This window comes from Luteimicrobium sp. DT211, assembly GCF_049844995.1.
Lineage (GTDB): Bacteria > Actinomycetota > Actinomycetes > Actinomycetales > Cellulomonadaceae > Luteimicrobium.
Genome location: NZ_JBNCMC010000003.1, coordinates 677,862 through 732,406, shown reverse-complemented (window position 1 = coordinate 732,406; position 54,545 = coordinate 677,862). Strand labels below are relative to the sequence as shown.

53 protein-coding genes are annotated in these 54,545 nt (G+C 73.7%); 18 read left to right on the top strand and 35 right to left on the bottom strand.

Annotated features, from left to right (window positions below):
- Positions 1 to 96 precede the first annotated feature (96 nt).
- The 14 genes from deoC to ACLQ14_RS10820 form a co-directional block, all read right to left on the bottom strand.
- The gene (gene deoC, locus ACLQ14_RS10885) at positions 97 to 807 is read right to left on the bottom strand and encodes a deoxyribose-phosphate aldolase (RefSeq protein WP_425812797.1); all 711 of its coding nucleotides are present in this window, start codon (positions 805 to 807) and stop codon (positions 97 to 99) included.
- Positions 804 to 2,021, bottom strand: a complete 1,218-nt coding sequence (locus tag ACLQ14_RS10880) for an adenosine deaminase (RefSeq protein WP_425812795.1) — start codon at positions 2,019 to 2,021, stop codon at positions 804 to 806. Before ACLQ14_RS10880 ends, deoC begins: the two co-directional genes overlap by 4 nt.
- 58 nt (positions 2,022 to 2,079) lie before the next feature.
- Positions 2,080 to 2,322, bottom strand: a complete 243-nt coding sequence (locus ACLQ14_RS10875; protein ID WP_425812793.1) for a hypothetical protein — start codon at positions 2,320 to 2,322, stop codon at positions 2,080 to 2,082.
- A 42-nt stretch (positions 2,323 to 2,364) separates the two neighbouring features.
- Entirely contained in the window at positions 2,365 to 3,132 is a 768-nt protein-coding gene (locus tag ACLQ14_RS10870) for a hypothetical protein (protein WP_425812791.1), read from the bottom strand.
- Positions 3,133 to 3,140: 8 nt separating this feature from the next.
- Positions 3,141 to 3,455 (bottom strand): DUF202 domain-containing protein, encoded by a 315-nt coding sequence (locus tag ACLQ14_RS10865; RefSeq protein ID WP_425812789.1) that lies wholly within the window; start codon positions 3,453 to 3,455, stop codon positions 3,141 to 3,143.
- A 13-nt stretch (positions 3,456 to 3,468) separates the two neighbouring features.
- On the bottom strand, positions 3,469 to 3,879 hold the full coding sequence (locus ACLQ14_RS10860) for a YidH family protein (protein ID WP_425812787.1): 411 nt from the start codon (positions 3,877 to 3,879) through the stop codon (positions 3,469 to 3,471).
- On the bottom strand, positions 3,876 to 5,189 hold the full coding sequence (locus ACLQ14_RS10855) for a thymidine phosphorylase (protein WP_425812785.1): 1,314 nt from the start codon (positions 5,187 to 5,189) through the stop codon (positions 3,876 to 3,878). Before ACLQ14_RS10855 ends, ACLQ14_RS10860 begins: the two co-directional genes overlap by 4 nt.
- Complete coding sequence (locus ACLQ14_RS10850; protein ID WP_425812783.1) at positions 5,189 to 5,599, bottom strand: cytidine deaminase; 411 nt, start codon at positions 5,597 to 5,599, stop codon at positions 5,189 to 5,191. Before ACLQ14_RS10850 ends, ACLQ14_RS10855 begins: the two co-directional genes overlap by 1 nt.
- 2 nt (positions 5,600 to 5,601) lie before the next feature.
- Positions 5,602 to 6,897 carry an ABC transporter permease gene (locus tag ACLQ14_RS10845; RefSeq protein WP_425812781.1) on the bottom strand — a complete coding sequence of 432 codons (1,296 nt, stop codon included), beginning with the start codon at positions 6,895 to 6,897 and terminating at the stop codon, positions 5,602 to 5,604.
- On the bottom strand, positions 6,894 to 8,195 hold the full coding sequence (locus ACLQ14_RS10840) for an ABC transporter permease subunit (protein WP_425812779.1): 1,302 nt from the start codon (positions 8,193 to 8,195) through the stop codon (positions 6,894 to 6,896). The genes ACLQ14_RS10845 and ACLQ14_RS10840 overlap by 4 nt, the downstream gene beginning before the upstream one ends.
- Complete coding sequence (locus ACLQ14_RS10835; protein ID WP_425812777.1) at positions 8,192 to 9,769, bottom strand: ABC transporter ATP-binding protein; 1,578 nt, start codon at positions 9,767 to 9,769, stop codon at positions 8,192 to 8,194. Before ACLQ14_RS10835 ends, ACLQ14_RS10840 begins: the two co-directional genes overlap by 4 nt.
- A 147-nt stretch (positions 9,770 to 9,916) precedes the next feature.
- A complete protein-coding gene (locus ACLQ14_RS10830) occupies positions 9,917 to 11,014 on the bottom strand; it encodes a BMP family lipoprotein (RefSeq protein WP_425812890.1) in 1,098 nt (365 codons plus the stop codon).
- 218 nt (positions 11,015 to 11,232) lie between these two features.
- Positions 11,233 to 12,441 carry an amidohydrolase gene (locus tag ACLQ14_RS10825; protein ID WP_425812775.1) on the bottom strand — a complete coding sequence of 403 codons (1,209 nt, stop codon included), beginning with the start codon at positions 12,439 to 12,441 and terminating at the stop codon, positions 11,233 to 11,235.
- Complete coding sequence (locus ACLQ14_RS10820) at positions 12,438 to 13,586, bottom strand: mannose-1-phosphate guanylyltransferase (RefSeq protein ID WP_425812773.1); 1,149 nt, start codon at positions 13,584 to 13,586, stop codon at positions 12,438 to 12,440. The genes ACLQ14_RS10825 and ACLQ14_RS10820 overlap by 4 nt, the downstream gene beginning before the upstream one ends.
- A gap of 215 nt (positions 13,587 to 13,801) precedes the next feature.
- On the opposite strand from ACLQ14_RS10820, the gene sdhC reads away from it, so the two are divergent.
- From sdhC to ACLQ14_RS10800, 4 genes are read left to right on the top strand one after another with little or no spacing between them, the layout of a single operon-like run.
- On the top strand, positions 13,802 to 14,182 hold the full coding sequence (sdhC, locus tag ACLQ14_RS10815; RefSeq protein ID WP_425812771.1) for a succinate dehydrogenase, cytochrome b556 subunit: 381 nt from the start codon (positions 13,802 to 13,804) through the stop codon (positions 14,180 to 14,182).
- Positions 14,182 to 14,658, top strand: coding sequence for a succinate dehydrogenase hydrophobic membrane anchor subunit (locus ACLQ14_RS10810; protein WP_425812769.1), 477 nt, complete (start codon positions 14,182 to 14,184; stop codon positions 14,656 to 14,658). The genes sdhC and ACLQ14_RS10810 overlap by 1 nt, the downstream gene beginning before the upstream one ends.
- A gap of 44 nt (positions 14,659 to 14,702) precedes the next feature.
- Entirely contained in the window at positions 14,703 to 16,544 is a 1,842-nt protein-coding gene (sdhA, locus tag ACLQ14_RS10805; protein WP_425812767.1) for a succinate dehydrogenase flavoprotein subunit, read from the top strand.
- Complete coding sequence (locus tag ACLQ14_RS10800; RefSeq protein WP_425812765.1) at positions 16,544 to 17,320, top strand: succinate dehydrogenase iron-sulfur subunit; 777 nt, start codon at positions 16,544 to 16,546, stop codon at positions 17,318 to 17,320. Before sdhA ends, ACLQ14_RS10800 begins: the two co-directional genes overlap by 1 nt.
- Here the strand turns inward: ACLQ14_RS10800 and ACLQ14_RS10795 are convergent.
- The 3 genes from ACLQ14_RS10795 to ACLQ14_RS10785 all read right to left on the bottom strand — a co-directional run bounded on the left by ACLQ14_RS10795 (position 17,304) and on the right by ACLQ14_RS10785 (position 19,834).
- Complete coding sequence (locus ACLQ14_RS10795) at positions 17,304 to 18,686, bottom strand: YihY/virulence factor BrkB family protein (RefSeq protein ID WP_425812763.1); 1,383 nt, start codon at positions 18,684 to 18,686, stop codon at positions 17,304 to 17,306. The two genes, ACLQ14_RS10800 and ACLQ14_RS10795, sit on opposite strands and share 17 nt — an antisense overlap.
- 39 nt (positions 18,687 to 18,725) lie before the next feature.
- Positions 18,726 to 19,280 (bottom strand): 2'-5' RNA ligase family protein, encoded by a 555-nt coding sequence (locus tag ACLQ14_RS10790; protein WP_425812761.1) that lies wholly within the window; start codon positions 19,278 to 19,280, stop codon positions 18,726 to 18,728.
- 83 nt (positions 19,281 to 19,363) lie between these two features.
- Positions 19,364 to 19,834: a twin-arginine translocase TatA/TatE family subunit gene (locus ACLQ14_RS10785; protein ID WP_425812759.1), complete on the bottom strand. Its 471-nt coding sequence runs from the start codon at positions 19,832 to 19,834 to the stop codon at positions 19,364 to 19,366.
- A gap of 100 nt (positions 19,835 to 19,934) precedes the next feature.
- Here ACLQ14_RS10785 and ACLQ14_RS10780 point away from each other — a divergent pair, with 100 nt between their 5' ends.
- From ACLQ14_RS10780 to ACLQ14_RS10770, 3 genes are read left to right on the top strand one after another with little or no spacing between them, the layout of a single operon-like run.
- On the top strand, positions 19,935 to 20,183 hold the full coding sequence (locus tag ACLQ14_RS10780; RefSeq protein WP_425812757.1) for a CopG family transcriptional regulator: 249 nt from the start codon (positions 19,935 to 19,937) through the stop codon (positions 20,181 to 20,183).
- Positions 20,177 to 20,521: a type II toxin-antitoxin system PemK/MazF family toxin gene (locus tag ACLQ14_RS10775; RefSeq protein ID WP_425812755.1), complete on the top strand. Its 345-nt coding sequence runs from the start codon at positions 20,177 to 20,179 to the stop codon at positions 20,519 to 20,521. The genes ACLQ14_RS10780 and ACLQ14_RS10775 overlap by 7 nt, the downstream gene beginning before the upstream one ends.
- A complete protein-coding gene (locus tag ACLQ14_RS10770; protein WP_425812888.1) occupies positions 20,518 to 21,387 on the top strand; it encodes an O-methyltransferase in 870 nt (289 codons plus the stop codon). The genes ACLQ14_RS10775 and ACLQ14_RS10770 overlap by 4 nt, the downstream gene beginning before the upstream one ends.
- A 28-nt stretch (positions 21,388 to 21,415) precedes the next feature.
- Here the strand turns inward: ACLQ14_RS10770 and ACLQ14_RS10765 are convergent, their stop codons facing one another.
- The 6 genes from ACLQ14_RS10765 to dapE form a co-directional block, all read right to left on the bottom strand.
- Positions 21,416 to 22,972 (bottom strand): leucyl aminopeptidase family protein, encoded by a 1,557-nt coding sequence (locus ACLQ14_RS10765; protein WP_425812753.1) that lies wholly within the window; start codon positions 22,970 to 22,972, stop codon positions 21,416 to 21,418.
- Positions 22,972 to 23,139 (bottom strand): DUF3117 domain-containing protein, encoded by a 168-nt coding sequence (locus ACLQ14_RS10760; protein WP_064506638.1) that lies wholly within the window; start codon positions 23,137 to 23,139, stop codon positions 22,972 to 22,974. The genes ACLQ14_RS10765 and ACLQ14_RS10760 overlap by 1 nt, the downstream gene beginning before the upstream one ends.
- A 144-nt stretch (positions 23,140 to 23,283) precedes the next feature.
- Entirely contained in the window at positions 23,284 to 24,573 is a 1,290-nt protein-coding gene (locus ACLQ14_RS10755) for a hypothetical protein (protein ID WP_425812750.1), read from the bottom strand.
- Positions 24,570 to 25,517: a dihydropteroate synthase gene (gene folP, locus ACLQ14_RS10750; protein ID WP_425812748.1), complete on the bottom strand. Its 948-nt coding sequence runs from the start codon at positions 25,515 to 25,517 to the stop codon at positions 24,570 to 24,572. The genes ACLQ14_RS10755 and folP overlap by 4 nt, the downstream gene beginning before the upstream one ends.
- A complete protein-coding gene (locus tag ACLQ14_RS10745; protein WP_425812746.1) occupies positions 25,514 to 26,317 on the bottom strand; it encodes a TIGR00730 family Rossman fold protein in 804 nt (267 codons plus the stop codon). The genes folP and ACLQ14_RS10745 overlap by 4 nt, the downstream gene beginning before the upstream one ends.
- 52 nt (positions 26,318 to 26,369) lie before the next feature.
- On the bottom strand, positions 26,370 to 27,494 hold the full coding sequence (gene dapE / locus ACLQ14_RS10740; protein ID WP_425812744.1) for a succinyl-diaminopimelate desuccinylase: 1,125 nt from the start codon (positions 27,492 to 27,494) through the stop codon (positions 26,370 to 26,372).
- A 133-nt stretch (positions 27,495 to 27,627) separates the two neighbouring features.
- On the opposite strand from dapE, the gene dapD reads away from it, so the two are divergent.
- Together dapD and ACLQ14_RS10730 are read left to right on the top strand one after the other, a co-directional pair.
- Positions 27,628 to 28,578, top strand: a complete 951-nt coding sequence (gene dapD, locus ACLQ14_RS10735) for a 2,3,4,5-tetrahydropyridine-2,6-dicarboxylate N-succinyltransferase (RefSeq protein ID WP_425812742.1) — start codon at positions 27,628 to 27,630, stop codon at positions 28,576 to 28,578.
- A 6-nt stretch (positions 28,579 to 28,584) separates the two neighbouring features.
- A complete protein-coding gene (locus ACLQ14_RS10730) occupies positions 28,585 to 29,565 on the top strand; it encodes a hypothetical protein (protein ID WP_425812740.1) in 981 nt (326 codons plus the stop codon).
- A gap of 203 nt (positions 29,566 to 29,768) precedes the next feature.
- Here ACLQ14_RS10730 and ACLQ14_RS10725 read toward each other — a convergent pair whose 3' ends face one another.
- From ACLQ14_RS10725 to fdxA, 3 genes are all read right to left on the bottom strand, one after another.
- Positions 29,769 to 31,079: a citrate synthase gene (locus ACLQ14_RS10725; RefSeq protein ID WP_425812738.1), complete on the bottom strand. Its 1,311-nt coding sequence runs from the start codon at positions 31,077 to 31,079 to the stop codon at positions 29,769 to 29,771.
- Between the two features lie 234 nt (positions 31,080 to 31,313).
- Positions 31,314 to 32,447, bottom strand: coding sequence for a succinyldiaminopimelate transaminase (gene dapC, locus ACLQ14_RS10720; protein WP_425812736.1), 1,134 nt, complete (start codon positions 32,445 to 32,447; stop codon positions 31,314 to 31,316).
- 25 nt (positions 32,448 to 32,472) lie between these two features.
- On the bottom strand, positions 32,473 to 32,790 hold the full coding sequence (gene fdxA, locus ACLQ14_RS10715; protein WP_425812734.1) for a ferredoxin: 318 nt from the start codon (positions 32,788 to 32,790) through the stop codon (positions 32,473 to 32,475).
- Positions 32,791 to 32,865: 75 nt separating this feature from the next.
- Here fdxA and ACLQ14_RS10710 point away from each other — a divergent pair, with 75 nt between their 5' ends.
- On the top strand, positions 32,866 to 33,177 hold the full coding sequence (locus ACLQ14_RS10710) for a DUF6725 family protein (RefSeq protein ID WP_425812732.1): 312 nt from the start codon (positions 32,866 to 32,868) through the stop codon (positions 33,175 to 33,177).
- Here ACLQ14_RS10710 and ACLQ14_RS10705 read toward each other — a convergent pair.
- Positions 33,119 to 33,826, bottom strand: coding sequence for a YoaK family protein (locus ACLQ14_RS10705; RefSeq protein WP_425812731.1), 708 nt, complete (start codon positions 33,824 to 33,826; stop codon positions 33,119 to 33,121). The genes ACLQ14_RS10710 and ACLQ14_RS10705 overlap by 59 nt on opposite strands.
- Positions 33,827 to 34,015: 189 nt before the next feature.
- Between ACLQ14_RS10705 and ACLQ14_RS10700 the strand changes: the two genes are divergently transcribed.
- From ACLQ14_RS10700 to ACLQ14_RS10685, 4 genes are read left to right on the top strand one after another with little or no spacing between them, the layout of a single operon-like run.
- Positions 34,016 to 34,732, top strand: coding sequence for a TetR/AcrR family transcriptional regulator (locus ACLQ14_RS10700; RefSeq protein ID WP_425812729.1), 717 nt, complete (start codon positions 34,016 to 34,018; stop codon positions 34,730 to 34,732).
- Positions 34,729 to 36,003: an MFS transporter gene (locus ACLQ14_RS10695; protein WP_425812727.1), complete on the top strand. Its 1,275-nt coding sequence runs from the start codon at positions 34,729 to 34,731 to the stop codon at positions 36,001 to 36,003. The genes ACLQ14_RS10700 and ACLQ14_RS10695 overlap by 4 nt, the downstream gene beginning before the upstream one ends.
- Positions 36,000 to 37,367: an alanine racemase gene (locus ACLQ14_RS10690; RefSeq protein WP_425812725.1), complete on the top strand. Its 1,368-nt coding sequence runs from the start codon at positions 36,000 to 36,002 to the stop codon at positions 37,365 to 37,367. Before ACLQ14_RS10695 ends, ACLQ14_RS10690 begins: the two co-directional genes overlap by 4 nt.
- Positions 37,364 to 38,716 carry a D-arabinono-1,4-lactone oxidase gene (locus ACLQ14_RS10685; RefSeq protein WP_425812723.1) on the top strand — a complete coding sequence of 451 codons (1,353 nt, stop codon included), beginning with the start codon at positions 37,364 to 37,366 and terminating at the stop codon, positions 38,714 to 38,716. The genes ACLQ14_RS10690 and ACLQ14_RS10685 overlap by 4 nt, the downstream gene beginning before the upstream one ends.
- Positions 38,717 to 38,863: 147 nt before the next feature.
- Here the strand turns inward: ACLQ14_RS10685 and ACLQ14_RS10680 are convergent, their stop codons facing one another.
- From ACLQ14_RS10680 to ACLQ14_RS10645, 8 genes are all read right to left on the bottom strand, one after another.
- Positions 38,864 to 39,913, bottom strand: a complete 1,050-nt coding sequence (locus ACLQ14_RS10680; protein ID WP_425812721.1) for a prephenate dehydrogenase — start codon at positions 39,911 to 39,913, stop codon at positions 38,864 to 38,866.
- Positions 39,910 to 40,827 (bottom strand): prephenate dehydratase, encoded by a 918-nt coding sequence (locus ACLQ14_RS10675; protein WP_425812719.1) that lies wholly within the window; start codon positions 40,825 to 40,827, stop codon positions 39,910 to 39,912. The genes ACLQ14_RS10680 and ACLQ14_RS10675 overlap by 4 nt, the downstream gene beginning before the upstream one ends.
- Entirely contained in the window at positions 40,824 to 41,705 is an 882-nt protein-coding gene (locus ACLQ14_RS10670) for a hypothetical protein (protein WP_425812717.1), read from the bottom strand. The genes ACLQ14_RS10675 and ACLQ14_RS10670 overlap by 4 nt, the downstream gene beginning before the upstream one ends.
- On the bottom strand, positions 41,702 to 43,762 hold the full coding sequence (locus ACLQ14_RS10665) for a VanW family protein (RefSeq protein ID WP_425812715.1): 2,061 nt from the start codon (positions 43,760 to 43,762) through the stop codon (positions 41,702 to 41,704). Before ACLQ14_RS10665 ends, ACLQ14_RS10670 begins: the two co-directional genes overlap by 4 nt.
- Before the next feature lie 100 nt (positions 43,763 to 43,862).
- Positions 43,863 to 44,381: a hypothetical protein gene (locus tag ACLQ14_RS10660; protein WP_425812713.1), complete on the bottom strand. Its 519-nt coding sequence runs from the start codon at positions 44,379 to 44,381 to the stop codon at positions 43,863 to 43,865.
- Entirely contained in the window at positions 44,378 to 45,364 is a 987-nt protein-coding gene (locus tag ACLQ14_RS10655) for a PIG-L family deacetylase (protein WP_425812711.1), read from the bottom strand. The genes ACLQ14_RS10660 and ACLQ14_RS10655 overlap by 4 nt, the downstream gene beginning before the upstream one ends.
- A 278-nt stretch (positions 45,365 to 45,642) precedes the next feature.
- Entirely contained in the window at positions 45,643 to 47,574 is a 1,932-nt protein-coding gene (typA, locus tag ACLQ14_RS10650; protein WP_425812709.1) for a translational GTPase TypA, read from the bottom strand.
- A 164-nt stretch (positions 47,575 to 47,738) separates the two neighbouring features.
- The gene (locus tag ACLQ14_RS10645; RefSeq protein ID WP_425812707.1) at positions 47,739 to 49,460 is read right to left on the bottom strand and encodes an ABC transporter family substrate-binding protein; all 1,722 of its coding nucleotides are present in this window, start codon (positions 49,458 to 49,460) and stop codon (positions 47,739 to 47,741) included.
- 431 nt (positions 49,461 to 49,891) lie between these two features.
- On the opposite strand from ACLQ14_RS10645, the gene ACLQ14_RS10640 reads away from it, so the two are divergent.
- Genes ACLQ14_RS10640 through ACLQ14_RS10625 form a run of 4 tightly spaced genes read left to right on the top strand, consistent with a single transcriptional unit; the run spans position 49,892 to position 54,428 of the window.
- Positions 49,892 to 50,875 (top strand): ABC transporter permease, encoded by a 984-nt coding sequence (locus ACLQ14_RS10640; RefSeq protein WP_425812705.1) that lies wholly within the window; start codon positions 49,892 to 49,894, stop codon positions 50,873 to 50,875.
- A 2-nt stretch (positions 50,876 to 50,877) separates the two neighbouring features.
- Positions 50,878 to 51,780: an ABC transporter permease gene (locus ACLQ14_RS10635; protein ID WP_425812703.1), complete on the top strand. Its 903-nt coding sequence runs from the start codon at positions 50,878 to 50,880 to the stop codon at positions 51,778 to 51,780.
- The gene (locus tag ACLQ14_RS10630) at positions 51,773 to 53,869 is read left to right on the top strand and encodes a dipeptide ABC transporter ATP-binding protein (protein ID WP_425812701.1); all 2,097 of its coding nucleotides are present in this window, start codon (positions 51,773 to 51,775) and stop codon (positions 53,867 to 53,869) included. Before ACLQ14_RS10635 ends, ACLQ14_RS10630 begins: the two co-directional genes overlap by 8 nt.
- A 4-nt stretch (positions 53,870 to 53,873) precedes the next feature.
- A complete protein-coding gene (locus tag ACLQ14_RS10625; RefSeq protein WP_425812699.1) occupies positions 53,874 to 54,428 on the top strand; it encodes a PH domain-containing protein in 555 nt (184 codons plus the stop codon).
- Positions 54,429 to 54,545 lie beyond the last annotated feature (117 nt).

Genomic DNA, 54,545 nt, shown 5'->3' with positions numbered 1-54,545 from the left:
CCACCCCCCGCGCCCCCCCCCCCCCCCCCCCCCCCCCCCGGGGGGCCCCCCCCGCGTCCCTTCTTGCTCGGCGTGGGTGCTCGGCCCGACCGGTGACTACGCCAGCGCGTCGAGCTCCGCGAGCACGGCGGCGCCGCTCGACATGCCGAGCCGTGTGGCGCCGTGGTCGATCATCGTCAGCGCGTCGGCGAGCGTGCGGATCCCGCCGGACGCCTTGACGCCCAGCCGGCCGCCGACGGTCTCCGACATGATCGACACCGCACGCGCCGAGGCGCCGCCCGCGGGGTGGAAGCCGGTCGAGGTCTTGACGAAGTCCGCTCCCGCGGCCTCCGACGCCCGGCACGCCTCGACGATCTCGTGGTCCGTCAGCGCGGCGGACTCGATGATCACCTTGAGGACGCGACCGGCGGGGACCGCGGCGCGGACGGCCGCGATGTCGAGCTGGACGTACTCCCACGCGCCGGCCTTCGCGGCGCCGACGTCGATCACCATGTCGACCTCGTCCGCGCCGTCGGCGACGGAGCTCGCGGCCTCGGCGGCCTTGACCTCGCTGTGGTGCTTGCCCGACGGGAAGCCGCACACGGTGGCGACCTTGAGCGCACTGCCTTCGGGTCCGGCGTCGGGCACGGTCAGCGGGAGGAACGACGGCGACACGCACACGGCGTAGACGCCCAGCGCGGCGCCCTCGGTCACGAGCGCCTCGACGTCGGCACGCGTCGCCTCCGGCTTGAGGAGCGTGTGGTCGATGAACTGCGCGAGACCTCGACGATCCAGTGCGGTCCCGCCCCCTCCGTCGCCCGTGCTCATACCTGCGCTCCTTCGATCTCCGCGTACTTCGGCGCGATGAGGTCCTCGACGAGGCGACGGCGCTCGTCGTGGTGGACGAACGCGTTCCAGGCCGCCGTGATGGTGACCTCGTACAGGTCGTCCAGGGTCCAGCCCGCCTCGGCGACGAGCAGGGTCATCTCCCGCGTCATCGACGTGCCCGACTGGAGCCGGTTGTCGGTGTTGAGGGTGACGGCGAACTCGAGCTCGAGCAGGCGGGTGATCGGGTGCTCCGCGATCGACGCCGCGGCGCCCGTCTGCAGGTTCGACGACGGGCACAGCTCGAGCGGGACCTGCCGGTCGCGCAGCCAGGTGGCGACGCGGCCCAGCGTCGCGAGCGGCTCGGCGTCGTCGTCGCGGTCGCCGCTCGGGTCGAACGCGATGTCCTCGACGATCCGCACACCGTGCCCGACGCGCGCCGCGCGGCCCAGGTGCACGGCCTGCGCGATCGACCCGACGCCGTCCGCCTCGCCCGCGTGGATCGTGACCGGGAAGCCCGCGTCGTCGAGCGTCGCCCACACGGACGGGTAGCGGTCCGGCGGGAAGCCGAGCTCTGCGCCCGCGATGTCGAAGCCGACGACGGCGCCCGGGGAGTCCGCGAGCGCCCCCTCGACCCGGTTGGCGAGGGCGAGGTCGGCGATCTCCTCCCAGCGGTCGGCATGGCGCATGGCCGTGACGAGCTGGCCGACCCAGATGGTCCGCCCGTCCTTCGCGGCCTCGGCGACGCCCTCCGCGAGACCCTCGCGGACGGCGTCCACGGTCTCCTGAAGGGTCAGCCCGCCCGCGAGGTGCTGCTCGGGGGCCCACCGCTGCTCGGCGTAGACGACGCCGTCGGCCGCGAGGTCGAGCACGGACTCGCGCGCCACGCGACGCAGGTGGTCGGCGGTCTGCATGACCGCGATCGTGTGGTCGAACGTCTCGAGGTACCGGGGCAGCGAGCCCGACGTCGCGGACTCGACGAACCAGGCGCGCAGGGCCTCGGGGTCGTCCTGCGTCCCGGCGGGCAGCTCGTGGCCCGCCTCCCGAGCGAGCTCGACGATCGTCGCGGGCCGGAGACCGCCGTCGAGGTGGTCGTGGAGCACGACCTTGGGGAGCTGGGCGATCTGCTCGCGGAGGGGCGCGGGGAGGTGCGACGCCCGGTCGTCGTCGAGAGCGTGCGGCACGCTCGTGGCCGCCGGGCCGCTGGGGGTTGTCATGCTCACACGGTAGCGGAGCCGTGCTCCGTCGACCGTCCGGCCGCGCGGCCCGCCGCGCTCAGTCCCGGCCGCCGTCCTCGTCCTCGGCGGGGACCTCGTCGGCCTGCTCGACGACGTCCGCCTCGTCCGCCTCGCCGTCCAGGTCCGGCCGGGGCACGGCGGGCTCGTACTCGTCCTCGTCGAGGGAGTCCGGCTCGGGCGCCCGCCGGTGCGTGAGGTGGTCGAGGTCGGGGTCGACGGCGACGTCGTCGGGCAGCAGGCCCGCGTCGCGGAGGGTCTCGTCGCCGGGCGTGGTGCTCATGGGGCCTCCTCGTTCCGGATCCGTGCGCGTACCCGTCCATCGTCACCCCACCCGCGCTCCCCCGCCGCCGCTGAGCGCGGCTCTCGGGCGGGGCAGGAGCGCCCAGGCGACGTGCGGCCAGCGGCCGAGCGCGTCGAGAGGCCGGCCGCCGGACCACAGGTCGGCGCGGCGGACCGTGTGGATCGCGCCCGACCCCGGCTCGTACACCCGGTACGCGTCGGGCGGGCCGCCGGGCAGGACGAGGACGACGTGCCGCGGCAGCGCCGTCGTCCAGCCGCGCGACGTGTCACCGCCCGTGTAGAGCGGCACGGGCACGCCCCGGGCGAGGGCGGAGTCGACCTGAGCCCGCACCCGCGCGAGGTCGACCGGGTCGGTGTCGTCGACCACGCGGTGCCCGTAGCGCACGCTCCCCCACCGGGCGGCGCGCGCGGCCGCCCACGGCGGTGTGCCCAGGGCCTGCGGCCAGGGCACGCCGAGGAGGGCGGTGCGCGTGGTGCGGCGCTGGACGGATCGCTGCAGCGCCGCGAACCGGTCCCCGGCGCCGTCCAGCCACGCGGCGACCGCGGGGTCCCCGTCAGCGGCCAGCACGACCAGGACGGCGGGGCCGCACGTCGTGCCGTCGATCTGGACCGCGGGTGCCCGCTCCGTGCCGAGCAGGACGGGCCGGGGCACGGCATCGGCCGCCCCGGCGCCCGTCCGGGCATCGTCCGGTGACGCGCCCGCGGCCGGCGCCTCATCGGCACCGTCGGGCGCCTCCGCCGGGCCGCGCGCCCAGATCCCGGACCGGCGCAGGAGCGTGCTGAGCTGCACGGACCCTCCTACCGGACCGCGCGCAGGACCGCGGCGACCGCCCCGAGCGCGGCGAGCACGACGACGGCGCCCGCGCCGGGCAGCAGCATCCACCAGGGGCGGCGGTCGGCGGGCGGCCAGCGGCCGTGCCGCGCGAGGAGCGCGCCCACGACGTTGGCGGCGCCGAGCAGCACGGCGACGACGGCGACCACCGGGTCGCCCTCACGCAGCGCTGACAGCGAGAGGACAGCGCAGCCGAGCGTGATCCCGACGGCCGTCCGCTGCCACGCGAGCGCCGTCCGCTCCGCCTGCAGGCCGGGCACCGGTCTCGGGTCGTCCGTCATCGCGCGGGCTCCGTCACCGCGTCGACCCGCTCCAGATCGCGTACGCCCCGACGAGCGCCGCGAACGCGACGACCCCCACCACGATCACCGGCAACGCGCTCGGCGGGGGCAGCGGGGTGCCGAGGCGCATGGCTCGCTCGTTGCGCCGCCAGGCCACCAGCGCGTACGCGGCGAGGCAGCCGCCGCCGACGCACGCGACCGCGGCCACGACGTCGAGCAGGACGGACAGGTCGGCGAACGACGCGAACGAGGTCAGCGCGATCCCGCCCGCGACGAGCCCGAGGCCCGTCCGCAGCCACGCGAGCGCGGTCCGCTCGTTCGCGAGCGAGAACCGCACGTCCGGGTCGGTGCCGACGCCGTACACCGAGCGCGGGCGGCGCTGGTCGGGGTCGGCACCCTCGTCCACGCTGTCCCGTCCCGTCACGCCACCCTCTCCAGCACGACGGGCGTGCGCTCCGTGACGAGCCCGGGTGCCGCCACGCGGAACGCGCCGTCGAGCGCGTCGACGGCACGGCCGAACCGCTCCGGGGTGTCGGTGTGGAGCGTCGCGAGAGGCTGGCCCGCCACGACGACGTCGCCCGGCTTGGCATGCAGCTCGACGCCCGCGCCCGCCTGGACGGCGTCCTCCTTGCGGGCGCGCCCCGCGCCGAGGCGCCACGCCGCGACCCCGACGGCGAGCGCGTCGACCTGCGCGAGCACGCCGTCGGCGGGCGCGGTCACGATCTCGGTCTCGCCGGCCACGGGCAGCGGGGCGTCCGGGTCGCCACCCTGGGCGCGGATCATCGCCTTCCAGACGTCCATCGCGCGGCCGTCGCCGAGCGCGGTCCGGACCTCGTCCTCGTCGTGCGGGCGACCCGCTCCCGCGAGCATCTCGACCGCGAGCGCAACCGTGAGCTCGACGACGTCGGCCGGGCCGCCCCCGGCCAGGACCTCGACCGACTCGCGCACCTCGAGCGCGTTGCCCGCGGTGAGGCCGAGCGGAGTCGACATATCCGTGAGGAGCGCGACCGTGCGCACGCCCGCGTCCGTGCCGAGGTCGACCATGGTGCGCGCGAGCTCGCGGGCGTCGTCGGCGGACTTCATGAAGGCCCCCGAGCCGACCTTGACGTCGAGGACGAGCGCCCCCGTGCCCTCGGCGATCTTCTTGCTCATGATCGAGCTGGCGATGAGCGGGATCGCCTCGACCGTCCCGGTCACGTCGCGCAGCGCGTACAGCTTGCGGTCCGCGGGCGCGAGGCCCGAGCCCGCCTGGCAGATCACGGCGCCGACGGAGCCGAGCTGCGCCAGCATCTCGTCGTTCGTCAGGGCCGCCCGCCACCCGGGGATCGACTCGAGCTTGTCGAGCGTGCCGCCCGTGTGCCCGAGCCCGCGGCCCGACAGCTGCGGCACCGCGACCCCGAAGGACGCCACCAGGGGCGCGAGGGGCAGCGTGATCTTGTCGCCCACGCCACCGGTCGAGTGCTTGTCGGCCGTGGGCCGGTCGAGGCCCGAGAAGTCGAGCCGCTCACCGCTGGCGATCATCGCCGACGTCCAGCGGGAGATCTCGCCGCGGTCCATCCCGTTGAGCAGGATCGCCATCGCGAGCGCGGCCATCTGCTCCTCGGCGACGACGCCCCGCGTGTAGGCGTCGACCACCCAGTCGATCTGCCCCCCGTCGAGGCGCTGCCGGTCACGCTTGGCGCGGATCACGTCGACGGCGTCGAACGGCTCGGCCGTCCCGGGCGTGCTGCTCATCATTCTCCTTGGCGCAGGTCGTCCGGCCCGAACGCGTCGGGCAGGACCTCGGTCATCGGGCGGACGCCGGACACGGTCTCGACGAGGAGCCCCGGCCCCCCGTGCTCCCACAGGAGCTGGCGGCAGCGCCCGCACGGCATGATCACCCGCCCGGCGCCGTCGACGCACGTGAACGCGACGAGCCGCCCGCCCCCGCCGACGACCAGCGCCGACACGAGCGAGCACTCCGCGCAGAGCGTCACGCCGTAGGCGGCGTTCTCCACGTTGCAGCCGACGACGACGCGCCCGTCGTCCACGATCGCCGCCGCGCCCACCGGGTACCCCGAGTAGGGCGCGTACGCGCGCCGCATGACGGCGGTCGCCTCGGAGCGCAGGGCGTCCCAGTCGACCGTGCCCGTGGTGTCGTCCACGCTCACTCCTTGACGTAGGGCTCGCCGTCGGCCGCGGGCGCGCGGACGCGTCCCACCAGCCCGGCGACGGCGAAGATCGTCACCACGTACGGCAGCATCAGCATGAACTGGTTGGGGATCGGGGTGCCGAGCACGCCCAGCACCTGCTGCACCTTGTCGGAGAACCCGAACAGCAGCGCGGCGCCGAGCGCGCCCCACGGCGACCAGCGGCCGAGGATCATCGCGGCGAGCGCGATGTACCCCTTGCCGGCCGTCATCTCCTGCGAGAAGGCGCCGACCGACCCGACGGTGAAGAACGCGCCGCCGAGGCCGGCGATCATCGACCCGAGCAGCACGTTGCGCCAGCGGATCCGGTTCACGTCGATGCCGACGGTGTCGGCGGCCGCGGGGTACTCCCCGACGGCGCGCACCCGCAGGCCCCACCGCGTGCGGAACAGGGCGATCGCCACGACGACGATCGCGATGTACAGCAGGTACACGAGCAGCGTCTGGCGGAACAGCACCGGCCCGATGACGGGGATGTCGCCCAGCACGGGGATCGCGATGGTCGGCAGCCGCGGCGGGCTGTTGAGCGACGCCGCGTTCTCCTTGAGCACCGAGGAGTACAGGAAGCTCGTCAGGCCGACGGCGAACACGTTGAGCACGACGCCGACGATGATCTGGTTGACGTGGTACTTCACCGTGAAGAGCGCGAGCAGCGCCCCGATGACCAGTCCGGCGACGGGCGCGGCGACGAGGCCGAGGTACGCGTTCGACACGATCGACGCGAACACCGCGGCGCCGAACGCGCCGGTGAGGAGCTGGCCCTCGATCGCGATGTTCACGACGCCGGCCCGCTCGCCCACGAGGCCGCCGAGCGCGCCGAAGGCGAGCGGCACGGCGAGGAACAGCGAGCCCGCCAGCAGGGACACGAGGGACGTCGTCTTGCCGGCGACGGCCCAGGTCAGGAACGCGAGGACCCACAGCACCGCGAACACGATCGTGACCCAGCGGCCCACGCGGCGGGCCCGCGCGACGCACCAGCCCGCGTAGGCGGCGACGAGGAGAGCGAGGACCGACAGGACGACCGCCGTCGCCTTGGACGGCACCGTCACGGGCCCGAGGTGCACGAAGTCGGTCGAGGTCGAGACGCCGAACGTCGTCTCCCGGCCGCCCGCCGGCAGGACGCCGAACAGGACGAGCGCGACGAGCCCCAGCACGCCGAGCGTGATCGGCAGGCGCCACGCCTTGCGCCCGGCCGCCGTCGCGGGCGTCCCGGCCGCGGGAGAGGCGGCGGGCTGGAGAGTGGCGGCGCTCATGCGCGGGCCCCCTTAGCGTCGGGTCGCGGCGCCGGCAGGCGGAAGATGGCCCGCACGAGCGGCGGTGCCGCGATGAACAGGACGACGAGCGACTGGATCACGAGCACCAGGTCGATCGGGGTGCCGGTCGCGGCCTCCATCGACCTGCCGCCGACGTCGAGCGCCGCGTACAGCAGGCCAGCGAAGAAGATCCCGAGCGGCTTGGACCGGCCCAGGAGCGCGACGGTGATCGCGTCGAAGCCGAGCGACCCGGCGATGCCGCCCGTGAGCGACTTCTCGGTGCCGAGCACCTGCACCGCGCCCGCGAGGCCCGCGAGCGCACCCGAGACCGCCATCACCGCGATGAACGTGGTGGCGACGCCGATGCCGGCGTTGCGCGACGCGTTCGGGTTGGAGCCGACCGCGCGGAACCGGAAGCCCCACGTGGACCGCGTCATGAGCCACCACACGAACACGGATGCGAGGATCGCGACGAGGAAGCCCGCGTTGAGGCGGAACTGGTCGCCGAGCAGGAGCGGCAGGTTGGCGTTCGGCCCGACGGCCGGGCTCTTGGGCTGGTTCGAGCCGGCCTGCGTGAAGAACCGCGTCGTCAGCAGGTACGCGAGCAGGTAGAGCGCGACGTAGTTGAGCATGATCGTGACGATCACCTCGTGCGCGCCGGTGCGGGCCCGCAGCACGCCCGCGATCGACGCCCAGATCGCGCCACCGAGGATGCCGCCGACGATCGCCACGATCACGTGCACGACGACCGGCAGGTGCCAGGTGAACCCGATGTACCCGGCGAACGTCGCGCCGAGGATGACCTGCCCCTGGGCGCCGATGTTGAACAGCCCAGCGCGGAACGCCACCGCGACTCCGAGCGCCGCGATGATGAGCGGCGTCGCGACCGTCATGGTCTCGGTCAGGGGGTGGAAGACGGTCGTGAAGCTCCAGCCCTGGTCGTTGATCACCGCGCCCCGGAACATCGCGACGTACGAGTCGCTCACCGCGGACCAGGCGGCCGAGAAGAAGTCGCCGGGCTTGGAGAAGAAGTAGCTCAGCGTTGAGGTCACCGAGTCCGTCGTGAAGACGATGAGCAGCGCCCCGATGACGAGCGCCAGCACGAAGGCCAGCACCGTCACGCCGAACGTGCCGGTCGCGACGTCGCGCAGGGCCCGCGACGCGCGCGCCTCCCCGGACTCGGGCGCCTCCCCGGACTCCGTCGGCGGGCCGTCGGGCTGCGACGGCGCCCGGCCCGTCAGGTCGGCGCCGGGTTCGGGCGCGACGGGCGCCGTCCCGGGCTCGTCGGGCTGGCTCACTGCTGGGCTCCTGTCTCGTGCGTGTGCTCGTCGGCGAGCTGGTCGAGCTCGGTCACCGTGGCCTGCTCGTGCGCATCCTCGGCGCCCGCGCCCGCCATCATGAGGCCCAGCACGGCACGCGGGGTGTCGGCGGGGACGATCCCGACGACCTTCCCGCGGTACATGACCGCGATCCGGTCCGCGAGCGCCGCGACCTCGTCGAGCTCGGTGGACACGATCACGACGGGCGTCCCGTTGTCCCGCTCGGCGACGATCCGCCGGTGCAGGAACTCGATGGAACCCACGTCGACGCCGCGCGTCGGCTGGCTGGCGACGAACACCTTGAGCGGCCGCGAGAGCTCGCGGGCCATGACGACCTTCTGCTGGTTGCCGCCCGAGAGCCTCCCGACCTCCTGGCCGGGGCCCTGCGTGCGGATGTCGTACTCCTCGATGCGCTCGTGCGCGTTCTTCCGGATCGCGCCGAGGTCGAGGGCGATGCCGCGCGCGTAGGGCCTGCGGTCGTGCAGGTCGAGCACGAGGTTCTCGGCGACCGTGAAGTCCAGGACGAGCCCGTCGACCGTGCGGTCCTCCGGCACGAACCCGACCCCGGCGTCGAGGACCTCGTGCGGGCTGAGACCGACGAGCTCGCGGCCCTCGAGCCGGATCGAGCCGGTCGCCGGCACGAGCCCGACGACGGCCTCGCTGAGCTCGGTCTGGCCGTTGCCCTGGACGCCTGCGACCGCGAGGATCTCGCCACGCGCCACCGAGAAGCTGACGTCGTCGACGACGGCGATGCCGTTCGCGTCGCGCACCGTGAGGTGCTCGACCTGGAACGTCTCGTCGCCGGGCTGCGCGGGCGCCTTGTCGACGCCGAGGCTGACGGCGCGGCCCACCATCATCTCCGCGAGCTCGCTCTCGGCCGCGTCGGGGGACGCCGAGCCGACGACCGCGCCCCGCCGGATCACCGTGATCACGTCGGCGACGGCCTTGACCTCGCGGAGCTTGTGGGTGATGAAGACGATCGAGGTGCCCTGGGCCTTGAGCCCGCGCATGATCGCGATGAGCTCGTCGGTCTCCTGCGGCGTGAGCACCGCGGTCGGCTCGTCGAGGATGAGCACCCTCGCGTCGCGCACGAGGGCCTTGACGATCTCGACGCGCTGCTGGACGCCGACCGGGAGGTCCTCGACCACGGCGTCGGGGTCGAGCCCGAAGCCGAAGCGGTCCGACAGCTCGCGCACGGTGCGGCGCGCGGCGCCGAGGTCGAGGAGGCCGCCGCCGCGCGTCGGCTCGTGCCCGAGCATGACGTTCTCGGCGACCGTGAACACCGGGACCAGCATGAAGTGCTGGTGCACCATGCCGATGCCGGCGGCCAGGGCGTCGCCCGGGCCCTTGAAGGCGACGGGCTCGTCGTCGACGAGGATCTCGCCGTCGTCGGCCCGGTACAGCCCGAACAGCACGTTCATCAGGGTCGACTTGCCGGCCCCGTTCTCGCCGAGCAGGGCATGGACCTGCCCGGGCTCGACGACGAGGTCGATGTGGTCGTTCGCGACGAGCGGTCCGAACCGCTTGGTGATGCCGCGCAGCTCCAGCTTCACCGCCGGGCCTCCTTCGGGTCGGGGCGCGGGCCGATCGGACGCGTCGGCAGCCTCACGCTAGCCATCTCGCGCCGGTCGCGCGCGTGGACGGCGACGGGCCGGGAACCCTCGCGGGAGCCCCGACCCGTCGCACGCGGGAACGTCAGATCACTTCGGCGAGCTCGGCGAGGTGACCTTGATCTTCCCGCTGACGATGTCCGCCTGGAGCTGGGTGATCTTGTCCTTGAGGTCCTGCGGGACCTTCGAGTCGAAGTCGTGGAACGGGGCGAGGCCGACGCCCTTGTTCTCGAGCGTCCCGACGTACGGGTCGTTGGCGAAGTTCCCGTCCTTGGTCGTCTTGATGACGTCCTCGACGGCCGCCCCGATCTCCTTCACGACCGACGACAGGATGATGTTCGCGTAGTCCGGGTTGGAGACGGCGCCGTCGGAGTCGACCCAGAGGACCGACACGCTCTTGCCGTTCGCGTTCGCGTCCTTGGTGGCCGCGAGCGTGCCCGCGCCGACCGGCCCGGCGACGGGGAGGATGATGTCCGCGCCCTGGTCGATGAACGTCTTGGTGAGCTCCTGGCCCTTCGACTGGTCCTCGAAGTCGCCCGTGAAGGACCCGTTCTGCTTCGCCACGTTCCAGCCGAGCACCTTGACGCTCTTGCCGTTGTCCTCGGTGTACTTCGCGACGCCGTCGGCGAAGCCGTCCATGAAGATCGTCACCGTCGGGATCTTGATGCCGCCGTACGTGGCGACGGTGCCCGTCTTGCTCATGCCCGCGGCGAGGTAGCCGGCGAGGTACGCGGCCTGCGCGGTGTCGAAGCTGATCGGCTTGACGTTGTCGACCGTGATCTCCTTGCCGTTGGCGTCCTGCGCCGTGGAGTCGACGATCGCGAACTTCGTGTCGGTGTGGGCCTTGGCGGCGTCACCGGTCGCCGTGGCGAGCAGGAACCCGACCGTGATGATCAGGTTGCAGTTCTGCTGCTCCATGTTCGAGATGTTCGGCGCGAAGTCGGACTCCTGCTTGGACTCCGCGGTCGCGATCTTGACCCCGAGGTCGGACTCCGCCTTCTTCAGGCCGTCGTAGCCGGACTCGTTGAACGACTTGTCGTTGAACCCGCCGGAGTCGGACACCATGCAGGCCTTGAAGTTGCCGCCTGCGGCGCTCGTGCCGGTGCCGCTGCCGTTGTCGTCGCCCGGCGCCTGGCCGCAGGCCGCGAGCGCCAGCGCGCCGGCGACGGCGAGCGCGCCGAGCCCCATGAACCTCTTCGATGTCGACACTGTCGAACCCCTCCGTCGTCGTGCTGTCTGCAGACTCCCCCGCCCCGGTCGCGAGGCGTGCCGGGACCGGTTCGCACGTCGTCGGGCACCCCGGGCCCCGGGTCTGAGGTGAACTCTAAGCATCACGGACGCCGCCGCACGTTACCGGCGGGTAACGGCGCAGGTACCGATACCAAAGCGTGACGAAAAAAGCCGCCTCAGAGGGTCGCCGCGCGCGCCAGGAGGCCCGCCCCGACGCCGATCGCCCGCTCGTCCACCTGGAGGTCGCCCTGGTGGATGTCGAACGTGCGGCCGCCCGGCGTCCGGGTGCCGAGGCGTGCCATCGCACCGGGGACCCGGGTCAGGTACCAGGCGAAGTCCTCGCCACCGAGCGACTGCTCGGTCAGGAGGACGGCGTCCGGGCCGTGCAGGTCGCGCGCGGCCGCCTCGAGCCGCGCTGTCGACGCCTCGTCGTTGTCGACCGGCGGGACGCCGCGCACGTGCTCGAGCTCCACCTCGACGTCGTAGGGCGCGACCACCTGCTGCACGGCCTCGTCGAGCACCTCGCCCGCGCGCTCCCACGCCCGCACGTCGAGGCACCGCAGGGTGCCGGCGACGGTCCCCGTGACGGGGATCGCGTTGTGGGCGACGCCCGCGTGCACGGCTCCCCACGTGAGGTTGACGCCCGACCGTGGGTCGAGCCGGCGGCCCAGCACCGCGGGCACCTGGGTGATGACCTGCCCGAGCGCGTAGACGACGTCGCCCGTCAGGTGCGGCCGCGACGTGTGCCCGCCGGGCGACGTGATGGTCACGGTGATCGCGTCCGACGCCGAGGTGATCGGCCCGATCCTCGTCCCCACCTGCCCGACGTCGACCTTGGGCTCGGCGTGGACCGCGAAGATCCGCTCGACGCCCTCCAGGCCGCCCTGCTCGACGACGTCGAGGGACCCGCCCGGCATGACCTCCTCGGCCGGCTGGAAGATCAGCCGGACCGGGCGGGGCAGGAGGCCCTCGTCGTGCAGGCGCGCGAGCACGAGGCCCGCGCCGAGCACGACCGCCGTGTGGACGTCGTGGCCGCACGCGTGGGCGACGCCCGGGACGGTCGACGCGAACGGCAGCCCGCAGCTGTCCTCGAGCGGCAGCGCGTCGATGTCGGCACGCAGCGCCACCGCGGGCACCTCGGGCCCGAACGCCCGCGGCCCGGTGCGGCCCACGTCGCACAGCAGCCCCGAGCCCTCGAGCAGCCGCGGCGCGAGGCCCGCGGCGCGCAGCCGGTCGGCGACCACGCGCGTCGTGCGGACCTCGGTCCGGGCGAGCTCCGGGTGGGCGTGGACGTCACGGCGCACCGCCACGAGCTCGGGCTCGAGCTCGCGCACGAGGGCCGCGACGCGCTCGATGATCGGGTCGAGCCCGGTCGGCGCGCTCACAGCAGGTCGTCCAGACCGCGCTCGTGCAGCTCCTGCACCACGTCCTTGACCTGCTGGGCCCGGGCGCGCGTCGTCACGAGCAGCGCGTCGGGCGTGTCCACGACGACGACGTCGTCGAGACCGAGGACGGCGATCGGCCGGCCCGCGGCCGGCACGAGCACCGACCCGGCGGACTCCACGCGCACGACGTTCGCCTCGTCGCCGAGGATCTTGGTCCCCGTCCCGTCCAGCGACGGGAGCAGTGCGGCGAGCGAGTTGAAGTCGCCGACGTCGTCCCAGCCGAAGGTCCCGGGCACGACCGCGACGCCGCCGTCGGCCGCGACGGGCTCCGCGACAGCGTGGTCGATGGCGATCTTCTCCAGGCCCGGCCAGGTCGCGTCGAGGACCTCGTCGCGCTCCGGGGTGTCCCACGCGGCCGCGACGCGCACGAGCCCGTCGTGGAGCGCGGGGCGGAGGCGCTGCAGGTGGCCGAGCAGGACGGACGTGCGCACGAGGAACATGCCCGCGTTCCAGCGGTACTCCCCCGTCGCCAGGTAGGTGCGGGCCGTGGCGGCGTCGGGCTTCTCCGTGAAGCCGACGGCGTGCAGCGCCGTGGGCGCTCCGTCGACGCCGAGCGGGGCGCCGCTGCGGACGTAGCCGAACGCCGTCGACGGGCGCGACGCCGCGATGCCGACGGTCACGACGTAGCCGGCGCGCGCCGCCTCGACGCCCTCGCGGACGGCGCGGTCGAACGCGGCCCGGCCCGTGATGACGTGGTCGGCGGCGAACGACCCGAGCACGACGTCCCCGTGCCGCCGCTGGAGGATCGCGGCCGCGAGCCCGATGGCGGCCATCGAGTCGCGCGGCGAGGGCTCGGCGACGATCGCGTCGTCGGGCAGGCCGGGCAGCTGCTCCTTCGCGGCGGCGACGTGCGCTCGGCCCGTCACCAGCACGACGTTGCCCGGGCCCGCGAGCGGCTCGAGCCGGTCCACGGTGGCCTGGAGCAGGGAGCGCCCGGAGCCCGTGAGGTCGTGGAGGAACTTCGGCGAGCCGGCGCGTGACAAGGGCCACAGGCGGGTCCCGGCACCTCCGGCGGGGACGACGGCGTGGAAGCCGGGGATGGGGCCGGCACCCGGCGACTCGCCGGAAGAGTGGGACTGCGGCATGCCCCGAGCATAGTGAGCGCGAGCCCTGTGCGATGCGTCACAAAACCTTCACGATCGGGGCCCGACGACGCGCGGTCGGCGCTCGGACCTGGCGACGTGTCATTACAGTGGGGCGCAGTGGGGTGGTGTCCTGCCCTCATGGCGGAGGACCACGGGCACCGCTCACCGAGAGCACATCCGGCCCTCGGACGAACTCGCCACAGGAGGCCCCCGAAGTGCCCAGTGCACCCGCAGGCACGCTCTACCGCGGCCGTGAAGGCATGTGGTCGTGGGTCGCGCACCGCGTGACCGGCGTGCTGATCTTCTTCTTCCTTCTCGTGCACGTGCTCGACACGTCGCTCGTGCGCGTCTCGCCCGAGGCGTACAACGACGTCATCGGGACGTACAAGAACCCGATCATGGGCCTCGGCGAGGCCGGGCTCGTCGCCGCCATCGTGTTCCACGCGTTCAACGGCATCCGGATCATCCTCGTGGACTTCTGGGCCAAGGGTCCGAAGTACCAGAAGACGATGCTCTGGATCGCGCTCGGCGTGTGGGTCGTCGCGATGGCCGGCTTCCTGCCGCGCCACCTCATGAACGTCTTCGGGGGGAACTGATGACGACCGAGAAGACCGCGGCCGCTCCCGTGAGCCCCACCATCGAGGCTCCCCGCGCCCGCTACCAACGCCGCAAGACGACGCGCGGCAACTACGAGCTCTACTCGTGGGTGTTCATGCGCGCGTCGGGCGTCCTGCTGCTCGTCCTGATCTTCGGCCACCTGTTCGTCAACCTCATGGTCGGCGACGGCGTGCACGCGATCGACTTCGCCTTCGTGGGCGGCAAGTGGTCCTCGCTGTTCTGGCAGATCTGGGACCTGCTGATGCTCTGGCTCGCCATGATCCACGGCACCAACGGTGTGCGCACCGTCATCAACGACTACGCGTCGCGCGACGGCGTCCGCATGACCCTCAAGGTCCTGCTCTACCTCGCGGCCGTGATCACCGTGGTGCTCGGCACCCTCGTCATCTTCACCTTCACCCCGTGCCCGACGGGCGAGCCCGCGGACCTGCTGCCCGCCTTCTGCTCGGCCTGAGCCCCAGTCGGACCCGAACACTCGCCAAGGAGGCATCGGCACCGATGCAGACCCACCAGTACGACGTCGTCATCGTCGGCGCGGGCGGCGCCGGGATGCGCGCAGCGCTCGAGGCCTCGGGCCGCGCGCGGACGGCCGTCATCTCGAAGCTCTACCCCACGCGCTCCCACACCGGCGCCGCGCAGGGCGGCATGTGCGCCGCCCTCGCGAACGTCGAGGAGGACAACTGGGAGTGGCACACCTTCGACACCGTCAAGGGCGGCGACTACCTCGTCGACCAGGACGCGGCCGAGGTCATGGCCAAGGAGGCCATCGACGCCGTGCTCGACCTCGAGCACATGGGGCTGCCGTTCAACCGGACGCCCGAGGGCAAGATCGACCAGCGCCGGTTCGGCGGTCACACGCGCAACCACGGCGAGGCCGCCGTGCGCCGCGCGTGCTACGCCGCGGACCGCACGGGGCACATGATCCTGCAGACGCTGTACCAGAACTGCGTCAAGCAGAACGTCGAGTTCTACAACGAGTTCTACGTCCTCGACCTCATCGTCGACCACGACCTGTCCGCGGGACACGTGCCCGAGGGCGAGGAGGTCAACGCGACCGGTGTCGTCGCGTACGAGCTCGCGACGGGCGAGATCCACGTCTTCCAGGCGAAGTCGATCGTCTTCGCGACCGGCGGCGCGGGCAAGATCTTCAAGACGACCTCGAACGCGCACACCCTGACGGGCGACGGCATGGCGCTCGCGCTCCGCCGCGGCTTCCCGCTCGAGGACATGGAGTTCTTCCAGTTCCACCCGACCGGCCTCGCGGGGCTCGGCATCCTCCTGTCGGAGGCGGCCCGCGGCGAGGGCGCGATCCTGCGCAACTCCGAGGGCGAGCGCTTCATGGAGCGCTACGCGCCGACCATCAAGGACCTCGCGCCGCGCGACATCGTCGCCCGCTCGATGGCCAACGAGGTCCGCGAGGGCCGCGGCGCCGGTCCGAACAAGGACTACGTGCTGCTCGACCTCACGCACCTCGAGCCCGCGCACATCGACGCGAAGCTCCCGGACATCACCGAGTTCGCGCGGACCTACCTGGGCGTCGAGCCGTACACCGAGCCGGTGCCCGTCTACCCGACGGCGCACTACGCGATGGGCGGCATCCCGACCAACATCCAGGCCGAGGTGCTGCGCAACGACCAGGACGTCGTCAAGGGCCTGTACGCGGCCGGCGAGGTCGCGTGCGTGTCCGTGCACGGCTCCAACCGCCTCGGCACCAACTCGCTGCTCGACATCAACGTGTTCGGCAAGCGCGCGGGCCGCGCCGCCGCCGAGTACGCGCTCACGGCCGAGTTCCACGAGCTGCCCGAGGACCCGACGGTGCGCGTCGTCGCCGAGCTCGAGAACATGCGGTCGCGCCCGGACGGCGAACGCGTCTCGGACCTGCGCAAGGCGCTGCAGGAGACGATGGACCGCAACGCGCAGGTGTTCCGCACGGGCGAGTCGCTCACGGAGGCGCTCGACGACGTCCGCGCCCTGCAGAAGCGCTACCGGAACGTGTCGGTCCAGGACAAGGGCCGCATGTTCAACACCGACCTCCTCGAGGCCATCGAGCTGGGCTTCCTGCTCGACGTCGCCGAGGTCACCGTGGTGGCGGCGCTCAACCGCAAGGAGTCGCGCGGCGGGCACTTCCGCGAGGACTTCCCCACGCGCGACGACGCGAACTACATGAAGCACACGATGATCTACCGGCGGCCCCTCGACGAGGCGGGCCAGGCGCCCGAGGTCTTCGACGGCTCCGACGAGTACTTCTCGCACGCCGAGGAGTTCGACGACTACCAGGTGGTGCTCGGCTCCAAGCCGGTCACCGTCACCCGCTACCAGCCGATGGAGCGTAAGTACTGATGACTGCTCTCGCCGACCGCCCCACCTCCGCGGACGCCGAGCCGAAGGCCGGCGCGATCCCCAGCTTCGACGTCACGCTGCGCATCCGCCGGTACCTGCCCGAGTCGAGCCACGGCACCGAGTCCTACTGGGACGAGTACACGGTCACCGTGCACGGCACGGACCGGGTGCTCGACGCCCTGCACCAGATCAAGTGGGACCACGACGGCTCGCTGACCTTCCGCCGCTCGTGCGCGCACGGCGTGTGCGGGTCGGACGCCATGCGCATCAACGGCCGCAACCGGCTCGCCTGCAAGACGCTCCTCAAGGACGTCAACCCGGACAAGCCGATCACGATCGAGCCCATCAAGGGCCTGCCCGTGATCAAGGACCTCGTGGTCGACATGGAGCCGTTCTTCGCGTCCTACCGCGAGATCATGCCGTTCCTCGTGACCGACGGGCACACCCCCACCAAGGAGCGCCTGCAGTCGGCCGAGGACCGCGCCCGCTTCGACGACACCACCAAGTGCATCCTGTGCGCCGCGTGCACGAGCTCGTGCCCGGTGTTCTGGAACGACGGCCAGTACTTCGGCCCGGCGGCGATCGTCAACGCGCACCGGTTCATCTTCGACAGCCGCGACGAGGGCGCCGCGCAGCGCCTGGAGATCCTCAACGACAAGGAGGGCGTGTGGCGCTGCCGCACGACCTTCAACTGCACCGAGGCCTGCCCGCGCGGCATCGAGGTCACCAAGGCGATCCAGGAGGTCAAGCGCGCGATGATCACGCGCGCCTTCTGAGTCCTCCCGGCCGCAGCCTGCCGAGCAGGCGCGACCACCACGACGGGCGGCCGTCCTCCTGCGGGGGGCGGCCGCCCGCCGTCGTGCCGGCGGCGGTCTCCCCCGCGACGCGGTGCGCCGCGCCGGCCGGGCGCCGTCGCCCGCCCGCGACGTACCGGCCGTGGACGGCGACGCCGCCCGCGTCGGCCGCGCTCGCGACCCGCGCGACCTCGTGCGGCACGGCGAGCCGGCGTGCGGGCGCCGGGTAGACGTCGTCGGGCGACGGGTCGGACAGCCACGCGGCGACCAGCAGCAGCACCCGCGCGACGAAGTTCACGAGCAGCAGCACCGTCACGACGGCCGCGAACGAGCCGAGGAGCGCGTTCTTCGACGCGCTCCCGACGATCAGGCTCGTGCCCAGGTAGCGCAGGCCACCGAGGACGACGGCGGCGACCACGGCGCCACGCAGGGTGTCGCCCCAGCCGGCGCGCGAGCCGCCCAGCACGCGCAGCACGTACACGACCACCAGGACGTCGACCACGCCGGCCACCGCGAGTCCGAGCGCCGCGAACAGCCCGCTGACGCCGTCGGGCAGCCCGAGCGTGCGCACGAGCCACGACGACGCCGACGTCGCGACGACGCTGACCGCCGACGACGCCACGACCGCCACGAGCAGCACGACGAACGCGCTGAGGTCCTTGGCCTTGCCGATCACGAAGTTCACGGGCTCGCGCGCGAGGCCCAGCATGATCCGCACCGCCCCGCGCAGCGCACTCATGAACGACATCGCCGTCCAGAGCAGGACGAGCGCCGCAACCACCCCGGCGACCGAGCTCGCGTTGAGGAGCAGCTGGTCCGGCTGGATCGCCCCGTGGCCGTCCCCGGTGTCGATCAGGCCCGGCACGGCCTTGTTGATCTCGGCCAGGAGGTCGTCCCGCAGCCGCTCGTTGCCGCCGAGCACCGCCATGAAGATCGTGTAGCCGATCGCGAGCGCCGCGAACAGCGCGAACAGGGCCGTGTACGCGAGCCCGCCGCAGAGCAGGCCACCGCGCGAGACGCTGAACCTCGCCTGGGCGCGGGCGAGGCGCGTGGCCTTCCACCAGGCGAGGACCGCCTCCTCGCGGTGCACGGCCGTCGCGACGAGCCCCGCCACGGGCGACGGCACTAAGGCCGGGAGCCAGCCCGGGCGCTCGCCCCGGGCCGGCCGCCCGAGCAGCGCGGCCTGGAGCTCGCGGGCCGAGCGGCCGACGGTCCGGTGGCGCGTCGCCTCGTCCCGCTCCTGCCGGACACCCGGCGGGCGCCGGCCGGCCACCCGAGGGGGCCCCGCGTCGTCGGGCCGGGCCGCGCGCGAACCGGGGCGCGTCGGGCGCGTGACCTGGCGACTCATCCCTCGACCGTAGGGGGCGGGACCGGTCCGCGCAGCGGCTCAGGCAGGGTCGGCCCCGCCCAGCGGGAAGGCGCGCACGGGGCGCCAGACGCTGTCGTCGCCGTGCTCGAACAGGTGCACCGCGTCCACCGGGAACGTCGCCTCGTAGCCGGCCATGCCGTCGAACGCGGCGTCGAGGAGGTCGTCCGTGACCTCGTGCGCGACGGTCACGTGCGGGTGGTAGTTGAACCGGAGCGGGAAGTCGAGGGGCCCGGTGCGGACCGCGGCCTCGAGGGCCTCGCACTCCGCGATCCCCACGGCGACCTGGGCGAAGACCACGGGCGACACGGGCCGGAAGGTGCCCGCGCCCCGCAGGACGACGTGGAAGGGGTCCTGGCTCGCGGCCGCCTTCCGCAGGTGCTCGACGGCGCAGTCGAGGGCCTCGCGCTCGAGCACGCTCGGGCCGAGGACCGTGATGTGCGGCGGGATGGCGTCGGCCTGCGGGTCCCCGAAGCGGCGCCGGGCCTCGCCCAGCTCGGTCCCGAACGGCGGCGGCACCGCGATCGCGACACCGATACGCACCTGCGTGCCCGTCCGGTCCGGTAGGTTCGGCATCCCCACATTCTGACAGGCCCGCGGCCCGGTCCCGAAACCCGCGCCCGGCGGCCAGGAGTCTGCTCGGACGGGTCGTCCGGCGCTCAGGTGGCCTCGTCGTCCCACGGCACGGGCCCCGAGCCCGCGACGTAGGTCGCGCCGGCGCGGAACGGCATCGAGGCCGCGGGGTCGAGGGCGGCGGGCGCCTCGGCCGGTGCGTTCTCGACCGGTCGGCCGCCCGGGTCGCCCGTGCGCGCACCGGTCGCGCCGCCCGCCCCCTTGAGCCCGACGGCGCTCGCCACGTCGGACAGGGTGCCGCGGGTGTCGTCGTCGAGCAGCGCGTCGCGGACGATGCGGCGGGGGTCGTAGCGGCGGGGGTCGAGCGCCTGCCAGTCGACGCCCGCGCCGTCGCCGAGCTCCTCGTCCAGGCGCGTACGCGTCGAGGTCACGAACTCGCGGCCGCGCTTCACGAGCCGCGCGAGCTGCTCCGCGTAACCGGGCAGCCGCTCGGGCCCGATCACGATCACGGCGACGACGAGGAGGACGAGCCATTCCCCGCCGTTGATGTCGAACACGTCCGCCAGGGTACCGTCCGGACCTGGACGCGACGCCGATGCGGACCGTCACAGGAAGATCCCCCCGCACCCAGGGTAGAAAGAGTTATACCCTGGCGAGATGAAGACAGCGATCAGCCTCCCCGACCGCGCGTCGGAGCGCTTCGATCATCTCGCCAAGAAGCACGGCATGACCCGATCGGAGTTCTACCGGCGGGCGGCGGAGCGCTACGCCGACGAGCTCGACGGCGCCGACCTCACGGCCCAGATCGACGATGCGATCGACGACGTGGGCCAGCCCGGTGACGAGACGTCGTCGCTCCGCCGGGCAGCGAACGCACGGCTGGTCGACCGGTCCGACACGTGGTGATCCGCCGAGGGGAGGTCTGCTGGGTCGACTTCGGCGAGCCGCGAGGCAGCGCGCCGGCCAAGCGGCGCCCCGCTGTGGTCGTCCAGTCGGATCAGTACAACAGGTCCCGAATCTCGACCGTGGTCGTTCTTCCCATCACCTCCAACACCGCCCTCGCGCGACACCCGGGCAACGTGTTCCTCCCCGCTCTCGCCTCCGGGCTTCCGAAGGACTCCGTCGTCAACGTGTCGCAGCCCATGACCGTGGACCGTGCGGACGTGGAGCCCACCGAGGTTCGACTCCCGGCAAACCTCCTCGACGCCGTCGACGCCGGCCTGAGGCGCATCGTCGAGCTCTGAGCTCCGCGCCGGGATGCCCGAGAAGTCCGGCCGCTCCCGATCCCAGGCGTCCGGGCGGAGCCGCACCCCTCCCGGTAGCATCGCGGTGGCACCCGCGCCGCACGTGCGCCGCGGGTCGGAGGCCGGCGGCGCGCCCGCCGGACGGACGCGGGGAGGGCACCATCACGGGCGAGAGGTTCGGTGGTCCGGGCGGCAGGGACCGGACGGGAACGACGGTCACGGGGGCGAGCCCCGACACCTCGGGGCGGGCGCTCTCGTGGACCTACTGCGAGGAGTTCGTCCCCGAGGACGAGCACCAGCTGCGTGCGCGCGAGCTCGCCCTCGAGCTCGACCTCCCGACGATCCTTCCCGGCGCCGGGAGCGTCCTGCGCCTCCTGGCCGCGTCGCTCCAGGCGCGCTCGGTCGTCGAGATCGGGACCGGCACGGGCATCGGCGCGCTGTGGCTGCTGGGCGGCATGCCCGACGACGGCGTCCTGACGACGATCGACCCGGAGGCCGCGCTCCAGCGCGCCGCCAAGCAGATCCTCACCGCCGCCGACGTGCGGCCGTCCCGGCTGCGCGCGATCGCGGGCCGTCCCGCCGACGTCCTCCCCCGGCTCGCCGACGGCGCCTACGACCTGGTGCTCGTCGCGGGCGACGTCCACGGGTACCCGCTGGCGGTCGAGGAGGGCGTGCGCCTGCTGCGCCCGGGCGGCGTGCTCGCGGTCGACGCGGCGCTCGCGCACGACCGGGTCGCCAACCCCGCGCGACGAGACGAGCTCACGACGCTCGTACGGGACGTGGGCCGCACCGTGCGCGACGACGAGCGGCTGCTGCCCGCGCTGCTGCCCTCGGGCGACGGGCTGCTGCTCGGCGTCCGCCGCTGAACGCTCGAGGGGCCCCGGACGGCAGGTCTCAGGAGAGCAGGTCGAGGACCTCGAGCAGCAGACGCGCGCCGAAGCCCGTGGCCCCCTCGACGACCTCGTGCCTGTTCCCCGACGACCGCGCGGGGCCCGCGATGTCGAGGTGGACCCACGGCAGGCCGCCGGTGAACTCGCGCAGGAACAGCGCGGCGGTGATCGAGCCGCCGCCCGGCGGGCGCGCCGGGACGTTGCGCAGCGCCGCGACGTCCGAGGCCAGCGCCTCGGCGTAGTCGGCCACGAGCGGCATCCGCCACACCGCCTCGCCGGTGCGGGCGGCGGCCGCCTCGACCGTGCGGGCCAGGGCCTCGTCCGTCGCGTAGAGGGCGGCGTGCCCCCGGCCGAGCCCGACCGCCGCCGCGCCGGTGAGCGTGGCGACGTCGACCAGCACGTCGGGCGCGAGCTCGCGCACGGCGTGGTCGAGGGCGTCGGCGAGCACGAGGCGCCCCTCCGCGTCGGTGTTCGCGACCTCGACCGTCGTGCCCCCGTGCAGACGAAGGACGTCCCCGGGCCGGTACGACGACGCGCCCAGGTGGTTCTCCGCGAGCGGGAGCAGCGCGGTCACACGGAGCGGGGAGCCTGCCTCGGCGGCGCCCAGCACCGCCGCGAGCGCGACGGCGGCGCCGGCCATGTCGGTCTTCATGGGGGCCATCGCGGCGCGCGGCTTGAGGGACAGCCCGCCCGTGTCGAAGGTGATGCCCTTGCCGACCACGACGACGTGCCGCGGAGCCTCCCCTGCCGCCGCGTCGGGCTCGTGGCTCACGACCACGAGCCGTGGCGGGCGGGACGAGCCACCGCCCACGGCGAGGATCCCGCCGAAGCCCTGCCCCTCGAGCTCGCGCGGGCCGAGGACGCGGACGTCGAGCCCGGCGGCGGACGCGAGAGTGCGTGCGCGGTCCGCGAGCCAGGCCGGGTCCTTGACGCTCGACGGCGTCGCCGTGAGGTCGCGTGCGAGCCAGGTCGCGCGCGCGGCGCGACGGGCGGGGACGAGGGCGGGCTCGGCGTCGGACGCCGGGTCGAGCAGGACGAGCTGCTCGGCGGGCGCGGGACGCGAGTCCGGCGAGCCGCTCCAACGCTCGGGCCGGTACGCCGCGAGGAGGTAGCCCTCCGCGAAGGCGCGCACGCCGTCGGCCGGCGCGCCCGCGGTGGCGACCGAGACGACCCGCTCGAGACCGGCGGTGCGGCGCGCGAGCGCGGCTCCCGCCCGGCGCAGGTCGGCGGTCGAACCGTCCCCGACCCCGAGCAGCACGATCCGGCGGGGCAGGTCCGCCCAGGGGAAGGACTCCGACGCCCCGCGGTGGGGCCGCGGCAGGTCGACGACGGCGGCGTCTCCGGCCGCGCCCTCGAGCCCGTGCCGTTCCGCCATCTCGCCGAGGTCGACGTGGTAGAGCGCGGACGCGTCGACCGTGCCCGCGCGGGGCTGCGCCCCCTCACCCGGCTCCGGGGCGGGGGCGACTGCGACGACGACGGCACTGACGTCGTCGTCGGTCAGGAAGGTGCACCCGGGAAGGTCCCCGAGTGCACCGACGACCTCCGGGAGGTCGCGCGCCATCAGCCGACGACGGCCTGGAGCGCCTCTCCGAGCTCCGAGGCCTCGGTCGCGTTCAGCTCGACCACGAGGCGTCCACCACCCTCGAGCGGAACCCGCATGACGATGCCACGCCCCTCCTTGGTGACCTCGAGGGGTCCATCACCCGTACGTGGCTTCATCGCGGCCATGAGCGGCTCTCCGTTCGTCGTGGTGCAGCGCGGTGTTCGTGTTGCGTGCGGTCAGTCGTGACCAGGCCCCGGATGGTGCGAAAGGGCCATAGACAGTCTAGTTCACGTGACCCACACCACCGACGCACCTCACGTCCACGCCCCTCACGGCGCCCAGTCGGCCGGTGGGGTGAACCGCCAGAGCTCCCACACCCAGTCGACCTGGCCGTACAAGGACAGCAGCACGAGAACGGTGAGCACGCTCGCGAAGACCGCCCGCCTCCGCGCCCAGCCCACGAGGATCGCCAGGTAGGGAAACGCGAGCAGCGCGAACCGCCACGTCGACGTCCAGGGATCCGTCACGAGCACGAGGTAGGCCGTGTAGGCGATGGCCCAGCCCTGGAGCTCGGGGCCCAGGCGGAACGCCACCGGACTGAGCAGCATCAGCGCGAGCACGACGAGGACGGCCGCGAGGACGAGCGGCCCGCGGTCGTGGAAGAGGACCTTCGCATTCGTGATCCAGGGCGTGAAGTACTGGACGGAGCCCGACCGCCACGTGGCCTGCGTCGCGAAGTACGCGTCGCTGCGGCCGGTGACCCAGCCGCTGACGAGCTGCCACGCGACGCCCGCGACCAGGCACGTGCCGAGCAGCGCTCCGAGCCCCGCGACGTCGCGGACCGAGAACCGGTCCCTGCTCGCGCGGTCCGGGTCGCGCCGGGCCGACGGCCCCCACACCCCCCACGCCCGCCACAGCACGTGCCAGGCCACGACGCACGCCATGGGCAGCGCGACCGCGCGCGTGAAACCGAGCAGCACCACCAGGGGCACCGCCCAGAAGTAGCGGCGCACCGCCAGCAGGTACAGGGCCGACGCGATGAGCAGCAGCGCGAGCGACTCCGTGTACGCGGTCTGCAGCACCGGCGACGACGGGAACACGCTGACCAGCAGCACCGTCGCGAGCGGCAGCCCCGGGACGAGCGCGGTCGCACGGTAGCCCCCGCGCTCGACGAGCCGGTAGATCACCAGGACCGCGCCCGCGCCGAGGAGCAGCGACAAGGTCGGGGCGAGGAACGTCCACGACAGGCCGGTGACGGCCATCAACGCCCGGAGCACCAGCGGGAACAGCGGGTAGAACGCCCAGGCGTTCTGCTGGACCGCACCGTCCTGGCCGAGCGGCAGCGTGTGGGGGTAGCCGTGCTCCGCGATCTGCAGGTACCAGGTCGCGTCGAACATGCGGCCCACGTAGTCGGCGTACGACGGGTCGGCGCCCGTCCAGCCGTTCGCCACCTGGTGGGACGCGACCCGGACGATCACGACGGCAGAGAACGCGCGGGCCAGCCCGTACACGGCAAGCACCTGGACCCACCACGGCCAGGTGCGAGGGTCGGCGGGACGCCGGGCGGCGGCGGGCCCGGCGTCGACGGCGGCCGCGACGTCGGCCGCGGGCTCGGTCACTCGATCCCCCTCGTGGCGGCGGCGGGGGGCGCGTCGCCGCGGATCGCGGCGACCATGTCCACCACGCGGCGCGTGGACCGCACGTCGTGGGCGCGGAACACGGTGGCGCCGAGCCACACGGCGACCGCGGTGGCCGCGAGGGTACCCTCGAGCCGTTCCTCGGCCGGCAGGTCGAGCGTCTCCCCCACGAAGTCCTTGCGCGAGAACGCCATGAGCACCGGATAGCCGAGCGCCACGATCGGCTCGGTGCGCCGGACCAGGTGGAGCGAGTGCCACGTGTTCTTGCCGAAGTCGTGCGTCGGGTCCACGAGCACGCTCCGCGGCGGCACCCCGCACGCGACGGCGCGCTCGGCGCCCGCCCGCAGCGTCGCGAGGACGTCGAGCAGGACGCCGTCCCGCGGGTCGACGGGAGCCACGCCACCCGGCAGGGGGTCCGGGAGCGGGGTGGGCAGCGGGTACGAGACGCGGTAGGGGTCCGTGCGGGGGGCCTGGCCGCCCGTGTGCGAGCAGACGACGCCCACGCCCGCGCGGCCCGCGACCTCGACGAGCCCGGGGTCGTGCCCGGCCCAGGTGTCGTTGACGAGGTCGGCGCCCGCGTCGATCGCGGCGTCCGCGACCTCGGCGCGCCACGTGTCGACCGAGACCAGGAGGTCGGGGAGCTCGCGGCGCACCCGCTCGACGAACGGGACGACCCGCGCGATCTCCTCCGCCGGGGTGACCTCGGGCCCCACGCCCGCGCGGACCCCGCCGACGTCGAGGATCTCCGCGCCGTCCTCGAACGCGCGCTCGGCGGCCGCGAGCGCCGCCGCGTCGTCGGCGTGGCGCGCGCCGGCGTAGAACGAGTCGGTCGTGCGGTTGACGATCGCCATGACGACGGGCGCGGTCGCCCCGAGCTCGCGGCCCCGGAGCACCAGGGGCGCGGACGACCGCGGGACTGGCGTCACGTCGCCGACGACTGCGACTCCCGCGTCGCAGCCTCGGGCTCGGCGTCGGCGTGCGTCACGATCCGGACGGCCTCGGCGGGGTCGTCGACGACGTGCAGCAGGTCGAGGTCCGCGGGGCCGATGGTCCCGTGCTCGACGGCGGAGCTGCGCAGCCACTCGACGAGGCCGGACCAGTACGCCGTGCCGACGAGGACGATCGGGAAGCGCGTGACCTTGCGGGTCTGGACGAGCGTCACGGCCTCGAACAGCTCGTCGAGCGTGCCGAAGCCGCCGGGCAGCACGACGAAGCCCTGCGCGTACTTGACGAACATCGTCTTGCGGGCGAAGAAGTAGCGGAAGTTCACGCCGAGCTCGACCCACCGGTTCATGCCCTGCTCGAACGGCAGCTCGATGCCGAGGCCCACGGACACGCCACCGGCCTCGCACGCGCCCTTGTTGGCGGCCTCCATGATGCCGGGGCCGCCGCCGGTGATGACGGCGAAGCCTGCCTCGACGAGCCCCTGGGCCACCTCCTCCGCGCGCGCGTAGTCGGGGTGGTCGCGCCGGGTGCGGGCGGACCCGAACACCGAGACCGCCGGGCCGAGCTCAGCGAGCGCGCCGAAGCCCTCGACGAACTCCGCCTGGATGCGGAGCACGCGCCACTGGTCCTGGTGGACCCAGTCGGCGTCGCCGCGCGACTCGAGCAGCCGCTGGTCGGTGGTCTCGCGCGGGACCTGGTTCCCGCGGAGCATCACGGGACCCTTGCGGTAGCCGTCCCCGCGCTCGTCGGGGTCGGTGGGGGGAAGGTCGGGACTGGCCATGGGGGCCTCCGTACGGGCGGTGCCGGTGGGACGGGTCGGACGGGTCAGCGGGTCAGCGGGTCAGCCAGTCGCGCAGGGCGTCGTGGCAGAGGGTGATCTGGGCGGCGGAGACGTGCTCGTCGTCCTTGTGGGCGAGCAGCGGGTCGCCCGGGCCGAAGTTCACGGCCGGCACGCCCAGCGCGCTGAAGCGGGCGACGTCGGTCCAGCCGTACTTGGGCGCGGGCTCGCCGCCCGTGCGCTCGAGCACGCTCTTCGCGAAGTCCCGGGCCGCGGGCGCGTCGAGGCCGGGGCGTGCGCCCGGCGCGGCGTCGGTCACGGTCACGTCGAAGCCCGCGAGCACGTCGCGCACGTGCGCCGCGGCCTCGTCGACGCTGCGGCTCGGCGCGAAGCGGTAGTTGACGGTCACGACGGCGCGGTCCGGGATCACGTTGCCCGCCACGCCGCCCGTGATGCCGACGGCGTTCAGCGACTCGCGGTAGGCGAGCCCGTCGACCTCGACGGTCGCCGGCTCGTACGCCGCGAGCCGCGACAGCACCTCGCCGGCCGCGTGGACCGCGTTGACGCCCATCCAGGCCCGCGCCGAGTGCGCCGCGACGCCGGTGAGCACGACGTCGGCGCGCAGCGTCCCGTTGCAGCCGCCCTCGATCCCGGCGTTGCTGGGCTCCCCGACGACGGCGAGGTCGCCGGCGAGCAGCTCGGGCCGGGTCCGTGCGAGCCGGCCGAGGCCGTTGAGGTCGCTCGCGACCTCCTCGTGGTCGTAGAACACCCACGTGACGTCGTAGGACGGCTCGGCGAGCTCCGCGGCCAGGGCGAGCATGATCGCGACGCCGCCCTTCATGTCGACGGTGCCGCGGCCCCACAGCTCCGCGTGCGCGCCCTCGCCCACGACCCGCACGGGCAGGTTCGCAGCGACGGGGACCGTGTCGAGGTGGCCCGCGAAGACCACGCGGCGGTCGCGCCCCAGCGCCGTGCGCGCGACGACGGCGTCGCCGTCGCGCAGCACCTCCAGGTGGGGCAGGGGCGAGAGCGCGCCCTCCACGACGTCGGCGAGGTCCTTCTCGTTGCCGCTCACGGACTCCACGTCGCAGATCTGCCGGGTCAGGACGACGGGGTCGTGCAGGGCCAGGGGGAACGTCGGGTACGACGGACGCTGCGGCGCGGGGGATGCTGAGGTCACGCCGTCGACCCTACCGGCGCTCCCCCGCATTCCGCTGTGGGCATCCGTTCTGCTGTTCCAACCCGACCGGGCACAGCAGAACGGATGCCCACAGGCTCTCGAGGGGGGTCCGCGATCTCCTAGGCTGGGGGTCATGACCGCACGCACCGCCTGGGGCTACGGCCTCGCGACCGTCACCGAGTCGGGAGCTGTTCTCGACGTCTGGTACCCGTCCCCCGCGCTCGGCGCGCGCCCCTCCGACGCGGCGCCGCCCGACGTCCTCGCGGGCGCGGAGCGCACCGACGCGCTCCGGGCCGTCCGCACCGAGGTCGTGCTGACCGAGGCGGACCTCGACGCCGCCCCCTCGTCGACCGCCGACGTCTACCTGCGCCTGCACCTCCTGTCGCACCGGCTGGTGCGCCCGCACGACGTCAGCCTCGACGGCCTGTTCGGCCTCCTCGCCAACGTCGTGTGGACGAGCGAGGGCCCGTGCGCCGTCGACGGCTTCGAGGAGGTGCGCGGCCGGCTGCGCGCCGCGGGCCGGCACGTGACCGTGCACGGCGTCGACAAGTTCCCGCGCATGGTCGACTACGTCCTGCCGTCGGGGGTGCGCATCGCCGACGCCGACCGCGTCCGCCTCGGCGCCCACCTGGCCGCCGGCACGACCGTCATGCACGAGGGCTTCGTCAACTACAACGCCGGCACGCTCGGCACGTCGATGGTCGAGGGCCGGATCTCGTCCGGGGTCGTCGTGGGCGACGGCTCGGACGTCGGCGGCGGCGCCTCGATCATGGGGACGCTGTCGGGCGGCGGGAAGACCGTCGTCTCGCTGGGCGAGCGGTCCCTGCTCGGCGCGAACTCGGGCCTCGGCATCCCCCTCGGCGACGACTGCGTCGTCGAGGCCGGGCTCTACGTGACCGCAGGCACGAAGGTCGCCCTGCTCGGCCAGGGGGTCGCCGACGACGCCGCGCCCGTCGTGAAGGCCAGCGAGCTCGCCGGCCGCGACGGCCTGCTGTTCCGGCGCAACTCCCTGACCGGCCGGGTCGAGGTCGTCGCCCGCACGGGCGTGGGCATCGAGCTCAACGCCGCGCTGCACGCGAACTGACGCCGCGTGCCCACGCCCGGCGCCGGGCCCGAGCCCTGGCGCCGCCCCACCACAGCCCGACGACGACGGCGCCGCGTCCGGCGCGCCGCCGTCGCCGTGGGCGTGGGCGCGGTCGTGCTCGGTGGTGCCGTGGCGGGCGTCGTCGGGCTGCTGCACCGGCTCGACGTGCGGCACACGACCCCCGTCGTGGAGGGCTGCACCGCGAACCTCGACGGCACCCGCTGGTGGCTCGCCCCGGAGCAGGCGGACAACGCCGCGACCGTGAGCGCCGTCGTCGTGCGGCGGGGCCTGCCGGCGCACGCCGCGACGATCGCGCTCGCGACGGCGCTGCAGGAGTCGAAGCTGCGGAACCTGCCGTACGGGGACCGGGACTCCCTCGGGCTGTTCCAGCAGCGGCCGTCGCAGGGCTGGGGCACCGAGGAGCAGCTGCAGGACCCGGTGTTCGCGACGAACGCGTTCCTCGACGTCCTCGTGAAGGTCGACGGCTGGCAGGACCTGCCGGTCACCCAGGCCGCGCAGAAGGTGCAGCGGTCGGCGTTCCCCGACGCGTACGGGCAGCACGAGACGCAGTCGCGCGCCTGGGCGTCGGCGCTCACGGGTCACTCCCCCGCGGCGCTCACGTGCACGCTGCGCCCAGCGCCCGACGACGTCGACACCGCCGCCGACGCGACCGAGCTCCGCACCCGGGTCGCACGGGACTACGGGACGGCGGTCGCGGCGTCGGGCTCGTCCCCGACCCTCACCCTCGACGCCCGGACCCTGCCGGGCGCGGACGCCACCAACGCGTGGGCCGTCGCCCAGTGGACGGTCGCCGTCGCGCGCGCCTACGACGTCGTCCAGGTCCGCGTGGACGACGAGACCTGGACCCGGGCCTCGGCCCGCTGGACGAAGGCGCCGTCGTCGACGAAGAGCGGCGCCAAGGCACCGGCGACGGTCCCGTCGGGCCGCGTCACGGTCACCCTGGCGACCCCGCCCCCACCGAAGTAGGCCTCCCGGAGGGGTACCTCGCGGACTACCCGACGACGCGGGCAGTTCGGGAAATCCTGCGGAGGCGACCCGGACGCGCGGCGGGAGCGGGGTGAGGACGCGCGGTCGTGGTGGGTCTGGCGGGAGCGGCGCGAGGAACGAGCGACGCGGATGGAAGACCGCGCGCCCTCACCTCGGTCCCGCCGCCCCAGCCGAGGAGACGATCAGCGCTGACCCACAGGCACGTACGCCCGCTCGGTCTCCCCGATGTACACCTGCCGCGGCCGGCCGATCTTGGTCTGCGGGTCGCCCATCATCTCGCGCCACTGCGCGATCCACCCGGGCATGCGGCCGAGCGCGAAGAGCGGCGTGAACATGGCGGGCTCGAACCCGAGCGCCTTGTAGATGAGCCCGGTGTAGAAGTCGACGTTCGGGTAGAGCTTGCGCTCGATGAAGTAGTCGTCGTTGAGGGCGATCTCCTCGAGCCGCTTGGCGATGTCGAGGAGCTCGTCGTTCTTGCCGAGGGTCGCGAGGACGGCGTCGGCGGACTTCTTGACGATGGCGGCGCGCGGGTCGTAGTTCTTGTAGACCCGGTGGCCGAAGCCCATGAGCCGGACGCCGTCCTCCTTGTTCTTGACCTTGGTCATGAACGTGTCGACGTCGTACTCGGCGTTCTGGATCTTGTCGAGCATGAGGAGCACGGCCTCGTTGGCGCCGCCGTGGAGGGGGCCGGACAGCGCGTTGATCCCGGCGGACACGGACGCGAAGAGGTTGGCGTGCGCGGACCCGACGATGCGCACGGTCGACGTGGAGCAGTTCTGCTCGTGGTCGGCGTGGAGGATGAGCAGCTTGTCGAGCGCCTCGATGACCGCGGGGTCGGCGTCGTACTGCTCGTAGGGCCGCGCGAACGTCATGCGCAGGAAGTCCTCGACGTAGCCGCGCGAGTAGTCCGGGTACAGGAGGGGCTCGCCGACGCGGCGGCGGTGCAGGTACGACGTGATGGTGCGGGTCTTGGCGAGGAGCAGCACGGTCGCGAGCTCGACGGTCTCGGGGTCGCTGGGGTCGAGCGACTCCGGGTAGAACGTGGCGAGCGCGTTGACGGCCGACGCCATGACGGCCATGGGGTGCGCGTTGCGGGGGAAGGTCCCCATGAACGTGCGGAAGTCCTCGTGGACGAGCGTGTGCCGGTTGACGCGCTCGGTGAAGGCGTCGAGCGTGGGCTGGTCGGGCAGCTCTCCGTGGATGAGCAGGTAGGCGACCTCGAGGAAGGTGGAGCTCTGGGCGAGCTCGTCGATCGCGTAGCCGCGGTAGCGCAGGATGCCCTGCTCGCCGTCGATGTAGGTGACGGCGGAGGTGCAGGAGGCCGTGTTCATGAAGCCGGGGTCGACGGTGACGAGCCCGGTCTCCTTGAGCAGGGACGAGACCACGATGCCGTCGTTGCCCTCGGTGGCGTGGACGATCGGCAGCTCGCGGGAGACCTCGCCCGCGACGAGGCGGACGGCGTCGGGCGCGGGCGCGCTGGGGGTCTGGGTCATGACTTCCTTCCTGGACGCTGGGAGGCAGGTGGCGCGGTGGCCGCTCGCGCGAGCGTCGACGCCCTGGCCGCGGCGGCCTCGCAGCAGCACGGGCCTGTCGTCCGAGACTACGCGCCGGACTCCGTCGTGACCAAGCCGCGGGCCCTGCCTGACCCACGCATGACGACGTGTCCTGCGTCACACCCGGGACGGCGTCGGCACCCAGCGGGGCACCAAGCGCTCACCGCGGGCGCGTCACTCCCCCGCGAGGCGCGCGGCGGCCTCGGCGACCCGCTCGTCGGTCGCGGTGAGGGCCACCCGCACGTGCGAGCGGCCCGCGGCACCGTAGAACGCGCCCGGCCCGACGAGGATGCCCAGCCCGGCGAGGTCGTTCACGGTCTGCCAGCAGTCCTGGGCCTCCCCGCCGGCGGAGGCGGGCCGCGCCCACAGGTAGAGGCCGGCCTCGGAGTCGTCGATCCGGTAGCCGGCCGCGAGCAGCCCGCCCTCGAGCAGCCGCCGACGACGCCGGTACACCTCGCGCTGCGCAGCGACGTGCGCGTCGTCGTCGAGCGCGGCGACCATCGCGGCCTGCACGGGAGCGGGGACGATCATGCCGAGGTGCTTGCGCGTCGCGAGCAGCGACCCGACGAGCGCGGGATCCCCCGCGACGAACGCGGCGCGGTAGCCGGCGAGGTTCGACTGCTTGGACAGCGAGTACGCCGCGAGCAGCCCCTCGTGGCTGCCCCCGCTCACCCGCGGGTCGAGGATGCTGGGCACGCCGTGCGACGCCCACGGCTCCGACCACGGCAGCAGCGCGTAGCACTCGTCGCTCGCCACCACGGCGCCGATCTCGCGCGCGGCCTCGACGACGCGCCGCAGCTCCTCGACCGACGACACGCGACCGGTCGGGTTGCCCGGCGAGTTCACCCACACGAGGCGCACGTCGGTGCGCCCGGCCCACGCCTCGACGTCGTCGGCGGGGAGTGCGGTGGCGCCGGCGAGGCGCGCGCCCACGTCGTAGGTGGGGTACGCGGTGGCGGGGTGCACGACGACGTCGCCGGGGCCGAGCCCCAGCAGCGACGGAAGCAGCCCGACGAGCTCCTTGGAGCCGACCGTCGGGAGGACGGCCTCCGGGTCGAGGTCCGCGACGCCGCGCGTGCGGGCGAACCAGCCGGCCACGGCCTCCCGCAGGGCCGGGGTGCCGTGCGTCGTCGGGTAGCCGTGCGCGTCGGACGCCGCGGCGAGCGCGTCGCGGACGACGCCGGGCGTGGGGTCGACGGGCGTGCCGATCGACAGGTCGACGAGGCCACGCGGGTACGACCGCGCCGCCTGCACGACGGGCGCCAGCGTGTCCCAGGGGTACGGGTCGTCGAGCGGGTGGAAGCCCATGCGTATCGGTGGGTCCGGCGAGCCGTCAGGCCTGGGGCGGCAGGGCCGCGATCATCGCGTCGTCCTTGTCGATCACGCCGAGCTTCGCGGCGCCGCCGGGCGACCCGAGGTCGTCGAAGAACTCCACGTTGGCGCGGTAGTAGTCGCTCCACTCCGTGGGGACGTCGTCCTCGTAGTAGATGGCCTCGACGGGGCACACGGGCTCGCAGGCGCCGCAGTCGACGCACTCGTCGGGGTGGATGTACAGGGAGCGCTTGCCCTCGTAGATGCAGTCCACGGGACACTCCTCGATGCACGCCTTGTCCTTGACGTCGACGCACGGCTGAGCGATCACGTAGGTCACTGCACGAGTCCTTTCGAGGGAGGCCGCGAGGGGCGGTCGAGGTCTAGTATCGCGCAGTCTGGAGGTGAGGTACGCGTGACGTTCGAGATGCGGTCGTGGCGGGACTGGTCGGCCGGGGACCGGGTGGTCGTGCGGCGCCGGCTCGCCGGCGAGGAAGCGTCGGGCCACCGGTGGACCGACGTGATCGGCGTGGTCCTCGCCGTGGACGACTCCGGGCTGACCTTGCGCCCGGACACGCCGCGGGACGGGCAGGACGCCGCGCCGGTGCGCGTCGCGGCCGACGACGTCGTCAGCGCCAAGCGGGTGCCGCCGCGGCCGGCCCGGCGGGTCAGTGCTGCTCGCCCCGGACCCGCAGCCGGTGGCCCGTCAGCGCCACCACGAGGCTGAGCACGCCGGCGACGATCATCCCGACCCCCAGCCCCCGCTCGCCGACGACCCGCAGCAGGAGCGCGCCCGCGGCGGCGCCGGCGAGGATCAGCACGACGGCGAGCAGGCGCCGCGGCCAGTTCTCGGACGAGCCACCGCCGAGCCGCGAGTCCGCCGCGAGCCCGGTCAGCGTCGACGTCACGACCACGGTCGTCACGTCCTTGACGCCGATCCGGCGGGCCGACGCCGCCTGGAGCCCCATGGCGACGGCGAGGAGGACGGTGATCGCGAACGCCCAGGGTGAGTGCTCGGCGGGCACCGCCACGACGGCGCCCACGCCCAGGAGCGTCGCGACGACGCCGGTCGTGCCGAACGCCGCCGTCGACCGCTCGTTCCAGTGCGAGGGGCGCCCGCGCAGCAGCCGGCCGCCGGTGACGGCGCCGAGCGCGAAGCCGACGAGCGCGAGCACGGGGCCGAGGATCGGCAGCCCGTTGCCGCCCGCGAGCGCCATGCCGAGGATGACGACGTTGCCGGTCATGTTCGCGGTGAAGACGCGGTCGAGCCCGAGGTAGCCGACGGCGTCGACGATGCCCGTCGTGAACGTGAGCGCCAGCATGAGGACGAGGTGGACGCCGTCGGGGTGGCCGAGCAGGCGGCGGGGTGAGCTCACGGCGCCATGATGACGGCGCCGGGGCCGCCGCGTCCACACGGCCCCGGCGCCGACCGCGCGACGGTGCCGGACGCGCGCGGGGCACGGTCGGGGTGGGACCATCACGCCATGACGACGTCGCGCGCGGTGCAGGGTCCTGACCAGCCCGAGGGGTCGGACGGACGTGTGACGGGCATTACAGTGGGTCACATGTCCCAGACGAGCGTCTCAGACGAGCCGGCGACGCCGCCGGCGCCCCCCCGGCGGCGACGCCCCCGCACCCCGGCGCCCGTGGCGCGCAGCACGCGGATGCCCGTCGCCGAGCGCCGCCAGGCGCTCCTCGACGCGGCCACGACCGTCATCGCCCGCGACGGCGTGCGTGCCGCGAGCACGCGAGCCATCGTCCGCGAGGCGGGCATGTCGCTCGCGAGCTTCCACTACGCCTTCGAGTCGCACACCGAGCTCATGCGCCACGTCATCGAGCGGGTGCTGGTCGACGAGGTGCACTCGGTCGGCGAGGTGCTGTCCACGGCGGGCCAGCTCACCACCGGCCCGGTCACGCTCGAGGGCCTGCTCGAGGCGGCGCTCGACGCGTTCGTCGCCGCGGTCGAGGCCGACCCGGCGCGCGAGCAGGCGATCCTCGAGCTGCACCAGTACGCGCTGCGCGAGCCCGAGCTGGCGGACCTGGTCCGGGCCGAGTACGACGCCTACGACAAGGCGGCCGCCGAGGTGCTCGTCGCCGCCGCGGCCGCGACCGGCACCCGCTGGACCCGGCCGGTGGACGTGCTGGCCCGCTACGTCGTGACCCTCCTCGACGGCCTCACCACGTCGTGGCTGTCGTTCCGCGACCCCGAGCGGATCGCGGCCGCCCGGGAGCTCGCCGTCTCCGGGGTCCTCGGGTTCTCCGAGCCGGACCCGGACGCATGACGGCGCCGGCCGCCGTGAGCACCGCTGGTCTCGCCGAGCCCCGCACGTTCGTGCCGGGGGCGTGGATCGCCGCGTTCGCGACCGCGTGGTTCGGCGTCTGGATGGCGCAGCTCACGCCCATCCAGCTCCTCCTGCCGCAGCAGGTCGACACGATCCTCGACCCCGTCGACTGGGTCGCGTCGGTCCGCGGGTTCGGCATCGTGTCGGCGATCGCGGGCGTCTGCGCGCTCGTCGCCTACCCGCTCACCGGGGCGCTCTCCGACCGGACGTCGTCGCGGTTCGGGCGCCGTCGGCCGTGGATCGCGGTGGGCGCCGTCCTGTTCGCCGTCGCGCTCGTCGTGCTCTCCGTCCAGCACACGATCGTCGGCGTCGCCGTGTGGTGGTCCGTGACGCTCGTCGGGTTCTGCGTGCTCACCGCCGCGCTGACCGCGACCATCAGCGACCGTGTGCCCGTCGACCAGCGCGGCACCGTCTCCGGCTGGATGTCCGCGCCCCAGGCGGCGGGCATCCTGCTCGGCGTCGGCCTCGTCACGGTGCTCGGCCTCGCCCAGGTCGCCGGGTACGTGCTGGTCGCCGTGGTGCTGCTCGTCTGCGTCGTGCCGTTCCTCCTGCGGCTCGACGACCCCGCCGTCCCGCGCGAGGAGCTGCAGCCGTTCTCGCTGCGCGCCGTCGTCGCCGGGTTCTGGATCAGCCCGCGCCAGCATCCCGACTTCGCCTGGACCCTCACCAGCCGCATCCTCGTCATGACCGGCAACGGCTTCGGGACCGTCCTCCTGCTCTACTTCCTCGAGTACGGGCCGATGCACCAGAGCGAGGACGACGCCGAGACCGGCCTCCTGTTCCTCACGCTCGTCTACATGGTCTTCGTGATCGTCGCCGCGCTCGTGCTGGGGCGGCTGTCCGACCGGCTCGGGCGCCGCAAGGTCATGGTCGTGGTGTGCGCCGCGCTCCAGGGCGCGGCCGGGCTGCTCCTCGCGTTCGTGCCCGTGTACCCGGTGGCGCTCGTCGCGGCCGCGCTCCTGGGCTTCGGGTTCGGCGCGTTCCTGTCCGTCGACCAGGCGCTCGCCACCCAGGTGCTCCCCAGCGCGGCCGACCGCGGCAAGGACCTCGGCATCATGAACGTCGCGTACGCCGTCCCGCAGGCCCTCGCCCCGCTCATCGGCGGCTGGCTCGTCGCGCAGACGCACAGCTTCACCCCGCTCTTCCTCGCGGCCGGGGTGCTGGCCATCGGCGGCGCGTTCGCCGTCGCGCCCGTGCGGAGCGTGCGATGAGCACCCTGCCGCCGACGCCACCGCTGGTCGCACTGCCGAGCACCTCCCCCGCGACCGTCGGCGGCCACGCCCGCGCGCCCTGGGCGACGCCCGCGTCGTACTGGCCGTCGCTCACGGCCGCGACCGAGGCGCTCGACCCCCCGTACGCGACGCTCGACCTGCGCGCGCTCGCGCACAACGCCCACGACATGCTCCGGCGGGCCGGCGGGATGCCGATCCGCGTCGCCTCGAAGTCGGTCCGCACCCGCGCCGTCCTGGACGCCGTGCTCGCCCTCGACGGGTACGCCGGCATCCTCGCGTACACCCTCCCCGAGGCGCTGTGGCTCGCGTCCGAGCCCGACCCGGGCGCGCCCGCGGACGGCGGGAGCGGCGTGCGCGACGTCGTCGTCGGCTACCCGACCGCCGACCGTGCCGCGCTGCGCCGCCTCGCGAGCGACCCCGTGCTCGCCTCGCGCGTCACGCTCATGGTCGACGACGTCGCCCAGCTCGACCTCGTGGACGCGGTCGCGCGCCCGGGCGAGCGGGAGGAGGTGCGGGTCTGCCTCGAGCTCGACGCGTCCTACGACCTGCCCGGTCTCGGCGCGCTGGGCGGCGCCGCGCACGTCGGCGTGCTCCGCTCCCCCGTCCACACGCCCGAGCGCGCCCTGGCGCTCGCCCGGCACGTCGCCGAGCGGCCCGGGTTCCGGCTGGTCGGCGTCATGGCGTACGAGGCGCAGATCGCCGGGCTCGCGAACGCCACGCCCGGCCGGGCGGCGCGCTCCGCCGTCGTGCGGCGGCTGCAGGCGTGGTCGGGGACGGAGCTCGTCGCCCGGCGCGGCGCCGCCGTCGCCGCGGTGCGGCAGGTCGCCGACCTCGAGTTCGTCAACGGCGGCGGGACCGGCTCGCTCGAGACCACGTCGGCCGACCCGGCCGTGACCGAGGTCGCGGCCGGCAGCGGCCTCTTCGGGCCGCACCTGTTCGACAACTACGCGCAGTTCACGCCCGCGCCGGCGGTCGCGTTCGCGCTGTCCGTCGTGCGCAACCCCGCGCCCGGCGTCGCGACGCTGCTCGGCGGCGGCTGGGTCGCCTCCGGGCCGCCCGCCGCGGACCGCCTGCCGCGCGTCGTGTGGCCGGAGGGCACCCGCTACGTCGGCACCGAGGCGGCCGGGGAGGTGCAGACGCCCCTGCGCGGGCCGGGCGCGGCGGCGCTGCGCCCGGGCGACCGCGCGTGGCTGCGGCACACCAAGGCCGGGGAGATCTCCGAGCACGTGGACGAGCTCGTCGTCGTCGGCGCGCCCGGCGACCATCCGTACGACCCCGAGGGCGCCGTGACCGTCCTCGGCAGCGTCCCGACGTACCGGGGCGAACGAAAGGTGTTCCTGTGACGAACGACACGACGGCCGACGCGACCACGTCGGTCCCGTGGCGCCCCGCGCCCGCGTGGCGCAACTGGGGGCACAGCCAGACCGCCCGGCCGCGCGGTGTCGCCCGGCCTGCCTCCGAGGACGAGCTGCGCGCCGTCCTCGGGTCCGCCCGCGACGCCGGGCTGGGCGTCAAGCCCGTCGGCGCCGGCCACTCGTTCACCGGGATCGCGGTCGCGCCGGGCGTCCAGCTCGACCTCGGCGGGCTGTCCGGCCTGCGCGCCGTCGACACCGCGGCGGCCCAGGTGACGCTCGGCGCCGGCACGCACCTCTTCGAGATCCCCGGCCTGCTCGCGCCCTACGGGCTCGCGATGCCCAACCTCGGCGACATCGACCGGCAGACGCTCGCCGGCGCCGTCTCGACGGGCACCCACGGCACGGGCGCGGGCTTCGGGGGGATCGCGACGCAGATCGTCCGCGTGCGTCTGCTCACCGCGGACGGCCGCCTGCTCACCGTGAGCGCCGACGAGAACCCGCGGTACTGGGGCGCCGTCCAGGTGGGGCTCGGGGCCCTCGGCGTGCTCACCGAGATCACGCTCCAGTGCGTCCCGCAGTTCGCGCTGCACGCCGTGGAGGCACCCTCGCCGCTCGCCCAGGTGCTCGACGAGTGGGACGAGCGGTGCGCCGTGGCCGACCACTTCGAGTTCTACTGGTTCCCCGGCACCGAGATCGCGTCGACGAAGACCAACACGCGCCTGCCCGGCGACGTCCCGCTCTCCCCCGTCCCCCGCCTGAGCGGCTGGGTCGACGACGAGCTCCTGGCCAACGGGCTGTACGGGGCGATCTGCGCCGTCGGCGCGCGGGCGCGCGGCGTCGTGCCCGTCGCGAACCGGCTGGCGTCCCGCCTGATGGCCCGCCGCGAGTACACCGACCTGTCGCACCGGGTGTTCGCGACGTCGCGCACCGTCCGGTTCCGGGAGATGGAGTTCGCGGTGCCCCGCGAGGCGGTGCCGTCGGTCGTGCGGGAGCTCGACGCGATGATCCGCGCGCGCGACCTCCGCGTGTCCTTCCCGGTCGAGGTCCGCGCCGCCGCCGCCGACGACCTGTGGCTGTCGACGGCGTCCGGCCGGGAGACCGGCTACGTCGCGATCCACCGCTACTTCCGCGAGGACTTCCGCCCCTACTTCACGGCCGCGCAGGACATCTTCCGCGCGCACGGCGGGCGGCCGCACTGGGGCAAGCTGCACTTCCTCGGCGCCGACGACCTCGCCGAGCTCTACCCGCGGTTCGGCGACTTCGTGCGCGTGCGCGACGAGCTCGACCCCGACCGCCTGTTCGCGAACCCGTACCTCACGCAGGTCCTCGGCGCCTGATCCGCCCTCCCCGGCGCCGAACACGGGCTGGGCGCCCGTCCACCCGCGTCGACAGGCGCGCAGCCCGTGTTCGAGGGGCGAGAAGCGCGCGTTCGGCGGGGACGGTGGCGGTCCGCGGCGCCCATGGCGTTCGGCGGGGCCGACACGTCAGCGGGCGACGACGACGGCTTCGCGCCCGATCCGCGTGACGAGGGCGCCCGCCGCGCCGAGCGCCGTGAGCCGGTCCTGCCAGCCCGGCTCGTCCAGGCGGACGGTCGCCGACGGCGACGTGCCGGCCGACACCCCGTCGGCGAGCGCCGTGCGCACCGGGTCCGCCGCGTCGAAGAACGCCGTCACGGCCGCGGCGTCGCCCGCGTCGAGCGCGTCCGCGAGCGCCCCCAGGTGGGCGGCGGCGTCCCGGAGCGTCCCGACGACGGCGTCCGCGTTGCCGTCGACCATCGCCTGCGTGCGGCGGGGGTCGGTGCGGGCGACGCGCGTGCCGTCGCGGAAGGACCCCGCGGCGAGCCCGAGCGCGAGCGCACGCGCGGGAGCCGCGGTGGCGAGGTTCAGGAGCTCCGTCGCGAGCACGTGCGGCACGTGCGACACCAGGGCCACCGCGGCGTCGTGGGTGGCGTCGTCGACGACGCGCGCCACCCCGCCGAGCGGGCCCGTGACCAGGGCCAGGACTGGGAGCAGGTGGTCGGGCGACGTCGTCGGGCCGACCGTGACCGCCCACGCGCACCCGGGCAGCAGGTCGGCTCGCGAGGCGCCGAAGCCGGACTCCTCGGTGCCCGCCATGGGGTGCGCGCCCACGTAGCGAGCGCCGAGGCCGGCGGCGTCGACGGCGGCGCGCACGGGCGCCTTCACGCTGCCGACGTCGGTCAGCACGGGGACGGGCCCGCCGTCGGCGACGAGCCGCGGGAGCGCCGCGGCGAGCTCGTCGAGCACCGCCGGGAGCGCGGCGAGCGGCGGCGCGAGCACGAGGACGTCGGGGCGCTCGGTCAGCACCTCGGCGGCGCTCCCGACGGTCCGCACGCCCGCGTCCCGAGCGGCGGCGCGGGTCGTGGCGTCGGGGTCGGACGCGACGACGTCGACGCCGGCCGCGACCAGCGTCCGGGCGACGGAGCCGCCGATCAGCCCCAGCCCGACGACCCCGACCCGGGCGACGACGAGCGGCGCCTCGGTCGCGCCGGCCGGTCCGCTCGCGTGCGCCGTCACCACAGCAGCTCCCGGTCGAGGTCGCCGGCCGCCGCGGCGCCCCCGACCGACCCCGAGGGCACGTGCTCGAGGTCGAGGACCTCGGCACGATCGGCGCGCTCCGGGAACGCGGCCAGCGTCTTGAGGAGGTGCCCGTCGTCGAGCAGCCCCTGGAGCACCGCACGGAGCGCGGGATCCACGGGGGCGGCGTCGACCGTGAGGACGAACACGTAGCGGCCCGCGACCTTGAGCGGCCGCGTGATGAGGCTCGACAGGTTCAGCCCGCCGGCCCCGAACGCCGCGAGGATGCGCGCGAGCACGCCCGGGCCCGCGACGACCGGCGTCACGGCGACCATGGTGCGCCAGCGGGCACCCGCCTCGGCGCCCGCGGCGGGGATGGTCGCCCGGGCCTCCGCGCGCCGCGCGAGCAGGAGGAACTGCGTCCGCGCGCCGGCGAAGTCCTGGACGTCGCGCTCGTAGGTGTCCAGCCCGTACAGCTCGCCGCACAGGCGCGGGCCGAGCGCGACCTGGTGCGGCGCGGCGTCACGGCAGGCCGCCGCGTTCGACGCCGCGGGCACGGGGGTGAGCCCGGTGCGCGCCACGAACCGCTGGCACTGCGCGAGCCCGTGCGGGTGTGCGGACACCTCGGTCAGCTCGCCGGCGCCGGGACGGACGAACGCGTCGAACGTGATCTCCAGCACGGCCTCGTCGATCCCGACGACGTCGTCGGAGGCGAGCAGCGCGTCGAGCGACGGCACGACGTAGCCCTCGACGGTGTTCTCGATCGCGACGACGCCGCGGTCGACGGTCCCCTCCTGGACGGCGCGGTACACGTCCTGCACGGTGGGCAGCGCGACCGGCGTCGTGCCCGGCCAGGCGAGCGCCGCCGCGTGCGTGAACGTCCCCTCCGGGCCCAGGTACGCGACCGTCGTCACGCCGGGACCGCCACCTGCGCCCAGCGCGGCGTCAGGGCCACGGGCCCGGGCTCGAAGCTCGCCCCGGGCAGCACGGCGAGCACCCGGTGCGCGACGGCCCGGCCCTCGAGCTCGGCGGTCAGGGCGTCGAGGACGTCGCTCGACGGGCACGAGAACGAGCTGAAGAAGACGTGCGCGCCCTCGTGCGACCGGTGCGAGCGCAGGTGCTGGAGGTCGATCCCGGCGTCGGCGACCACGCCGAGCGTGTGCTGCAGGGACCCGCGGTGGTCGTCGCGCGGCCCGAACGCGAGCCAGACCTGCGCGGGCAGGTCGAACGGCTCGGGCCCCCGGCCCGAGGTGACGAGCCCGTACCAGAGCGGCGTGGGGTCGGCGAGACGCCCGGACTCGGGCAGCTCGGCGAACCCGTCGGGGATCGCCGACCGCTCCACGAGCAGCGTCCCGGCGGGCCCGGCGAGCGCGATCCGCTCGGCCGCCGGCGTGCGCGTGGGGACGAGCCGCGGGCTCGCGCCGAGCGCGCGCAGCCGGTGCCGGCAGTCGCGCATGCCCGCCTCGTCGACGACGACGGCGCCGGGGGGCGCGGTGACGCGCCCGCCCTCGCGCCCCACCCACGCCCACTCGCGGGCCACGCCGACGCTCGCGGTCACGACGACGTTCGCCGGCGCCGCGAGGAGCGCCCGCTCCAGCTCGGGCCCGGGCTGCTGCGGGTGGTCGAGGTACACGACGGCGGCGAGGTCGGCCAGCTGCGAGACCGTCTCCAGGGTCGTCGTGGTGCCACCGAGGTCGAGCAGGTCGCCTCCGTCGCCCCAGCCCACCGCGCGGGCCGCGGCGCGCGCGTGCGGCCCCGACTCCCTCTCGCTGCGCCCCAGCACGAGCGTCACCCGTTACCTCCGTCGGACGTGCAGACCTTGCGGTTCTGCGGCTTGTAGGTCCACTGGTTCGTCTCGTCCTTGACGACCGAGCCGTCGCGCGAGACGAGCCGCCGCACGCTCACGTGGAACCCGGGCTCACCGCCGCCGTCGGCGATGCACGTCTTCGACGCGTCGTGGACGGTGGTCGGCTGGACGACGTTCGAGCGCGGGCTCGTCGTCGTCTTGACCGTGTAGTACTTCGTGCTCCAGAACGCGACGTGGAGCTTCCCGCCCCCGACCCACGACTGGACGACCACGCCGTACGGCGTGTCGTTGGTGAACTTCATGTCGATGACCCCGACGGCGATGGTCGCCTCGCGGCCCTCGGGGTACCGCGCGAACCAGTAGGAGTGCGGCTGGTGCGTCACGATGTCGAGGCCCGCGAAGAACGCCGCGTTGTACGTCGTCGTCGCGACCTGCGAGAGCCCACCGCCGACGGCGTCCACGAACTGGCCGTTCTCGATCATGTGCGCCTTGTAGTACCCCGCCGCGGCCGTGATGGGGCTGAGCGCGTCGACCATGGAGAACGTCTGCCCGGGCTTGACGAGGTCGCCGGAGATCTTGCTCGCGCCGACCTCGAGGTTCTTGGTCCGGATCGGCTCGTTGGTGAGGACGGTCGCGAACTCCGAGACCTTCTCCTTGACGCCGAGCTTCGCCAGGTCGTCCTTCGTGGTGGTGGGCTCGACGGTCTTCAGCGGCACGGTCGCGGTGCGGCCCGAGTCCTTCGCTGCGGCCGCCGACACGGCAGACGCGAGCGCGGCGCCGTCGAGGCCCGTTCCGTTCGCGCCACCGACGATCGTCGGCTTGCCCTTCGTGAACGTGAACCGGGCGTCCTTGGCGGGCGTGACGAGCTTGGTGGTGCGCGCAAGGACGTCCGCGCGCAGGGTCTTGGGATCGAACGTCAGCCGCAGCGCGGAGCCGTCGGGCTCGAACGCGGCCGCGGCCGCGAGGACGTCCCCGGGCAGGCGGACCTTCTGCGAGCCGACGGTGAGGTCGACCGGCGCCGACGTCACCGTGCCCGCGGACACCATGGCGGCATCGACCGCGTCGGCGCCGACCTCGGGCCGGACGGTCGTGGTCGGCAGCTCGAGCGCGCCGTGCGCCGTGAGCCAGCCGTCGGTGACGATCGCCGCCGCCTTGCCTCGGTCCAGGCTCGTGCCGGTGCGCGGCGCGACGCTCGTCGCTGCCCCGTCGGAGAACGCGACCGCGCCGTCACGGGGCGCCACCTCGACCGACTTCTGGACCTTCGTGAGCGCCGCCGTGAGCTTGGCCTGGTCGACCGTCGTGACGGGAGTGACGTCGTCACCCCCGACCACGGCGTCCCACAGCCGCGAGGGGGCGAGGCTGAAGGAGACGAGGGGCTCGACGGTCGCGCGCGCGTCGAAGGTCAGGCCCGCCTTGCGGGGCAAGAGCTGCGCCTTCTTGCCGCCCGCGACGACGGCGACCGGCTCGGTCGCACGGTCGCCGAGCTCGTCGTCGAGGGTCGCGACGGCGTCGTCGACCGTGAGCCCGCCGACGTCCACGCCGGCGACCGTCGTGCCGTGGGCGATCTTGTCGGAGACGAACCACTGCGCCGCGACGTACGCGCCGACCAGCGCCACCACGACCACCCCGACGGCGATCAGCGTGCGGCGGGTCCGGCTGGGGGCCGGCTCCTCGCCGATCCCGCGCAGGATGTCGTCGGTCGGCGGCGCGCCGGTGGGCCCGGCGTCCGGGACGGGGAGAGCCGGCAGGACGCTCGTCGTCGCGGCCGGCACGCCCGCGGCGGGAGCGGTCGGCGTGACGGGGGCCGGAGGCAGGGGCGAGGTGTCCGTGCGCCCGAGCGCGGAGACCCGCGCGGGCGCGTGCGGCTCGGGGGCGGAAGGCTGCGCCGGCAGCTGCACGTAACCGCGCCAGGGGCGCTCGGGCTGCTGCTCCGGGCCGTGCCCGGACGCGGGCTCGACCGGGTCGCCCGAGGGCGCGGGCGGCGAGGGTACCGGCGGCCCGTCGGGCCGTTCTCCGGTGCCGGTGGTGGCGTGCTCGTCCATGGGTGCTCCTGCGCTGGCCGCGCGGCCGGCGCGGCGGGCGTCCGCCGGGTGTCGGCGTCCTGCGATTCTACGAGGTGAGCCTGGTGCCGGACGCCGGGTCTCAGCCGGCGTCGCCGTCCTGCCGGGCGTCCTTCGGCACGTCCGAGAACCAGCCGCGGGGCGCGAACGCGCTCGCCGCGACGAGCAGGAAGCCGCCGTACATCCAGAGGTTCGCCCAACGCTGGTGGGCGCCGGCGAGCACGTCGCCGCCGGGCCCGTGCATCCCGGTCAGGACGATCACGACGACGAGCCAGCCGACCGCGTAGGCGGTGTAGGCGCCGTAGCCGCCCCAGGCGCGCGTCAGGACCGCGGCCGTGACGCTGAGGGCGAGGGTGAGGACGAGCCCGACGGGCCAGGACGCGGCGGCGCTCACGTGGTCGGTGACGCCCGACGGCAGCAGCGCCGCGAACATGAAGGTCCCGACGGCGCCGACGAGGACGCCGAGCAGCCCCGACAGCACGACGCGCACCCAGCTGGTCCGCTGGCGGGGGGCGGTCGAGCGAGGGCTCCACACCGCCCCGGCGGGGGTGCCGGGCGGCGTCGGTCCCGGACCGGCGGCGGGGGGGACGGTGGCGCTCACGGTGCCACGGTACCCGGCGCGGCTGTGCCGCCGGCGAGCCCGGCGCCGCCCGGGAACGGCGCGTAGTGCTCGGCGGGCAGCAGCGGCGCGAGGACGTCGTTGCTGAGCGCGTACCAGCCGACGAGCGCCTCGCCGTCCGCGGGGGGCGTCACGGCGACCGCCTGGACCTGGGTCGCGTGGGCGCGGAGCGCCGGGGCGACCCGGTCGAGCACCGGCCGGAGCGGCACCGCGACGAGCGCCGCGGCATCCCCGGACCACCAGGTCGCGACGGGCGGGAGAACCCGCTCGTCGGGGTCGGGCAGCGCGAGGCCGGCGACGTCGGGCCGGTCGGGCGAGGTGGGCACCGTGGCCAGCGCCCGCCGGGCGGCACGCACCTCGGCCACGGGCTGGACGACGCACCACAGGGTGGGCACGTCGGCGCCCCCGCCCCCGTCGGGTCCCGCGGCGATCAGCTCGAGGGCACGCACGGTCACCTGGTGCGTCCGCACGTGGTCGGGGTGCCCGTACCCGCCGTCGGGGTCGTAGGTCGCGACGACGGCGGGACGCCGCTCCCGCAGCACGGCGGCGAGCCGGCGGGCTGCCTCGTCGAGCGGAACCGACACGAACGCCCGCTCGGGAACGTCGTCGCCGGCGTGCGACACGGCGCCTGCGATCCCGGGCGCGACCCATGCCATCCCGGAGTCCTCGTACCGGACGGGAGCGACGTCGTCGGGATCCGATGGCAGGAAGACGGCGTCGAGGAACACGTGGTCGTCGACCCCGAGCGCCCGGAGCGCGGCCGCCAGCTCACCTTCGCGGTACGAGGCGAGCCGGGGCCCGTCGCCCTCGAGGGCCCCGACCCCGGTGGGATGCAACCCGGTGTCGATGACCTCCCCGCGCTCCCCCCGCGTGCACGTCACGACTGTCACGGCCTTCCCGGCCGCGGCCCACGTCGCCAGCAGCGCGCCGGTCGCCAGTGTCTCGTCGTCAGGATGCGCATGCACGACGACGAGCCCACCTCGAGGCTCCACAGGCGTCCCGAGCGTCACGCGCACCCCCGAGCGAACCGCGACCCACGCGGAACGGGCACGCGCGACCCGGGGACGAGGCGGCCGCCGTCGTGCACGAAGGCGAGAGGACGACGAGCGGCCGGACGGGGGATGCCGCGTAGCGTCGTGGCGGGTCTGGCGGGAGGCCGCGAGGAACGAGCGGCCGGATGGAAGACGCGGCGCGGCATCCCCCGTCCGGCCGCGAACCCGACCACGACGCCCACGAGCAGGACTCAGCCGCGCTTCGCCCGCGACGTCGCGCGCGCGCGCTCGGCCTGGTCGAGGATCACCTTGCGGATGCGCACGACCTCGGGCGTGATCTCCACGCACTCGTCCTCCCGCGCGAACTCGAGGGACTCCTCGAGGGTGAGGTGCTTCGGCGGGACGAGGTTCTCGAAGTTGTCAGCCGTCGACGAACGCATGTTCGTCAGCTTCTTCTCCTTCGTGATGTTGACGTCCATGTCCTCGTTGCGGGAGTTCTCGCCGACGATCATGCCCTCGTAGACCTCCTGCGTGGGGTCGACGAAGAAGGAGCCGCGCTCCTGGAGGTTGATCATGGCGAAGGGCGTGACGGCGCCGGAGCGGTCGGCGACGAGGGACCCGTTGTTGCGGGTCTCGATGGGGCCGGCCCACGGCTCGTAGCCCTCGGCGATGGAGGACGCGATGCCGGTGCCGCGGGTGTCGGTGAGGAACCGGGTGCGGAAGCCGATGAGGCCGCGCGCGGGCACGACGAACTCCATGCGGACCCAGCCGGTGCCGTGGTTGGACATGGTCTCCATGCGGCCCTTGCGCTGCGCCATGAGCTGGGTGACGGAGCCGAGGTACTCCTCGGGGACGTCGATGGTCATGCGCTCCATGGGCTCGTTGACCTTGCCGTCGATCGTCTTGGTGACGACCTGCGGCTTGCCGACGGTGAGCTCGAAGCCTTCGCGGCGCATCTGCTCGACGAGGATGGCCAGGGCGAGCTCGCCGCGGCCCTGGACCTCCCAGGCGTCGGGGCGGTCGGTCGGCAGGACGCGGAGCGACACGTTGCCGATGAGCTCCTTGTCGAGGCGGTCCTTGACCTGGCGCGCCGTGACCTTGTGGCCCTTGCCGCCCTTGCCGGCGAGCGGCGAGGTGTTGATCCCGACGGTCATGGAGATGGCCGGGTCGTCGACGGTGATGAGCGGGAGCGGCCGCGGGTCGTCGGGGTCGGTGAGGGTCTCGCCGATGGTGATGTCCTCGATGCCGGCGACGGCGACGATGTCGCCGGGCGCGGCGGACTCGGTGGGGACCCGGTCGAGGGCCTTGGTCTCGAGGAGCTCGGTGATGCGCACGTTCTGGAGCGAGCCGTCGTGGCGCGCCCAGGCGACGGTCTGCCCCTTGCGGAGGGTGCCGTTGAAGATGCGCAGGAGCGCGAGGCGGCCGAGGAACGGCGACGCGTCGAGGTTGGTGACGTGGGCCTGGAGGGGCGCCGTGGGGTCGTACGTGGGGGCCGGGATCTTCTCGAGGATCGTCCGGAACAGCGGCTCGAGGTCGGGGCTGTCGGGCAGGCCGCCGTCCTCGGGCTGGTCGTGGCTGGCGCGGCCGGCCTTCGCGGCGGCGTAGACGACGGGGACGTCGAGGACGGCGTCCAGGTCGAGGTCGGGGACCTCGTCGGCGAGGTCGGACGCGAGCCCGAGGAGGAGGTCGGTGGACTCGGCGACGACCTCGTCGATGCGCGAGTCGGGCCGGTCGACCTTGTTGACGACGAGGATCACGGGGAGCTTCGCGGCGAGGGCCTTGCGGAGCACGAACCGGGTCTGCGGGAGGGGGCCCTCGGACGCGTCGACGAGGAGGACGACGCCGTCGACCATGGACAGGCCGCGCTCGACCTCGCCGCCGAAGTCGGCGTGACCCGGGGTGTCGATGACGTTGATGGTGATGCCGTCGGGCTGGCCCACCGCGGCCGCCGCGGGGCCGGCGTACCGGACCGCGGTGTTCTTCGCGAGGATCGTGATGCCCTTCTCGCGCTCGAGCTCGCCCGAGTCCATGGCGCGCTCGTCGACGTGCTGGTGGGCGCCGAACGCGCCCGACTGCTGGAGCATCGCGTCGACGAGCGTCGTCTTGCCGTGGTCGACGTGCGCGACGATCGCGACGTTGCGCAGGTCGGAGCGCACGGCGGCGGTCACGGTGGCCTCAGGCATGGAGGAACCAATCTTCGAAGAGGGGGAGATCGCACAGGTCGGCGTGCAACCCACCCATCCTACCGGTTGTGCCTGGACACGCCGGAGGGCGGCAGGCTGGTGTGCCTGCCGCCCTCGGGTGCGGGCGCCGGCGGGGGCCGGCGACCGGGTGTTTCGCGGTGAGGTCAGCCGGAGAAGCCGACGTTCTGCCACTGGGGCACCTGGAACTGCGCCGGCCCGTAGTTGGCGAGCGTCTTCTTGGCAGCCCACGCGTTGGGCTCCGGGAAGAGCGGGATGGTCGTGAAGAGCTGCGTGATCGTCTTGTCGATCCCGTTGGCGAGGTCGATCCGCTTGGCCGGGTCGAGCTCGGCGTTCGCGGCGCTCCACGCCGCCCCGAGCGAGTCGTCGGTCACGCCGGGGTAGTTCTGCCCCGAGTCGGCCGGGTAGTAGATCGACTCGGCGGACGACACCGGGAACGGCGTGCCCTGCCAGGCGAAGTACGTCGCGTCGAAGTTGCGCGTCTGCGTGGTGATGTACTTCGTGAAGAAGTCCGCGGTGGGCACCACGTCGATGTCGACCTTGATGCCGACGGCCTTCTCCTCCTGCTGGACGAGCTGCGCGATGTTCGACGAGTTCGGGTTGTCCGAGGGGATCACGAAGCGGACCGAGAGAGCCTTGCCGTCCTTGGCGGCGTAGCCGTCCGAGCCGACGGTGTAGCCGTTGTCGGTCAGCACCTGCTGGGCGGCCTTCGCGTCGCCGGTCAGGGTCGATCCGAGGTGGTCCTCGTAGCCCTTCTGGCCCGGCAGGTAGATGAGGTTGTTGAGCAGCTCGACCGGGCTCTCGACGCCGGACAGGATCGCCTGGGCGAGGATGTTCCGGTTGAGGCCCATGGCGAAGGCCTTGCGGACGTTGACGTCCGAGAAGACCGCGCTCGTGCCGTTGAGGGTGATGTGGCGGAAGGTCGTGCCGAGCGAACGCTCGATCTCTGCGTCGGAGCGGCCCTGCGCGGTCTTGTACGCGTCAGCCGAGCCGTACAGGTTCATCGCGTCGATCTCGCCGTTGGCGAAGGCCTGGGGCAGGCCGGCGCGCGAGACGACCTTGAAGACGATCTGGTCGAGCTTGCCGGCGTCGCCCCACCACTTCGGGTTCTTGCCGAACGTGACCACGCCGCCGTTCGCGTCGAACTTCGTGACGACGTACGGGCCGCCGGAGACGAACGTCTTGCCGTCGGCCGCGAACGGGCCGCTCTTCCACGCGTTGTTGAACGTCGTCGGGTCCTTGACGGCCCACTCGGGGTAGATCGCCGTGAGGATCGACGGCCAGTCCGCGTTCTTGGTCTTGAACGTCAGGAGCACGTCCTGGTCGTCCGAACCCTTGGTGACGGACTCGACGTCCTGCCAGACGTTCGTCGAGATCGGGGCGAACTTCTTGTTCGTGCCGTTGAGCGCCTTCCAGTTGGCCGCGACGTCCTTGTAGGAGAGCGGCGTCCCGTCGGACCACACGGCCTTGGGGTTGATCTTGACCTCGACGACCTGCGGGTCCTCCGACTTCAGCTTCACGGAGGTGGCGAAGTTGGGGTCCGCCGTCCACGACCCGTCCTCGGCAAAGCTGACGAACGTCGGCAGGTAGAGCGTCGAGAGTGTGTTGTCGTCGACGGTGCCCGAGTCGAGATTGAGGATCTGCCAGTTCGCCGGCACGGCATCGACGGGGAGCGTGAGCGTCCCGCCGTCCTTGACCTTGTCGCGGTCGACGACGTTCCAGCCGGTGCCCGGGAGCGAGGTGCTCGCCTTGGGGGTGCTGCCGCCCGACTTGTTGTCGTCGCCGGACGAGCAGGCCGAGAAGACCAGCGCGCCCGCGGCCAGCACGGCGACGGCCGACGCCGTCCTCCGAAGCCTCGTGGGAGTCATGAAAATGGTTACCTTTCGGTTGACGGGGCTGGGCGCCCGACGGTGGGTGTGACGGACGCCGCCCGTGGTGCTTCCATCCATCGTCGCCCCAGAAACGGACCGCAGTGGCCCGGATCGAACCGATTCAGCCTCTTCGTTATCGATCTGAGACCGCCCAGGTCGCGGCGGGCGACGGGCTCGAGCAAGCCCGCGCACGGTCGCCACGGCCCTCGATTCCTTGACCGAGGCTACTCACGAGTACGCTCGTCGTGTCGAGCGCGTCCACTGCGTGTGGTCGCGCTCGCGGCGCGGACTCCTCCGCACCGCGATATCGTCCACGACGAACCGGCCGCCCACCCTGGCCCCCGGACGTCCCCGACCCGTCGCGGCGGGCCCGCCGGCACTGCGCCTCGCCGACGGTTCGTCGCACCGACCGACAAGGTGCCTGTCCCATGCTCGCTTTCCTCGCCCGGCGCCTGGCGAACTACATAGCCCTCGCGTTCATCGCGACGAGCTTCGGGTACCTCCTCGCCAGTGCGACGCTCAAGCCACAGGCGAGGTTCCTCGGTCGCAACCCCCCGGTGTCGCAGGACGCCATCGACGCGGCACTCAACAAGATGGGCGTGAACCCGGACGTCCCGATCCTCATTCGCCTCAAGGACTGGTGGGTCGACCTGTTCGCCCACGGCTCGCTGGGCATCAGCACCCGCGGCTCGGAGGTCCTGAACGAGATCGTGGCACGCGCGGGGACCAGCCTCCGCCTGCTGATCATCGGGAGCATCCTCGGCGCGATCATCGGCGTGGCGGTGGGGGTCTACGGCGCGGTCCGCCAGTACAAGGCGTTCGACCGCTCGACGACGTTCGTGTCGTTCGTGCTCCTCGCGACGCCCGTCTTCGTGATCGCGGTCATCCTCATGATCCTGGCGACCAAGTTCAACGACGCCGTCGGCCACCAGGTGATCGCGTTCACGGGCGAGTACACGCCGGGCAAGGGCGGCGGGTTCTTCGACAACCTCGGCGACCGCCTCACCCACCTGCTGCTGCCGACCATCACCCTCACGGTGACCGCCGTCGCGTCCTACTCCCGCTACCAGCGCTCGGCGATGCTCGACGTCCTGTCCGCCGACTACATCCGCACCGCGCGCTCCAAGGGCCGCACCCGCGCGTCCGCGATCGTCCGCCACGGCGTCCGCGTCGCGCTCATCCCCATGTCGACGTTCTTCGCGTACTCGTTCGCGCTCATCCTCACCGGCGCCAGCGTCACCGAGCTGACGTTCAGCTGGCACGGCATGGGCGAGTACCTCATCAACAGCGTCTCGAACAACGACATCAACGCCGCCGCCGGCACCATGCTCTTCACCGCGATCCTCGTGATGATCGCGGGGACGCTCGCAGACGTGCTCTACGCGGCCCTCGACCCGAGAGTGAGGGTCTGACCATGTCCATGCTGAGTACCGAGGTCGAAATCCTCGAGGAGAACGTCTCGTCCGGCGCCCCCCGCCGGCCGAACGTCCTCCGCCGCACCTTCTCCTCGCCGCAGGCGTGGATCGGCGTCGGGGTCCTCGTGATCATCGCCGCGTGGGCCTGGATCGGGCCGCTCTTCGCGCCCGACCCCGAGACGACGGACCCGCTCGCCTTCAGCCAGTCGCCCAGCGGCGCGCACTGGTTCGGCACCAACAGCATCGGGCAGGACGTCTACGCGCAGACCCTGGTCGGGCTGCAGAAGTCGCTCGTGATCGGGTTCATCGCCGGGCCGGCGGCGACCGTGATCGCGGGCTTCGTCGGCGCGCTCGCTGGCTACGTGGGCGGCGTGTGGGACAAGGTCGTCGTCTGGATCATCGACCTGCTCCTCGTGCTGCCGGCGTTCTACATCCTGGTGCTGCTGAGCCCGGTCTTCAAGAAGCTCAGCTGGATCGCGCTCGTGTTCTTCATCGCCGTGTTCTCGTGGATGGTGATGGCCCGGGTCGTCCGCGGCCAGACCATGTCGCTGCGCGACCGCGACTTCGTCAAGGCGGCCCGGTACATGGGCGTCGGGACGTTCACGATCATCCGCCGGCACATCATCCCCAACGTCGCGTCGCTGCTCATCATCGACGCCACGCTCGGCGTCGGCGCGGCGATCCTCACCGAGAGCACGCTGTCCTACTTCGGGTTCGGCATCCACGCGCCCGACGTCTCCCTCGGCACGCTGCTCTCCCAGGGCACGTCCGCGGCCGTCACGCGCCCCTGGCTGTTCGTCTTCCCCGCCGCCGTCCTCGTCGTGACCGTGCTCGCGACGAGCCTCGTCGGCGACGCCCTCCGCGACGCCGTCGACCCCACCTCGGGAGCCAACCGTGACTGACATCATCGAGCCCGGCCGCGACCCGATCCTCCGCGTCGACGACCTCCGGGTCACGTTCCGCGGCGAGCGCGACGTGCACGCCGTGCGGGGCGTGAGCTACGCCGTCCACCAGGGCGAGTTCCTCGGGATCGTGGGCGAGTCCGGGTCGGGCAAGTCCGTCTCGTCGCTCGCCGTGATGGGCTTGCTGCCCGGCACTGCCAAGGTCGAGGGGTCCATCCAGTTCGACGGCCGCGAGCTCGTCGGGCTCGACGACCGCGGGTACTCGCGGATCCGCGGCGGCGACATCGCGATGATCTTCCAGGACCCGCTGTCGGCCCTGACGCCCGTCTACACGATCGGCGGCCAGATCGTCGAGGGGCTCAAGCTCCACGACAAGAAGCTGTCCGACCAGGCCGCCCAGGCACGGGCCGCCGAGCTGCTGACCCTCGTCGGGATCCCGAACGTCCAGCGCAACCTGCGTGCGTTCCCGCACGAGTTCTCGGGCGGGATGCGCCAGCGCGCGATGATCGCGATCGCGATCGCCAACGACCCGCGCCTCATCATCGCGGACGAGCCGACGACGGCCCTCGACGTGACCATCCAGGCCCAGATCCTCGACGTGCTCCAGAAGGCCCGCGAGGTCACCGGCGCGGCGGTCGTGCTCATCACGCACGACCTCGGCGTCGTCGCCGGCAACGCGGACCGCGTCGCGGTCATGTACGCCGGGCGCATCGTCGAGCAGGCACCCGTCCGGGACCTCTTCCAGCACCCGACCATGCCGTACACGATCGGGCTGCTGCGGTCGATGCCGAACCTCGCGTCGCCGCGCGAGGAGCGCCTGGTGCCGCTCGAGGGCAGACCTCCGCTGCTGACGACCGTCCCGACCGGCTGCCCGTTCGCACCCCGCTGCCCCGCGGCGATCGACCGGTGCCTCGAAGGTGAGCCCGAGCTGCTCCCTGTCGGCGCCACCACGCAGGAGGCGGCCTGCATCCGCGCCGACGAGATCGCAGCCGGCACGCTTGCTCGCGGCGAGATCTTCCCCCGCCCCGAGACGCTCCCCGAGGCCGAGGCCGTCGTCGAGACCGCGACGGGCAACGCCATCGAGATCACCGACATGCGCAAGACGTACCCGCTGTACAAGGGCGCGGTCTTCCGCCGGCGGATCGGCGAGGTCCACGCCGTCGACGGCATCTCCTTCGCGGTCCGGTCCGGTACGACGCTCGGCCTGGTCGGCGAGTCCGGCTGCGGCAAGACGACCACGATCATGCAGATCCTCGAGCTCTCGGGCGCCGAGGAGGGCACCGTCAAGGTCGCGGACAAGGACACCGCGCAGCTCAGCAAGGCCGAGCGCCGCACGCTGCGCCGCGACATCCAGGTCGTCTTCCAGGACCCGATGGCCTCGATCGACCCGCGCATGCGCATCTCCGAGGTCATCGCCGAGCCGCTCACCGTCCAGAACGTGCCTGCCGACGAGGCGCGCAAGAAGGTCGAGGACCTCCTCGAGCTCGTCGGCCTCGAGCGCTCGTTCGCCGACCGGTACCCGCACGAGTTCTCGGGCGGCCAGCGCCAGCGCATCGGCATCGCCCGGGCCCTGGTCGTCGACCCGAAGATCGTCGTCCTCGACGAGCCCGTCTCCGCGCTCGACGTCTCCGTGCAGGCCGGCGTCATCAACCTGCTCGAGGACCTCAAGGCCAAGCTCGGCCTGTCGTACCTGTTCGTGGCTCACGACCTCGCCGTCGTCCGGCACACCGCCGACGACGTCGCGGTCATGTACCTGGGACGCATCGTCGAGTACGGCACGTCCGACCAGGTGTTCTCCCAGCCCATGCACCCGTACACGCGGGCGCTGCTGTCGGCCGTCCCGATCCCGGACCCGGACGCCGAGCAGAGCCGCGACCGCATCCTGCTCGAGGGCGACCTGCCCTCCCCCGCCGACCGACGCGAGGGCTGCAGCTTCCGCTCCCGGTGCCCGCTCTACAAGCTCATGCCGGAGGACAAGCAGGCGCAGTGCCGCGAGGTCGACCCGCGTGTGCGGACCGTCGAGGGCCGCGGCGTCGCGTGCCACCACGCCGAGCACATCGACCTGCTGACGCCCGCGCGCGCTGCCTGAGCGGATGGCACCTCGATCCACGCAGTCCCCCAGCCGGACCGTCCTCCGCGGACGGTTCGGCCTGTGGCTGCTCGGCATCGCGTCCGCGTTCGCGCTCTACCTCGTCGTCGACGCCCTCGCGCGCGGCGTCGTGGGCGAGACCCTCGCGCTGCTGCCGTGGCTGATCCTGCCGCTGTGGGTCATCTACCTGCTGCTCGTCCGGCCCGCGCTCGTCGTGACCGACCGCCGGCTCGTCGTCGTGAACGTCCTCTTCCGCCACGAGCTCGACTGGGGACAGGTCGAGGACATCCAGCTCCGGTACCAGGCCAAGGTCGTGCTGCGTGACGGCAGCACCGTGACCGCCTGGGGCGCGCCCGCCGTCGGGCTCGACCGGACCACAGGCGTCGCGCCCGCCGTCGGCGACCCCGCCGCGGCGCAGGTGACCGGGATCAAGCGGCTGGTCTACCCGCACATCGACGACGCCACGCCCGGCACCGGCACCGCACGCCGCCGCTGGGACCTCGTCGGGGTTGTCGGGAGCGTCGTCGTGATCGTGCTCGTCGGTCTCACCGGACTCTGACGCTGCTTTCGGCTGGGGCGGGCGGTTCGGGAGGGGGGGGGGGGGGGGGGGGGGGCCCGCCCGCCCCCCCCCCCCCCCCGCCCGCCCCCCCCCCCCCCCCCCCCCCCCCCCCCCCCG

Excerpts from the sequence above, each read along its gene's own strand:
- deoC (WP_425812797.1), bottom strand. The coding sequence starts at position 807 with ATGAGCACGGGCGACGGAGGGGGCGGGACCGCACTGGATCGTCGAGGT.
- ACLQ14_RS10880 (WP_425812795.1), bottom strand. The coding sequence starts at position 2,021 with ATGACAACCCCCAGCGGCCCGGCGGCCACGAGCGTGCCGCACGCTCTC.
- ACLQ14_RS10875 (WP_425812793.1), bottom strand. The coding sequence starts at position 2,322 with ATGAGCACCACGCCCGGCGACGAGACCCTCCGCGACGCGGGCCTGCTG.
- ACLQ14_RS10865 (WP_425812789.1), bottom strand. The coding sequence starts at position 3,455 with ATGACGGACGACCCGAGACCGGTGCCCGGCCTGCAGGCGGAGCGGACG.
- ACLQ14_RS10855 (WP_425812785.1), bottom strand. The coding sequence starts at position 5,189 with ATGAGCAGCACGCCCGGGACGGCCGAGCCGTTCGACGCCGTCGACGTG.
- ACLQ14_RS10845 (WP_425812781.1), bottom strand. The coding sequence starts at position 6,897 with ATGAGCGCCGCCACTCTCCAGCCCGCCGCCTCTCCCGCGGCCGGGACG.
- ACLQ14_RS10830 (WP_425812890.1), bottom strand. The coding sequence starts at position 11,014 with ATGGGGCTCGGCGCGCTCGCCGTCGCCGGCGCGCTGGCGCTCGCGGCC.
- ACLQ14_RS10820 (WP_425812773.1), bottom strand. The coding sequence starts at position 13,586 with ATGCCGCAGTCCCACTCTTCCGGCGAGTCGCCGGGTGCCGGCCCCATC.
- ACLQ14_RS10810 (WP_425812769.1), top strand. The coding sequence starts at position 14,182 with ATGACGACCGAGAAGACCGCGGCCGCTCCCGTGAGCCCCACCATCGAG.
- sdhA (WP_425812767.1), top strand. The coding sequence starts at position 14,703 with ATGCAGACCCACCAGTACGACGTCGTCATCGTCGGCGCGGGCGGCGCC.
- ACLQ14_RS10800 (WP_425812765.1), top strand. The coding sequence starts at position 16,544 with ATGACTGCTCTCGCCGACCGCCCCACCTCCGCGGACGCCGAGCCGAAG.
- ACLQ14_RS10795 (WP_425812763.1), bottom strand. The coding sequence starts at position 18,686 with ATGAGTCGCCAGGTCACGCGCCCGACGCGCCCCGGTTCGCGCGCGGCC.
- ACLQ14_RS10790 (WP_425812761.1), bottom strand. The coding sequence starts at position 19,280 with ATGCCGAACCTACCGGACCGGACGGGCACGCAGGTGCGTATCGGTGTC.
- ACLQ14_RS10780 (WP_425812757.1), top strand. The coding sequence starts at position 19,935 with ATGAAGACAGCGATCAGCCTCCCCGACCGCGCGTCGGAGCGCTTCGAT.
- ACLQ14_RS10765 (WP_425812753.1), bottom strand. The coding sequence starts at position 22,972 with ATGGCGCGCGACCTCCCGGAGGTCGTCGGTGCACTCGGGGACCTTCCC.
- ACLQ14_RS10760 (WP_064506638.1), bottom strand. The coding sequence starts at position 23,139 with ATGGCCGCGATGAAGCCACGTACGGGTGATGGACCCCTCGAGGTCACC.
- ACLQ14_RS10745 (WP_425812746.1), bottom strand. The coding sequence starts at position 26,317 with ATGGCCAGTCCCGACCTTCCCCCCACCGACCCCGACGAGCGCGGGGAC.
- dapD (WP_425812742.1), top strand. The coding sequence starts at position 27,628 with ATGACCGCACGCACCGCCTGGGGCTACGGCCTCGCGACCGTCACCGAG.
- ACLQ14_RS10725 (WP_425812738.1), bottom strand. The coding sequence starts at position 31,079 with ATGACCCAGACCCCCAGCGCGCCCGCGCCCGACGCCGTCCGCCTCGTC.
- dapC (WP_425812736.1), bottom strand. The coding sequence starts at position 32,447 with ATGGGCTTCCACCCGCTCGACGACCCGTACCCCTGGGACACGCTGGCG.
- ACLQ14_RS10700 (WP_425812729.1), top strand. The coding sequence starts at position 34,016 with ATGTCCCAGACGAGCGTCTCAGACGAGCCGGCGACGCCGCCGGCGCCC.
- ACLQ14_RS10695 (WP_425812727.1), top strand. The coding sequence starts at position 34,729 with ATGACGGCGCCGGCCGCCGTGAGCACCGCTGGTCTCGCCGAGCCCCGC.
- ACLQ14_RS10690 (WP_425812725.1), top strand. The coding sequence starts at position 36,000 with ATGAGCACCCTGCCGCCGACGCCACCGCTGGTCGCACTGCCGAGCACC.
- ACLQ14_RS10665 (WP_425812715.1), bottom strand. The coding sequence starts at position 43,762 with ATGGACGAGCACGCCACCACCGGCACCGGAGAACGGCCCGACGGGCCG.
- typA (WP_425812709.1), bottom strand. The coding sequence starts at position 47,574 with ATGCCTGAGGCCACCGTGACCGCCGCCGTGCGCTCCGACCTGCGCAAC.
- ACLQ14_RS10645 (WP_425812707.1), bottom strand. The coding sequence starts at position 49,460 with ATGACTCCCACGAGGCTTCGGAGGACGGCGTCGGCCGTCGCCGTGCTG.
- ACLQ14_RS10640 (WP_425812705.1), top strand. The coding sequence starts at position 49,892 with ATGCTCGCTTTCCTCGCCCGGCGCCTGGCGAACTACATAGCCCTCGCG.
- ACLQ14_RS10635 (WP_425812703.1), top strand. The coding sequence starts at position 50,878 with ATGTCCATGCTGAGTACCGAGGTCGAAATCCTCGAGGAGAACGTCTCG.
- ACLQ14_RS10625 (WP_425812699.1), top strand. The coding sequence starts at position 53,874 with ATGGCACCTCGATCCACGCAGTCCCCCAGCCGGACCGTCCTCCGCGGA.